The organism is Actinosynnema sp. NPDC091369, assembly GCF_044757065.1.
GTDB lineage: Bacteria > Actinomycetota > Actinomycetes > Mycobacteriales > Pseudonocardiaceae > Actinosynnema.
The window spans coordinates 112,717-168,575 of record NZ_JBIVUG010000015.1 but is presented as its reverse complement, the minus strand read 5'-3'; the positions used below and the strand labels follow the sequence as shown (position 1 = coordinate 168,575).

At 71.4% G+C, this 55,859-nt stretch carries 58 protein-coding genes and 1 tRNA gene (2 of these 59 only partly in view); 26 read left to right on the top strand and 33 right to left on the bottom strand.

Translation table 11 applies throughout. The features are described 5' to 3' along the window. A protein-coding gene (locus tag ACIQMJ_RS36105; protein WP_499765498.1) for an NAD(P)-dependent oxidoreductase crosses the window boundary here: on the bottom strand, positions 1-181 show its 5' portion. The gene continues 752 nt to the left of window position 1, outside the view; only the first 181 of its 933 coding nucleotides appear in the window; it begins with the start codon at positions 179-181; its stop codon lies off the left edge, out of view. 3 nt (positions 182-184) lie between these two features. After that, positions 185-982: a GntR family transcriptional regulator gene (locus tag ACIQMJ_RS36100; RefSeq protein WP_499765497.1), complete on the bottom strand. Its 798-nt coding sequence runs from the start codon at positions 980-982 to the stop codon at positions 185-187. A gap of 240 nt (positions 983-1,222) precedes the next feature. Here ACIQMJ_RS36100 and ACIQMJ_RS36095 point away from each other — a divergent pair, with 240 nt between their 5' ends. From ACIQMJ_RS36095 to ACIQMJ_RS36050, 10 genes are all read left to right on the top strand, one after another. Then, positions 1,223-1,468, top strand: coding sequence for a hypothetical protein (locus ACIQMJ_RS36095; RefSeq protein ID WP_499765496.1), 246 nt, complete (start codon positions 1,223-1,225; stop codon positions 1,466-1,468). Continuing rightward, the gene (locus ACIQMJ_RS36090; RefSeq protein WP_499765495.1) at positions 1,465-1,917 is read left to right on the top strand and encodes an RRQRL motif-containing zinc-binding protein; all 453 of its coding nucleotides are present in this window, start codon (positions 1,465-1,467) and stop codon (positions 1,915-1,917) included. Before ACIQMJ_RS36095 ends, ACIQMJ_RS36090 begins: the two co-directional genes overlap by 4 nt. Further along, a complete protein-coding gene (locus tag ACIQMJ_RS36085; protein WP_499765494.1) occupies positions 1,917-2,321 on the top strand; it encodes a hypothetical protein in 405 nt (134 codons plus the stop codon). Before ACIQMJ_RS36090 ends, ACIQMJ_RS36085 begins: the two co-directional genes overlap by 1 nt. Next, positions 2,318-3,169: an ABC transporter permease gene (locus ACIQMJ_RS36080; RefSeq protein ID WP_499765493.1), complete on the top strand. Its 852-nt coding sequence runs from the start codon at positions 2,318-2,320 to the stop codon at positions 3,167-3,169. The genes ACIQMJ_RS36085 and ACIQMJ_RS36080 overlap by 4 nt, the downstream gene beginning before the upstream one ends. Further along, complete coding sequence (locus tag ACIQMJ_RS36075; RefSeq protein ID WP_499765492.1) at positions 3,166-5,391, top strand: P-loop NTPase family protein; 2,226 nt, start codon at positions 3,166-3,168, stop codon at positions 5,389-5,391. Before ACIQMJ_RS36080 ends, ACIQMJ_RS36075 begins: the two co-directional genes overlap by 4 nt. Before the next feature lie 158 nt (positions 5,392-5,549). After that, on the top strand, positions 5,550-5,819 hold the full coding sequence (locus tag ACIQMJ_RS36070; RefSeq protein ID WP_499765491.1) for a hypothetical protein: 270 nt from the start codon (positions 5,550-5,552) through the stop codon (positions 5,817-5,819). 25 nt (positions 5,820-5,844) lie between these two features. Then, positions 5,845-6,855: a bifunctional DNA primase/polymerase gene (locus ACIQMJ_RS36065; RefSeq protein WP_499765490.1), complete on the top strand. Its 1,011-nt coding sequence runs from the start codon at positions 5,845-5,847 to the stop codon at positions 6,853-6,855. Beyond that, the gene (locus tag ACIQMJ_RS36060) at positions 6,852-8,012 is read left to right on the top strand and encodes a DUF3631 domain-containing protein (protein ID WP_499765489.1); all 1,161 of its coding nucleotides are present in this window, start codon (positions 6,852-6,854) and stop codon (positions 8,010-8,012) included. Before ACIQMJ_RS36065 ends, ACIQMJ_RS36060 begins: the two co-directional genes overlap by 4 nt. Then, entirely contained in the window at positions 8,009-8,236 is a 228-nt protein-coding gene (locus ACIQMJ_RS36055; RefSeq protein WP_499765488.1) for a helix-turn-helix domain-containing protein, read from the top strand. Before ACIQMJ_RS36060 ends, ACIQMJ_RS36055 begins: the two co-directional genes overlap by 4 nt. After that, entirely contained in the window at positions 8,220-9,377 is a 1,158-nt protein-coding gene (locus ACIQMJ_RS36050; protein WP_499765487.1) for a site-specific integrase, read from the top strand. The genes ACIQMJ_RS36055 and ACIQMJ_RS36050 overlap by 17 nt, the downstream gene beginning before the upstream one ends. Positions 9,378-9,446: 69 nt before the next feature. Here ACIQMJ_RS36050 and ACIQMJ_RS36045 read toward each other — a convergent pair whose 3' ends face one another. The 8 genes from ACIQMJ_RS36045 to ACIQMJ_RS36010 all read right to left on the bottom strand — a co-directional run bounded on the left by ACIQMJ_RS36045 (position 9,447) and on the right by ACIQMJ_RS36010 (position 16,668). Continuing rightward, positions 9,447-10,076, bottom strand: a complete 630-nt coding sequence (locus ACIQMJ_RS36045; protein ID WP_499765486.1) for a hypothetical protein — start codon at positions 10,074-10,076, stop codon at positions 9,447-9,449. A gap of 163 nt (positions 10,077-10,239) precedes the next feature. Next, positions 10,240-10,313: transfer RNA gene (locus tag ACIQMJ_RS36040), tRNA-Pro, on the bottom strand. Positions 10,314-10,490: 177 nt separating this feature from the next. Then, entirely contained in the window at positions 10,491-11,609 is a 1,119-nt protein-coding gene (locus ACIQMJ_RS36035) for a sensor histidine kinase (RefSeq protein WP_499765485.1), read from the bottom strand. Further along, positions 11,603-12,259 carry a response regulator gene (locus ACIQMJ_RS36030; RefSeq protein WP_499765484.1) on the bottom strand — a complete coding sequence of 219 codons (657 nt, stop codon included), beginning with the start codon at positions 12,257-12,259 and terminating at the stop codon, positions 11,603-11,605. Before ACIQMJ_RS36030 ends, ACIQMJ_RS36035 begins: the two co-directional genes overlap by 7 nt. A 57-nt stretch (positions 12,260-12,316) precedes the next feature. Continuing rightward, positions 12,317-13,723, bottom strand: coding sequence for a ribosome biogenesis GTPase Der (gene der, locus ACIQMJ_RS36025; protein WP_499765483.1), 1,407 nt, complete (start codon positions 13,721-13,723; stop codon positions 12,317-12,319). After that, the gene (locus ACIQMJ_RS36020; protein ID WP_499765482.1) at positions 13,720-14,364 is read right to left on the bottom strand and encodes a lysophospholipid acyltransferase family protein; all 645 of its coding nucleotides are present in this window, start codon (positions 14,362-14,364) and stop codon (positions 13,720-13,722) included. Before ACIQMJ_RS36020 ends, der begins: the two co-directional genes overlap by 4 nt. Then, positions 14,361-15,089, bottom strand: coding sequence for a (d)CMP kinase (cmk, locus tag ACIQMJ_RS36015; protein ID WP_499765481.1), 729 nt, complete (start codon positions 15,087-15,089; stop codon positions 14,361-14,363). Before cmk ends, ACIQMJ_RS36020 begins: the two co-directional genes overlap by 4 nt. Positions 15,090-15,558: 469 nt before the next feature. Further along, positions 15,559-16,668 carry a DUF1015 family protein gene (locus ACIQMJ_RS36010; protein ID WP_499765480.1) on the bottom strand — a complete coding sequence of 370 codons (1,110 nt, stop codon included), beginning with the start codon at positions 16,666-16,668 and terminating at the stop codon, positions 15,559-15,561. 19 nt (positions 16,669-16,687) lie between these two features. On the opposite strand from ACIQMJ_RS36010, the gene ACIQMJ_RS36005 reads away from it, so the two are divergent. The 5 genes from ACIQMJ_RS36005 to ACIQMJ_RS35985 all read left to right on the top strand — a co-directional run bounded on the left by ACIQMJ_RS36005 (position 16,688) and on the right by ACIQMJ_RS35985 (position 20,952). Continuing rightward, a complete protein-coding gene (locus tag ACIQMJ_RS36005) occupies positions 16,688-17,170 on the top strand; it encodes a cation:proton antiporter regulatory subunit (RefSeq protein ID WP_387493695.1) in 483 nt (160 codons plus the stop codon). A gap of 5 nt (positions 17,171-17,175) precedes the next feature. After that, positions 17,176-18,360 (top strand): cation:proton antiporter, encoded by a 1,185-nt coding sequence (locus ACIQMJ_RS36000; protein ID WP_499765479.1) that lies wholly within the window; start codon positions 17,176-17,178, stop codon positions 18,358-18,360. Between the two features lie 139 nt (positions 18,361-18,499). Then, positions 18,500-19,690 carry a S8 family serine peptidase gene (locus ACIQMJ_RS35995; protein ID WP_499765478.1) on the top strand — a complete coding sequence of 397 codons (1,191 nt, stop codon included), beginning with the start codon at positions 18,500-18,502 and terminating at the stop codon, positions 19,688-19,690. A gap of 2 nt (positions 19,691-19,692) precedes the next feature. Next, entirely contained in the window at positions 19,693-19,929 is a 237-nt protein-coding gene (locus ACIQMJ_RS35990; protein ID WP_499765477.1) for a hypothetical protein, read from the top strand. Between the two features lie 102 nt (positions 19,930-20,031). Continuing rightward, positions 20,032-20,952, top strand: a complete 921-nt coding sequence (locus ACIQMJ_RS35985; RefSeq protein WP_499765476.1) for a mechanosensitive ion channel family protein — start codon at positions 20,032-20,034, stop codon at positions 20,950-20,952. Between the two features lie 205 nt (positions 20,953-21,157). Here ACIQMJ_RS35985 and ACIQMJ_RS35980 read toward each other — a convergent pair whose 3' ends face one another. Continuing rightward, a complete protein-coding gene (locus ACIQMJ_RS35980) occupies positions 21,158-21,607 on the bottom strand; it encodes an ATP-binding protein (protein WP_499765475.1) in 450 nt (149 codons plus the stop codon). Positions 21,608-21,747: 140 nt separating this feature from the next. Here ACIQMJ_RS35980 and ACIQMJ_RS35975 point away from each other — a divergent pair, with 140 nt between their 5' ends. Beyond that, entirely contained in the window at positions 21,748-22,119 is a 372-nt protein-coding gene (locus ACIQMJ_RS35975) for an STAS domain-containing protein (RefSeq protein ID WP_499765474.1), read from the top strand. Positions 22,120-22,218: 99 nt separating this feature from the next. Next, positions 22,219-22,911, top strand: a complete 693-nt coding sequence (locus tag ACIQMJ_RS35970) for a class I SAM-dependent methyltransferase (protein ID WP_499765473.1) — start codon at positions 22,219-22,221, stop codon at positions 22,909-22,911. On the opposite strand, the gene ACIQMJ_RS35965 is transcribed toward ACIQMJ_RS35970, so the two are convergent. After that, a complete protein-coding gene (locus ACIQMJ_RS35965; RefSeq protein ID WP_499765472.1) occupies positions 22,908-23,255 on the bottom strand; it encodes a DUF6401 family natural product biosynthesis protein in 348 nt (115 codons plus the stop codon). The genes ACIQMJ_RS35970 and ACIQMJ_RS35965 overlap by 4 nt on opposite strands. A gap of 104 nt (positions 23,256-23,359) precedes the next feature. On the opposite strand from ACIQMJ_RS35965, the gene ACIQMJ_RS35960 reads away from it, so the two are divergent. Next, the gene (locus ACIQMJ_RS35960; protein WP_499765471.1) at positions 23,360-23,869 is read left to right on the top strand and encodes a DUF6319 family protein; all 510 of its coding nucleotides are present in this window, start codon (positions 23,360-23,362) and stop codon (positions 23,867-23,869) included. Positions 23,870-23,959: 90 nt separating this feature from the next. Here the strand turns inward: ACIQMJ_RS35960 and ACIQMJ_RS35955 are convergent, their stop codons facing one another. The 3 genes from ACIQMJ_RS35955 to ACIQMJ_RS35945 are packed head-to-tail and all read right to left on the bottom strand — an operon-like array spanning position 23,960 to position 26,370. Beyond that, the gene (locus ACIQMJ_RS35955) at positions 23,960-24,565 is read right to left on the bottom strand and encodes a GntR family transcriptional regulator (protein WP_499765470.1); all 606 of its coding nucleotides are present in this window, start codon (positions 24,563-24,565) and stop codon (positions 23,960-23,962) included. Positions 24,566-24,598: 33 nt separating this feature from the next. Beyond that, entirely contained in the window at positions 24,599-25,552 is a 954-nt protein-coding gene (locus ACIQMJ_RS35950) for a quinone oxidoreductase family protein (protein ID WP_499765469.1), read from the bottom strand. Between the two features lie 5 nt (positions 25,553-25,557). Then, the gene (locus ACIQMJ_RS35945; RefSeq protein WP_499765468.1) at positions 25,558-26,370 is read right to left on the bottom strand and encodes an SDR family NAD(P)-dependent oxidoreductase; all 813 of its coding nucleotides are present in this window, start codon (positions 26,368-26,370) and stop codon (positions 25,558-25,560) included. Between the two features lie 105 nt (positions 26,371-26,475). Between ACIQMJ_RS35945 and fabG the strand changes: the two genes are divergently transcribed. Both fabG and ACIQMJ_RS35935 read left to right on the top strand, forming a co-directional pair. Then, on the top strand, positions 26,476-27,237 hold the full coding sequence (gene fabG, locus ACIQMJ_RS35940; RefSeq protein ID WP_499765467.1) for a 3-oxoacyl-ACP reductase FabG: 762 nt from the start codon (positions 26,476-26,478) through the stop codon (positions 27,235-27,237). Positions 27,238-27,239: 2 nt separating this feature from the next. Further along, the gene (locus ACIQMJ_RS35935; protein WP_499765466.1) at positions 27,240-27,698 is read left to right on the top strand and encodes a MaoC family dehydratase; all 459 of its coding nucleotides are present in this window, start codon (positions 27,240-27,242) and stop codon (positions 27,696-27,698) included. A gap of 109 nt (positions 27,699-27,807) precedes the next feature. Here ACIQMJ_RS35935 and ACIQMJ_RS35930 read toward each other — a convergent pair whose 3' ends face one another. The 8 genes from ACIQMJ_RS35930 to ACIQMJ_RS35895 all read right to left on the bottom strand — a co-directional run bounded on the left by ACIQMJ_RS35930 (position 27,808) and on the right by ACIQMJ_RS35895 (position 35,574). Further along, positions 27,808-28,371 carry a DinB family protein gene (locus tag ACIQMJ_RS35930; RefSeq protein WP_499765465.1) on the bottom strand — a complete coding sequence of 188 codons (564 nt, stop codon included), beginning with the start codon at positions 28,369-28,371 and terminating at the stop codon, positions 27,808-27,810. After that, positions 28,368-28,955, bottom strand: coding sequence for a TetR/AcrR family transcriptional regulator (locus ACIQMJ_RS35925; RefSeq protein ID WP_499765464.1), 588 nt, complete (start codon positions 28,953-28,955; stop codon positions 28,368-28,370). Before ACIQMJ_RS35925 ends, ACIQMJ_RS35930 begins: the two co-directional genes overlap by 4 nt. A gap of 22 nt (positions 28,956-28,977) precedes the next feature. Beyond that, positions 28,978-29,733, bottom strand: coding sequence for a hypothetical protein (locus ACIQMJ_RS35920; protein ID WP_499765463.1), 756 nt, complete (start codon positions 29,731-29,733; stop codon positions 28,978-28,980). Continuing rightward, entirely contained in the window at positions 29,720-31,183 is a 1,464-nt protein-coding gene (locus ACIQMJ_RS35915; RefSeq protein WP_499765462.1) for a vWA domain-containing protein, read from the bottom strand. The genes ACIQMJ_RS35920 and ACIQMJ_RS35915 overlap by 14 nt, the downstream gene beginning before the upstream one ends. Then, entirely contained in the window at positions 31,180-32,307 is a 1,128-nt protein-coding gene (locus tag ACIQMJ_RS35910) for a hypothetical protein (protein ID WP_499765461.1), read from the bottom strand. Before ACIQMJ_RS35910 ends, ACIQMJ_RS35915 begins: the two co-directional genes overlap by 4 nt. 139 nt (positions 32,308-32,446) lie before the next feature. Then, positions 32,447-33,208: an SDR family NAD(P)-dependent oxidoreductase gene (locus ACIQMJ_RS35905; RefSeq protein WP_499765460.1), complete on the bottom strand. Its 762-nt coding sequence runs from the start codon at positions 33,206-33,208 to the stop codon at positions 32,447-32,449. Next, positions 33,209-34,411, bottom strand: coding sequence for an acetyl-CoA C-acetyltransferase (locus ACIQMJ_RS35900; RefSeq protein ID WP_499765459.1), 1,203 nt, complete (start codon positions 34,409-34,411; stop codon positions 33,209-33,211). Positions 34,412-34,428: 17 nt separating this feature from the next. After that, positions 34,429-35,574 (bottom strand): acyl-CoA dehydrogenase family protein, encoded by a 1,146-nt coding sequence (locus tag ACIQMJ_RS35895; protein ID WP_499765458.1) that lies wholly within the window; start codon positions 35,572-35,574, stop codon positions 34,429-34,431. 165 nt (positions 35,575-35,739) lie between these two features. On the opposite strand from ACIQMJ_RS35895, the gene ACIQMJ_RS35890 reads away from it, so the two are divergent. Further along, positions 35,740-36,282: a TetR/AcrR family transcriptional regulator gene (locus tag ACIQMJ_RS35890; protein WP_499765503.1), complete on the top strand. Its 543-nt coding sequence runs from the start codon at positions 35,740-35,742 to the stop codon at positions 36,280-36,282. 168 nt (positions 36,283-36,450) lie between these two features. Here the strand turns inward: ACIQMJ_RS35890 and ACIQMJ_RS35885 are convergent, their stop codons facing one another. Both ACIQMJ_RS35885 and ACIQMJ_RS35880 read right to left on the bottom strand, forming a co-directional pair. Next, on the bottom strand, positions 36,451-36,723 hold the full coding sequence (locus ACIQMJ_RS35885) for a GlsB/YeaQ/YmgE family stress response membrane protein (protein ID WP_499765457.1): 273 nt from the start codon (positions 36,721-36,723) through the stop codon (positions 36,451-36,453). A gap of 153 nt (positions 36,724-36,876) precedes the next feature. Continuing rightward, on the bottom strand, positions 36,877-37,659 hold the full coding sequence (locus ACIQMJ_RS35880) for a sporulation protein (RefSeq protein ID WP_499765456.1): 783 nt from the start codon (positions 37,657-37,659) through the stop codon (positions 36,877-36,879). A gap of 174 nt (positions 37,660-37,833) precedes the next feature. On the opposite strand from ACIQMJ_RS35880, the gene ACIQMJ_RS35875 reads away from it, so the two are divergent. Together ACIQMJ_RS35875 and ACIQMJ_RS35870 are read left to right on the top strand one after the other, a co-directional pair. Next, entirely contained in the window at positions 37,834-40,800 is a 2,967-nt protein-coding gene (locus ACIQMJ_RS35875) for an acetyl-CoA carboxylase family protein (protein ID WP_499765455.1), read from the top strand. A 13-nt stretch (positions 40,801-40,813) separates the two neighbouring features. Then, on the top strand, positions 40,814-42,100 hold the full coding sequence (locus ACIQMJ_RS35870; protein ID WP_499765454.1) for an MFS transporter: 1,287 nt from the start codon (positions 40,814-40,816) through the stop codon (positions 42,098-42,100). A gap of 163 nt (positions 42,101-42,263) precedes the next feature. Here ACIQMJ_RS35870 and ACIQMJ_RS35865 read toward each other — a convergent pair whose 3' ends face one another. After that, complete coding sequence (locus tag ACIQMJ_RS35865) at positions 42,264-43,148, bottom strand: hypothetical protein (RefSeq protein ID WP_499765453.1); 885 nt, start codon at positions 43,146-43,148, stop codon at positions 42,264-42,266. Positions 43,149-43,395: 247 nt separating this feature from the next. On the opposite strand from ACIQMJ_RS35865, the gene secA2 reads away from it, so the two are divergent. Continuing rightward, positions 43,396-45,714: an accessory Sec system translocase SecA2 gene (gene secA2 / locus ACIQMJ_RS35860; RefSeq protein WP_499765452.1), complete on the top strand. Its 2,319-nt coding sequence runs from the start codon at positions 43,396-43,398 to the stop codon at positions 45,712-45,714. Positions 45,715-45,762: 48 nt separating this feature from the next. Here secA2 and ACIQMJ_RS35855 read toward each other — a convergent pair whose 3' ends face one another. Then, a complete protein-coding gene (locus tag ACIQMJ_RS35855; protein ID WP_499765451.1) occupies positions 45,763-46,029 on the bottom strand; it encodes a hypothetical protein in 267 nt (88 codons plus the stop codon). A gap of 395 nt (positions 46,030-46,424) precedes the next feature. Here ACIQMJ_RS35855 and ACIQMJ_RS35850 point away from each other — a divergent pair, with 395 nt between their 5' ends. Beyond that, complete coding sequence (locus tag ACIQMJ_RS35850; protein WP_499765450.1) at positions 46,425-47,732, top strand: tannase/feruloyl esterase family alpha/beta hydrolase; 1,308 nt, start codon at positions 46,425-46,427, stop codon at positions 47,730-47,732. Between the two features lie 47 nt (positions 47,733-47,779). Here ACIQMJ_RS35850 and ACIQMJ_RS35845 read toward each other — a convergent pair whose 3' ends face one another. The 5 genes from ACIQMJ_RS35845 to ACIQMJ_RS35825 all read right to left on the bottom strand — a co-directional run bounded on the left by ACIQMJ_RS35845 (position 47,780) and on the right by ACIQMJ_RS35825 (position 55,480). Continuing rightward, positions 47,780-49,378 (bottom strand): ABC transporter substrate-binding protein, encoded by a 1,599-nt coding sequence (locus ACIQMJ_RS35845; protein ID WP_499765449.1) that lies wholly within the window; start codon positions 49,376-49,378, stop codon positions 47,780-47,782. Then, positions 49,375-51,378 carry a P-loop NTPase family protein gene (locus tag ACIQMJ_RS35840; protein WP_499765448.1) on the bottom strand — a complete coding sequence of 668 codons (2,004 nt, stop codon included), beginning with the start codon at positions 51,376-51,378 and terminating at the stop codon, positions 49,375-49,377. Before ACIQMJ_RS35840 ends, ACIQMJ_RS35845 begins: the two co-directional genes overlap by 4 nt. 107 nt (positions 51,379-51,485) lie before the next feature. After that, positions 51,486-53,333, bottom strand: coding sequence for a helix-turn-helix domain-containing protein (locus tag ACIQMJ_RS35835; RefSeq protein ID WP_499765447.1), 1,848 nt, complete (start codon positions 53,331-53,333; stop codon positions 51,486-51,488). A gap of 4 nt (positions 53,334-53,337) precedes the next feature. Next, complete coding sequence (locus ACIQMJ_RS35830; RefSeq protein ID WP_499765446.1) at positions 53,338-54,672, bottom strand: MFS transporter; 1,335 nt, start codon at positions 54,670-54,672, stop codon at positions 53,338-53,340. 40 nt (positions 54,673-54,712) lie between these two features. Beyond that, complete coding sequence (locus tag ACIQMJ_RS35825; protein ID WP_499765445.1) at positions 54,713-55,480, bottom strand: 3-hydroxybutyrate dehydrogenase; 768 nt, start codon at positions 55,478-55,480, stop codon at positions 54,713-54,715. Positions 55,481-55,675: 195 nt separating this feature from the next. On the opposite strand from ACIQMJ_RS35825, the gene ACIQMJ_RS35820 reads away from it, so the two are divergent. After that, positions 55,676-55,813, top strand: coding sequence for a hypothetical protein (locus tag ACIQMJ_RS35820; RefSeq protein ID WP_499765444.1), 138 nt, complete (start codon positions 55,676-55,678; stop codon positions 55,811-55,813). Between the two features lie 9 nt (positions 55,814-55,822). Here the strand turns inward: ACIQMJ_RS35820 and ACIQMJ_RS35815 are convergent, their stop codons facing one another. Next, on the bottom strand, positions 55,823-55,859 hold the 3' portion of the coding sequence (locus tag ACIQMJ_RS35815) for a TetR/AcrR family transcriptional regulator (RefSeq protein WP_499765443.1). It continues 695 nt past the right edge of the window; 37 of the gene's 732 nt are visible here — the last part of the coding sequence; its start codon lies off the right edge, out of view; its stop codon occupies positions 55,823-55,825.

Genomic DNA, 55,859 nt, shown 5'->3' with positions numbered 1-55,859 from the left:
GAATAGGTCGGTGACTGCCGCGATACGGCGGAATCAATATCTCCGCTGCACGCTGCGTGTCATTCAAGTTGAGGTCATTCGGGTCATAGGCCACTACTTCTAATTCTGGTTCGGAAGCAAGGATGCTCGCGCCGACCTCGTCATCAGCCTCGCCGCTGACCAAGACTTTGATTCGCCTCATCCGTCAGCCCTCGTTCACAATCTGCGTCACTAGTTCTCGCGCCTGGGTCTGTAGTGGTGCACCAGATGCGCTGTTGTTCACTGTGAAGTGAGGGACAGGAGGCCGGAAGTCGACATCTAGCGAGGCAACGTAGTTCGCCCAGTTATCCAGTTTGAACGAGTCGCGCGCTGCACCGCGGTGGCGGATGTAGGTATGCATCGTGTCAGGATCACAGTAAACCCATACGATTGACACCTTGGCACCCATGTCTGCACAGGAGGCTTCCAATCTGTCCAGCCAAGCCGAATCCCTGAACTCTTTGACGAAGGGAGCTGTGACGATGGCACTGTTTCCGCACTGAACATTCTCTGTCATAGTTTTAATTAGCGCCTCGTACTCACGTGGACGGATGCGCGACAGATAACCTTCAGACTCCCGGTCATGCGGGGAAAGTCCGAGTACTTCCAGCGCAGCTTCAACGACCGGCCGAGTCAAGCTATCTTTGTCGAGCATGGGCCAACCGGTTTCACGGGCAAGCACGCGGCCAAGTTCCGTCTTCCCACTTCCCGCATATCCACCCACGAGCAACACATGTGGTGAGTCGGTGCGCACTTCGACCCGCGCAGCTTGATCCGGAGCATTCACAACACGTCCGGCCCGCGGCTTGCTGACGATCACGTTCTCACTGGCGAGCAACTTCATAGCCTCGTTGATCGTGAACACGCTCACGCCCCACTGCTCAGCAAGGTCACGAGTTGACGGCAACGGCTGACCGTGACGCAACACGCCCGCGGCGATCTCGTTGCGGATGTTCCGAGCCACCTGCTGCTGGAGCGGCTCCCCTCGTGAGACACGAGGACTCTGGCCTGACATGCCACCTCCGGTGTGCTCGACGTCGGACCAGGAGCATACCAGTCGCCTAACAGCCCGCTGACCAGCATTTGCCCTGGTAGAGGCCGTTTTCGGGACAGAATGTGGCCAAACAGTTGACCTGGTCTTCTAACAACTGTTAGCTTCCTCTCGTCGCCAGATGTGGCGGCAACCACACTTGGAGGAAGCCTGATGCACGGCGAGAACGACAAGACCCGCTTCAGCCCGGACGGGCTCAGCGAAGCGGTGATCGACGCGCTGATCGCGGAGGTGGCTGACGAGTTGGCGGACCTGCCGTCCGCCACGTCGGCGCTGTTGGACGGATCGGCGCTCGCGCGTCGGGACCGGCGGGAGGAGCGGCGGGCGCTGGGTGGCACGGTGCGCGTGCTGCGCGTGTCGGCTCCGCTTGTCGGTCCGGTGGGTAACGAGGCCGCGTGAGGGCGGGCAAGTCGTTCCCGTGGGTCAAGGTGGCGTCGGTGCCGTGGGCCGAGGGTGAGCAGTTCACCCGCGGCACGCACGACGGATTGCCGCTGTTGTCCTACGGCTGCGCCCCGCGGGACAAGCTCGCCACCTACCGGCAGTTACGGGCGGTGGGGCTGCGGCCGAACGGTCAGGACCCGGTGGCGGTGCTGTACGTGCGGCACAGCGGGTCGGGCAAGACGGTGTTCGCGTCGCTGTACCTGATCGAGCGGGCCGCGCCGGTCCGTCCGATGACCCCGGCGAAGTTCACCGCGTTGGCCAAGGCCAACCTCGCGCGGCGCATCTGCCGCGGCTGTGGCAAGGACCCGTTGTACGTACTGCCGACCAGCACACGTCTGTGCTGGCCCTGCTTCGAGGCCGAGACCGCCGAGGGCGGCACGGCCGACGACTACGCGGAGGCCGCGTGATGAGCCTCCGACTCCACTCCCGGATCACCCGGGACCGGCGGCCGACTCCGGCCAAGAAGACACCGCCGGTCCTGGTCTCCACCACCCAGAAGAGCAGGCAGGAGATCACCAGCATGTCGAGTCCGACGACAACGCACAACCTGACCGGTGACCTGATCACCACCTACCCCCTGCCGTTCCTGCTGCTGGCCCTGGTCACCGCCGTGGTGACGCTGCTGCTGTGGCGGGTCGTGTTGTCCGCTCTGCTGACCGTGTCGGCGCTGTGGACACTGGCCACGCACGACGGCAACGCCGTGGTGCTGGTCGCGCTGCTCATGCTGGCGTTCGCTGCGGGTCTGGTGTTTCAGCCCGCCCGTGGTGCGCGCCGTCCGGTGCAGATGCGCCGTGCGGAGGTGGCGGCATGACCAGCGCGTACCCGACCCCGTTGGACACGCTGACCGACCAGGTCCGCGACCTGGCGACGGACCTGGGCCAGTGGCCCTCGCGCAACCAGGTGATGAAGCACTGCAAGGTCGGTGCGCCCAAGGCCACCGCGGCGTTGGACGCGCTCAAGGCCACCGGGTTCACCCCGGAGCAGGCCACCGCGTCGACCGACCCCGCCACGGTCCGGCGGCTGCACTCGGTGCCGGTCGAGTCCGACCAGCCGACGCCTCCCACCACGGAGCCCGCGACCGCCGAGTCCGCCCCGATCACGGAGAGCACGATGCCCGAGGCGGATGACGAGGTCACGCCGGTCGCGGACCCGGTCCCCGCTCCGGCGGAGGTCGAGTCCGTCCCCACCGTCACGACGCCTGCGGGACGTGGTGCGCGGGTGCGGTCGTGGCCGCTGCTGCTGTTGGCCGCGGGTGCGTTCGTGGCCATCTGGGGTGGCTGGGTGGGTCTGGGTGAGAAAGCGGGTTTCGGCCCGATCCGGTTGCTGCCCGGTATCGCGGACGGGTTCGTCATCAACTCCGCGATCACTCTGCCGATCGGGGTGGAGGCGTACGCCGCGTATGCGCTGCGGGTGTGGCTGTCCGGCGCGACCCGATCCGCGCGTGCCCGGTCGTTCGCTCGGTGGTCGGCTATCGGCTCGCTCGTGCTCGGCGCGCTCGGTCAGGTGGCCTACCACCTGATGGAGGCGTCCGGGATCGACGTGGCCCCGTGGTGGATCACCACGTTCGTCTCTGTGCTGCCCGTGGTCGTACTCGGCTGCGGGGCTGCCCTCACTCACCTGATTCACGACCAGGACGACGACGCGGAGGTGACCCGATGAGCATCACCACCACGACGATCGGCACGCCCGATCCCGCCGAGCGGTCCGACGAGACGCCCACCAACGTCTACCGGCTGCCTACCGCCGACACCGCCGCAACCGCGGAGGCACCGGGGGCGGCTGTGGAACCGGCGCCGGAAGTGTTGGACGCGGAGTTGGTCGAGGACGACGACACCGCTGGTGAGCGGCCGACCATGCTGGTCGACCAGCCCGGTAGCGCGAGTGACGCGGACTGGGTAGCGCGGCTGCGGGAGACCGAGCGGCTGCCGATCGTGCCCGGCTACCTGCGCACCGTCTCGGAGGCCAAGCAGACCGCGGGGTGGGTGGCGCGGCACTACGCGCACACCACCGGCTACCACGCGGTGCGGGTGCCGCTGTACCTGCTCAAGCTCGCCGCACGTTCGCCTCAGGGTGCGGTGCTGCTGTTGGCCGCGACCGGCCGGTGGGTCTCGGACTCGGAGGGCCGTCCGCTGCGGCGGGAGATGGCGTTGCGGGGTGAGGCCGAGAAGTACCTCAAGCTCGTCGCGGAGCGCAACGCGCGGGTCCGGCTGCGGACGATCCTGCTGCTGGTCGGGTCCACGCTCGGGGTGGTGCTGTTCATGGTGCTGCCCGAGGTGACGCCGGGGTGGGTCACCTGGGTCTGCGGCATGGTTGCGCTGGGCATTCTCGGCAAGGTCGGCACCCCGGCGGACAGGCCGGTGGCCGGTCGTGCGGTGGTCGGTGCGCAGGCTGCCAAGCTCACCTCGGATGTGGTGGTGCGGGCGCTGGCCTCGCTGGGGATCTCCGGGATCAACGGGCCGGTGGCCAAGCACGGTGAGCGCGCAATCGGGTTCACCGCTCCGATCACCCGCGACGGACCCGGCTGGCGGGCGGACGTGGAGCTGCCGCCCGGTGTCACGGCCGCGGAGGTCATCGAGCGCCGGGACAAGCTCGCCTCCGGGCTCGGGCGTCCGCTCGGGTGCGTGTGGCCCGAGCACAACACCGCCGGCCATCCCGGTCAGCTCGTGCTGTGGGTGGGTGACCGGGACATGTCCAAGGCCAAGCAGCCCGCGTGGCCGCTGGCGCGTGGCGGTGCGATCGACTTGTTCAAGCCGCAGCCGTTCGGCACCGACGTGCGCGGCCGGTGGGTCGAGATCGTGCTCATGTTCGTGTCCGGGATCATCGGCGCAGTACCGCGGATGGGCAAGACGTTCACCCTGCGCGAGTTGCTGCTCATCGCGGGGATGGACCCGCGAGTGGAGCTGCACCCCTACGACCTCAAGGGCACCGGCGACCTGTCCCCGCTCGCGCCGATCTCCCACCGCTACCGGGCCGGTGACGACCCGGAGGACATCGACTACGCCTTGACCGACCTCCGCGCGCTGCGGGAGGAGATGCGCCGCCGTACCAAGGTGATCCGGGAACTGCCGAAGGACTTGTGCCCGGAGAACAAGGTGACCACCGAGTTGGCGTCCAAGCGGTCGTTGGGGCTGCACCCGATCGTGATCGGGGTGGACGAGTGCCAGGTGTGGTTCGAGCACGAGAAGCACGGTGCGGAGTTCGAGGAGATCTGCACCGACCTGGTCAAGCGCGGACCGGCCACCGGCATCGTGTTGATCCTGGCCACCCAGCGGCCGGACGCCAAGTCCATCCCTACCCAGATCAGCGACAACGCGGTGCTGCGGTTCTGCCTCAAGGTCACCGGGCAGGGAGCCAACGACATGGTGTTGGGCACCTCGTCGTACAAGAACGGTGAGCGCGCTACCCAGTTCACCCTGTCGGACAAGGGGATCGGGCTGCTCAAGGGCGTCACCGACACCACCACCACGGTCAAGGGCGTCTACATCGACGGTCCCGGCGCGGAGACCATCGCCGCACGGGCACGCGCGCTGCGCACTGCCGCAGGGTTGCTGTCCGGCTACGCCGCGGGCATCGACACCGAGGTGGACGCCACGCCGACGGCCACGCTGCTGCACGACGTGCTGTCCGCGATCGGGGACAACGACAAGGCGTGGTCGAAGTCCATCGTGGATCGGCTCGCCGAGCTGCGCCCGGACGCCTACGGCACGTGGGGCGGGCTGCCCGACGACACCGCCAAGGCCACCCAACTGTCCACCGCGCTCAAGCCCTACGGCGTGCGCACCAAGCAGGTGTGGGGCACCGACCAGGTCACCGGCAAGGGCCGCAACCTGACCGGCGTCGAACGCAGCGACATCGTCGCCGCTCTCACCGAGCGTGACTGACCTGACGGCCGCGGACTGACGCGACCACGGCTCTAGGTCTAGAGCCCAACCCCTCTAGACCTAGAGCCCCCTCTAGACACCCAAACCTTCGCTGGCCAGCGCCCTAGCACCTAGAGGCGTCGGTCCCGCGCACCCGAAAAACGGCCCGGAGGCCACCCGTGGACACCCTCACCACGATCATCACCAGCCCGATCCTCCTCACCCTGACCATCACCCTCGGTTACCTCGGGGCGTGCGCGCTGTTCCCGTTCAAGCGCTGCCGCGCCTGCAAGGGACGCGGTCACCACCAGTCTCGGCTACTGCGCGGCTACCGCCCCTGCCGCCGCTGCGACGGCAACGGGATGCGGCTGCGCATCGGCCGCAAGGCGTGGAACGCGGTCACCCGCAACCGCCGCGCCCGACGCGCCCACCGCCGTTCCGGCAACTGACCACCACCGTCCACAGGAGACAGCGATGGACTCCCGCGACGAACTCATGCGCCACGCCCTTGCCGCCGCCGAACTCGGCTTCCACGTCTTCCCGCTGCGCCCCGGAGAGAAGATCGCCGCACTGCACAGCGAGAAGCGCTGCCCCCGCACCGGAGCGTGCCGCGACGGACACGCCAAGCCCGAGCAGCGCGCCACCACCGACCCCGCCGTCATCGAACGCTGCTGGTCGGCCGGACCGTTCAATATCGGCATCGCCACCGGCCCAAGCGGACTGGTCGTGATCGACCTGGACACCCGCAAGTCACCCGACGACGTGCCCAAGGACGGCTGGAACCGAGGGGGCATCGTGGACGGCCACGACGTGTTCACCGCCCTCTGCCAGGAAGCCGGACAGCCGGTGCCGTGGGAGACACGCACCGTGCGCACCGCACGCGGCGGAACACACCTGTACTTCCGCGCACCGTCCGGTGTGGAGCTGCGCAACACCGAGGGCGACAAGGGCAACGGACTCGGGTGGAAGGTGGACACCCGCGCGTGGGGTGGCCACGTGGTCGGACCGGGATCGGTCACCCCGAACGGCGGTTACACGGTCACCGACGACACCCCGCCCGCCGAACTGCCCGGCTGGTTGGTCCAGCGCCTCACTCCCAAGCCGCCACCGGCCCGTACAGCGCCGATCGTGAGCCGTTCTGAGCGGCTACCGGCCTACGTCACCGCAGCGGTCAGGGGTGAGCGGGACAGGGTCGCAGCGGCGCAATCAGGCGCACACACCAAGACGTTGTTCGTCGCCTCCGTCGCGCTGGGGCAACTCGTCGGGGCAGGGCTACTCCCCCCGGCTACAGCAGAAGCGGAACTGTTCAACGCCGCACTGCACATGATCACCGACCGGTGCACCTGCACCGACCGGGAAGTGATCCGCACCATCGGCAACGGACTGCGTGCCGGAGCCTCCCGACCCCGCAAGACGCCCGAGGACCGCCCCACGGCGACCGGCGCACCGCTGTTCGACCGACCCACCCGGAGGACCGCCGCATGACCGCCGCACTGCGCGTCGTACCGACCGCCCCGCCCCTGCCCGGTCACGTCATCCTCGACCAGGCCCGCGACTTCGTGGCGCGATTCTCCGCGTTCCCCTCGCAGCACTGCGCCTCGATGCTCGCCCTCTGGTACGCCCACACCTGGGCCGCGGAGCACTTCTACGTCACGCCGCGGCTCATCCTCTCCTCCGCCGAACCGGGGTCGGGCAAGACCCGCGTACTCGAAGTCGCCAAGCACCTCACCCAAGCCCCCGAGATGACCGCTTCAGGGTCCGCCGCGGCGTTGGTGCGTATGGTCGCGGCCGGTCCCATCACGATCCTGTTGGACGAGGTGGACACCATCTTCGCCGCAGGCGGAGGCGGCAACGAAGACGTGCGCGGGATGCTCAACCTCGGATACAAGCGCACCGCCACCATCCCCAAGGTCAAAGGCGACTCCGGAGCCGGTTTCGTGGTGGAACGTCTCCCGATTTTCGCGCCCGCCGCGCTGGCCGGACTCGTCGGCTCCATGCCCGACACCCTCACCACCCGCGCCATCACGGTCAACCTGCGCAAGCGCCGCCACGACGAACACGTGGACGGCTACCTGGAACGCCGCGCCGAACGCGACGCCGCACCGATCCGGGACGCGCTGGCCACCTGGATCACCGGCATCGGGGAACAGCTCGGCGACGCCGAACCGACCATACCGCCCGGTGTGCACGACCGGTCCGCCGAAATCTGGGAACCGCTGCTGGCCATCGCCGACGCGGCCGGAGGCCACTGGCCCGACACCGCGCGGGCCGCGTGCGTGCACTTCGTGCTCAGCGCCAACAAGCCCGCACCATCCCTCGGCATCCAACTGCTGGCCGACCTCCGCACGCTGTTCACCACGGCCGGAACCGACCGGATGCACACCACCGACATCGTGGAACGCCTCCGCGCGATGGACGACGCGCCGTGGTCCGACCTGTACGGCAAACCGCTCGACTCGCGCCGACTCGCACGGGAGTTGAGCCGCTACCAGGTCGCACCGCTGACGTTCAAGCACAACACCACCAACGCCAAGGGCTACGTCACCTACCCCACCGACAAGCAGGTGGAACAGGTCGGCTTGGCGGACGCCTGGGCGCGCTATCTGCCGGTTGGGAACGCGGACGACAAGGGGGACCGGTGAACGACACGGCCGTGGTCATCGAACTGACCAAGTACCTCTACAAAGTGCCCGAAGCGATGAGGCTGCTGTCCCTCAGTCGCAGCACCTTCTACGAGCAGATGCGGGCCGGACGGATCAAGTTCGTCAAGCAGGGCAGCGCCACGCTCATCCCGGCGTCCGCGATCCGGGCCTACGTCGCGCTGTTGGAGCAGGAATCGGGGGTGCATTATGGCGAAACGGCGTAGCCGCGGGGACGGCGGACTGCACTGGGACGAGAAGCGGCAACGGTGGATCGCTACCGCGACCATCGGCTACAACGCCAAGGGCAAGCGGATCACCCGCAAGGCCAGCGGCAAGACCAAGACCGAAGCCAAGGACAAGCTCAAGGAGATCCTCCGCGACCTGGACGACGGATTGGCCATCACACCACACGGCTACACCGTCAAAGACGCCGTCACCACGTGGTTGGACTACGGCTTGCGCGGACGCGACCCGGAAACAGTGAAGAACTACCGCTACCAGGCCGAAGGGCACATCATCCCCAACCTGGGAGCCCGGAAACTGCGCGAGCTGACCGCCGACAACGTGGACGAGTTCCTTGCCGAACTGTCGCTGACGCTGTCCACGCGGACGCTGCGGCTGGTGTACTCCATCCTCAACCGCTCGGTGCGCATGGCGCAGGCACGCGACAAGGTCAAGCGCAACGTGGTGCCGCTGTGCGAGGTACCGACCGGGCAGACGGGCCGTCCGTCGAAAGCGCTCACGCTCGACCAGGTGGCCGCAGTACTCGACGCGTCGGAGAACACGCCGATGTACGCCTACATCGTGCTATCGCTGCTGATCGGCGCACGTACCGAGGAACTGCGCGCGTTGACATGGGAACACGTGGACCTTGAGGGCAAGCCGGACGCCGATCCGGTCGTCCTGCCGTCCATCTCGGTGTGGCGGTCAGTTCGCCAGGATGGCGACACCAAGACCCGCAAGTCACGGCGCACGCTGGCCATGCCGACGCGGTGCGTGGACGCGCTCAAGGCACACCGCGTCTACCAGACCGCCCGACGCGAACTGGCAGGCAAGCGCTGGCAGGAACACGGGCTGGTGTTCGCCTCACAGGTCGGGACCGAGCTGGACTCGCACAACGTCCGGCGCGCGTTCCGGCGGGTAGTCAAGGACGCTGGACTCAATCCGAAGGACTGGACACCGCGGGAGATGCGGCACAGCTTCGTGTCCGTCCTGTCCGCGTCCGGCGTGCGGCTTGAGGACATCGCGCGCCTGGTCGGACACAGCGGCACGGCCGTCACTGAGGCGGTGTACCGACACCAGATCGTGCCCGTCATGGTCGAGGGGGCGACCGCTATGAACCGAATCTTTCCGAAGGCGAGTTAGATCGCATCTTTGAAGCTTTATAGGAGCGGATCCGCTGGCAGAACACCGCCCAGCGGGTCCGCTTCGTGCTCAGGTCACGTCCCACTTTACTCCCGCCTGCTCTAGCTCATCGAGGTGGTGGAGCAACTGGCGTACCTCATTGGCGACTCGAAGCAGGTGATTGAGGATCGTCTGGTGAATAAGGAGTCCGGCCCCTGCGCCGATAAGTTCTTGATATGTAGACACTTTGTCAGGATCGAGGTGATAAGTGTTGCCGTAGTACTCTAGTTCGACCAGGTCACAAGGGTAAAACTCATCGTCCTGCTTGGGCGCTGACGGCCTGTACCACCGGTTGCGAGCCTCCTTCTGTTCCTTCCTCTTTTCAGCCCATGCAGCGGCCAGGTGGTTAAAGCCCTGCGCCTTCAACTGCCGCATTACAACGGTATCGATCCCCTCCAAAGAGACCTGGGCGTCGTTGCGCTTCTCGAAGGGGCGGACATCGATCATGAGACGACTCAGTTCTTCGGGAGTAACCCGGGTGCCGCTCTGGGCGAAGGTGCCGTCTTGCTGCTCATCGAGCCTGTACTGGATAGTCATCCCGCTCTGGACGAGAGGGTTGGCCAGCAGATCGGCGGCCTTGAGCCGAAACAACGCGATGCGGTCTGCTGATGACGACGCTGGGCTAGGCATGGCGGACTCCTGGTGGACGTGGTTGAACACGCGCTCAGCGAGCGAGGCCGGGGCAGCTCGACTGCCATAGTCACGCAGTTAGTCACTCACCGCCGCGTGAGACGGCCACCAGGCCGGAAGCATGATCGACCCCTGGAACGGAAAGAGCCCGCTGACCAGGTGTTTTACCTGAATCAGCGGGCTCTTTCGGCCGTCGGGACGACAGGATTTGAACCTGCGACCCCTTGACCCCCAGTCAAGTGCGCTACCAAGCTGCGCCACGTCCCGGCCACATCCCGTTGTGGGGTGCGCGGATAGCTTAGCGCACTCGCAACGGGCCCCCGACGCGGCCCCCCTCATTTGACGATCAGAGGTTCTACCTGCGGAAACGGCAGGGGCCCGCGGGTGGCGGGCCCCTGGTCCCCTCAGTCGCCGGTTCCCCCCGGAGCGGCGCCTCGGGGCTTACTATGCGGTCGCGTGGGTTGGTGCACTACCGCCGAAAGTTGAGTCATCTGTGTCAACTTTCGACGGACCCGTCGGTAGGGTGGCGTCGACGGTGAAGCCGCCGGTCGGGCCTGTGGTGGTGGTCAGCATTCCGCCGGCTTGGGTCACTCGTTCCTTCAGGCCGTGCAGACCTTGGCCGCCTTGGTCCGGGATCGGCGGTCGGGTGGTGGGTTCGTCGTTGACGACGGTGACGCGCAGGTGTCCGTCCTTTTTCGACAGTCGGACGCGGACGGTGGCGTCGGGGGCGTGCTTGGTCACGTTGGTCAGTGCCTCTTGCACGACGCGGTAGGCGGCTCTGCCGGTGGCCGGTGGTGGGGGTGGGCCGCTGTTGTCCTCGTAGTGCACGGTCAGGCCGGCGGACCTGGCGCGGTCGACCAGGGCCGGGATGCCCTCGAAGCCCGGGGTCGGCTCGGTGTTGAGCAGGCCGAGGGCGGCGCGCATCTCGGCCAGGGCCTCCTTGGCCAGGGCGCGCAGGCGCAGCGCCGTGTCACGGGTCGTGGCGTCCTCGGTGGTGGCCGCCAGCGCGGCCGACTCGACGGCGATCAGGGTGGCGTGGTGGCCGACGGCGTCGTGGATCTCGCGGGCGATCCGGGCGCGTTCCGCCGCACGCGCCCCGTCCTCACGTGCCTCGACCTCGGCCGTTCGCGCCCGGGACGCCTCGGCCAGGCTCGCGGTCAGTTCGCGCCTGGTGGTGATCAGGGCGCCGAGCGCGGTGGGGGCGCCGGCCATGAACAGGCTGAACGAGAACGTCAGCAGTGCGGCGCCGGGTGCCAGGGCTTGGGTGACGACGACCAGCGCGGACGGCAGCACGGTCGCCAGCGCCACCCAGGTGATCATCACAGGCGCGGTGCACTTGCGACCCACCCGGTAGAGGGCGACGACGGTCGGTGGCCAGCCCAGGCCGCCGACCAGGCCCGGCAGGCAGGCCAGGGCCGCGAGCGACGGTCGCCACCGGCGCACCGGCAGCAGCAGGCACGCGGCCAGCGCGGTCGTGGTGGACCACGTGTACGGGACGTGGTCGGCGAGCAGGACCATCGCGGCGGGCACCACGACGACCAGGAGCTCGAGGAAGATCACCACGTGCCCACCTGGTGCGCGACGAGGGCGGCCTGGACGCGGTTCTCGACGCCCAGCTTGGTCAGCACGGTCGACACGTAGCTCTTCACGGTCGCCTCGCTGAGGCCGAGGGACGCGGCGATGGCGCTGTTCGGCTGCCCGCTCGCCAGCAGTTCGAGCACTTGGCGCTCGCGGGCGCTCAGGCCGTCCAGCTGCGGGTTCCGCCGCAGCCGGGCGGCCCGGATCCGGGGCAGCAGGCGGGCGGTGATCCGGGGGTCGAGCACGGCTCCCCCGGCGGCCAGGTCGAGCACGGCGCGGACCAGGGCGTCGGGTTCGGCGTCCTTGAGCAGGAAGCCCTGCGCGCCCAGTTCCAGCGCCGTGGCCACGTAGTCGTCCAGGTCGAACGTGGTCAGCACGGCCAGCGCGGGCGGGTCGGGCCAGGCCAGCACGGCGCGCAGCGCGGCCAGCCCGTCCATGCCCGGCATCTGCACGTCGACCAGCGCCACGTCCGGCCGGAACCGGCGGACGACGTCGAGCAGCCCGGCGCCGTCCGCGGCTTCGGCCACGACCTGGACCCGGCCGTCCGCTTCGAGCAGCACCTTCAGCCCCCGACGGAGCAGCGCTTCGTCGTCGGCGAGGACCAATCGCACCGGCACGTCGTCAGGCAACCGCATTCGGCCTGCCGGAGCAACCTGCCGCGACGAACGCGCCGGCAACCGGCCGCCGGTCGCCTACTTCTTCGGGCGCTTCTCCCGCACCCGCACCGAGATGCGCACCGGGCTGCCCTGGAAGCCGAACTCCTCGCGCAGCCTGCGCTCGATGAACCGCCGGTACCCGGCCTCCAGGAAACCGGTGGTGAACAGCACGAACGTCGGCGGCCGGGTGCTGGCCTGGGTGGCGAACAGCACCTTGGGCTGCTTGCCGCTGCGCACCGGCGGCGGGGTGGCGGCGATCAGGTCGGTGAGCCACGAGTTGAGCTGACCGGTCGGCACGCGGGTGTCCCACGACTTCAGCGCGGTCCGCAGCGCGGGCGCGAGCTTGCGCACCGCGCGCCCGGTCAACGCCGAGATGTTCACCCGCTCGGCCCACGGCACCCGGACCAGCCCGCGTTCCAGCTCGCGCACCATCGCGTTGCGCCGGTCCTCGTCCACGAGGTCCCACTTGTTGAACGCCAGCACGCACGCCCGCCCGGACTCGACGACCATGGTCAGCACCCGCAGGTCCTGCTCGCTGATCGGCTCGGACGCGTCCAGCAGCACGATCGCGACCTCGGCGGACTCGATCGCGGCCTTCGTGCGCAGGGACGCGTAGTACTCCGCGCCGGACGCGAAGTTCACCCGCTTGCGCAGGCCCGCGGTGTCGACGAACCGCCACAGCTCGTCGTCCAGCTCCACGAGCGAGTCGACCGGGTCGACGGTGGTGCCCGCGACGTCGTGCACGACCGACCGGTTCTCGCCGGTCAGCCGGTTGAGCAGGGACGACTTGCCGACGTTCGGGCGGCCGACGAGGGCGACCCGGCGCGGTCCGCCGCGCACGGCCTCGTAGGTCTCGCGGGGCGTCTCGGGCAGGGCCTTGAGGATCGCGTCGAGCATGTCGCCGGAGCCGCGGCCGTGCAGGCCGGACACCGGGATGGGTTCGCCCAGGCCCAGCGACCACAGGGACGCGACCTCGGCCATCAGCCGCTCGTCGTCGACCTTGTTGGCGACCAGCAGCACGGGCCGCTTGGACCGGCGCAGCAGCTTCACGGCGGCTTCGTCGGTGGTGGTGGCGCCGACGGCGGCGTCGACCACGAACAGGATCGCGTCGGCGGTGGCCATGGCCAGTTCGGCCTGGGCGGCGACCGAGGCCATCATGCCGGTGGCGTCGGGTTCCCAGCCGCCGGTGTCGACCACGGTGAACTTGCGGCCGTTCCACAGCGCGTCGTAGGCGACGCGGTCGCGGGTGACGCCCGGCACGTCCTGCACGACCGCTTCACGGCGGCCGATGATGCGGTTGACCAGCGTCGACTTGCCCACGTTCGGCCGGCCGACGACGGCGAGCACGGGCATCGGCGGCGTGCCGCCCTCCTCGCCCTCCACCGTCTCGTCGAACGCGGTCCAGTCGGACTCGTCCGCCCAGGTGCCGTCCAAGTCCGTCATCGTGCTTCTCCTCGCTGGCTGTCGAGCTCGGCCACCAGCGTGGCCAAGCGGTCGCGGACCTGCTCGGTGGCCTTCACGAGCGCTTGGCGACCGCGGTCGCCCGGCAGCTCGAACGGCTCACCCACGAGCACGTCCACCACGGGCCGGAACCTCCGTCGGGTTCCGGCCGGGCGCAGGGTGCCGCGGCACGCGACGGGCACGACGACCGCGCCGGTCGTGCGGGCGAGCCAGGCGGCGCCGGCTTGCGCCTCGGCCACGTCGCCCGCGCCGCGGGTGCCCTCGGGGAACACGCCGACCACGCCGCCCGCCCGCAGCACCCGTTGTGCGGCGAGCAGCGGCGCCCGGTCGGGCGCGCCGCGCCGGACGGCCAGCTGGCCGATCTTGCGCAGCAGCGTGCCCACCACGCCCTTGAACATCTCCTGCTTGATCAAGAACACCACACGCCGGGGGAAGAGGCCGAAGAGGATCGGTCCGTCCGCCATCGAGCTGTGGTTGGCCACGACGACCACGGGTCGTTCGAGCGGGAACCGCGAGATGCCGCGCGCCCGCACCCGGAACGACGCCCGGAGGGGTACGCGCGAGATCCACCGGCCGACGTCGTGCAGCCGGGGCGCCGACCCCTCGGGGAGCTGGTCGGTCACCCGCGCACCCGTCCGCTCGGCTGGGCGAGGAGGCCGTGCGCGTCCACCAGGTCGAGCAGCGCGGCGAGCGTGCCGGGGAGGTCGAGGGAGGTCGTGTCGAGCACGACGGCGTCCTCGGCGGCCCGCAGCGGCGACACGGCGCGCGACGAGTCGTAGGCGTCACGGCGCTGCACGTCGGCGAGGGTGGCGTCCAGGGTGGACTCACGGCCGGAGGCGCTGTCCTGCTTGGCGCGGCGCTGGGCGCGGGCCTCGGCGTCGGCGGTGAGGTAGACCTTGAGCGGCGCGTCGGGGACGACGGCGGTGCCGATGTCGCGTCCTTCGACCACGATGCCGCCCGCCTCGTCCAGCGCCCGGGCGATGATCCGGCGCTGTTCGGCGACCAGCAGCTCGCGCACCGCGGGCACGGCGGAGACCGGTGACACGGCCAGCGTCACCTCGGGGCCGCGGATCTCGGCGCCGACGTCGTCGCCGTCGAGGAAGGTGGTCGAGTGGTCCGGGTCGGTGCCTTGGACGACGAGCGCGGCACCCGCGACGGCGGCGACCGCGGCCGCGTCGGCGAGGTCGACTCCGGCGCGCAGCACGGCCAACGTGACGGCGCGGTACATCGCCCCGGTGTCGAGGTAGCGCGCGCCGAGGGTGGCCGCGAGCCGGCGCGCGGCGGAGGACTTGCCGGTGCCGGAGGGGCCGTCGAGGGCCACCACGCCACGCAGCTCACCGTGTCCCACGGGGTTTTCCTCCTCAACGCGACGACGGTCGTCAACCTCCAATTGTGCCTGGTGTGGCCCGTCACACCCGCATCAGGGCACCGCCGGGGGCCGGTCCCGCCGCAAAGCTTTCCCGCACCCGCTCCGCCGTGGCCGCCGGGAACCGCACTTCCGCCCCGACCTCCCGCTCCGCGAACCGCCGCTGTCCGGGATAGGTCTCGGGCCAGTGGGCGCGGGAGGTGGATGACGACGAACCGGCTGCGGAGGCGGGTTCCGGTTGGGGCAGGACGAGTCGTGGACGCCCCTGGACCGGGTGCGCGACACCGTCGCGGACCGCGCGTGGCAGATCGAGGTCGGCCGCCCGCCGAAAGGCGCGCCCGCCGAAAGCCGGCGCTCTCGCAGGGGTCCCCGGCAAGGGGACCCCTGCTCTTATTCTGCCGGCGGAGTCCGACGATTCGGGTGCGTGAACGCCGACCTGTGGACAACCGCGTCAGTCCAAGTCGGCCAGCAGCAGCCCGCTGCGCGGTTTGGGCGTGAAGTACGTGCTCTTGCGCGGCATCCGGCCGCCCGCCTCGTGCACGGCCAGCACGTCGGCCAGGGGGACGGGGGCGATCAGCAGGACGGCGTCCGCCGGCACCCCGTCGGGCACGTCACCGGCCACCGGCCGGACGTGCGGGCTCTCCGGGTCCAGCCCGAGCGCCTTGTCCAGCAGCACCGCCTCGACGAACGCGTGGTCCACGCCGGCCGACGGCAGCTCGACGCGCACCGCGGACGACCCGGCCACGGCGACCACCACCCCCGGTGACGGGCGGGTCGAGGCGTCGACCGGCGTCACGGCCAGCCCGAGCGCCCGCCACGCCACCGCCATGTCCGCCAGCGACAGCCCGGTGCCCGCCACGGCCCGGTGGATCGGCCCGATCCGCAGGTCCGGACCTGCCGTGACCAGCGCCAGCAGGCCGGACAGCCCGGCGGACGCGGCGACCCGGTGGTTGCCGTCGGCCACCATCAGCGGGTGCTCGCCGGCGGCTTCCAGCAGGGCGTCCTGGCGTTCGCCCGGCCCGACCAGCCACAGCCAGTGCCGCCTCCCGCCCGGGTCGACCACGGACACGGCGGGCTCGTCGTCCACCTCCGCCACCAGCCGGGTCAACCGCACGTCGCGGGCCACCGGCACGAGCATCGCGGCGCTCGTCACGCAGCCCAGGCCGGACAGCACGCGGGCGCGTTCGGCGACCACGTCGGGGTACACGTCCTCGGTGTGCCCGACCGCCGAGGGGTCCACCATGCACAGCAGTCCGTAGGCGGTGCCGTCCGGGCCGTCCACCCGGTACGGCGCGACCACGTCCCGCACCTCGCGGTAGGCGGTGCGCCGCAGGTGGGCGAGTTCGGCGGCGGCGTGCGGCAGGGCGTCGAGCAGCGACGCCCCGGCGGCCAGCGCGGCGGGCGTGCGGTGCGGGTGCTGGACGGCCAGCAGCGTGCCGGGGCGGGCGCGGGCCAAGGCGGCGATGACGCGTTCCGGCTCGGCGAACTCGTCCACATCCGGTCCGGGTACGCGGTCACGAACCACCCAACCCCGACTTATCGCCCGAACACGTGTACGCATTCGTCTAGGATCACATGCTGTGAACGTCGAGGTGACGCCGCTTCCGGGGATCGGCACCCGTCAGGACTTCATGATCCGCGCGGGCCGTCGGATCGGGGTGATCACCCACCGCGACGGCAAGTTCGAGCTGATCGTGTCGCACCTCGACGACCCCGACGATTGCGCGGCGTCGATAGCCCTCACCCCCGCGGAGGCGAGCACGCTGGCCGGGCTGCTCGGCTCGCCGCAGCTCGTCGCGCACCTCCAGGAGCAGCACCGCGAGGTCGCGGGCATCTCCACCAAGCAGTTCCCGGTCGTGCCCGGCTCCCGGTTCGACGGCAGCCCGCTGGCCGAGACCGAGCTGCGCACGCGCACCGGCGCGTCCATCGTGGCCGTCGTGCGCCGCGGCTCGGTGCACCCGTCGCCGCGCCCGGACTTCGTCTTCGAGGGCGGCGACCTGGTGGTCGTGGTCGGCACGGCGGACGGCCTGGGCGCCGCGGCCGAGTTGCTGGGCGGTGGCTGACCACCTTGCACAGCACCGCACTCGCCCTGATCCAACTCGGCGCGGTCTTCTTCGGGCTGGGCCTGCTCGGCAAGATGGCGTGGCGGATCGGCATCTCCCCGATCCCGCTCTACCTGATCGGCGGCCTGGCCTTCGGGCAGGGCGGCCTGGTGCCGCTGCACGGCATCGAAGCCTTCACGCACCTGTCCAGCGAGATCGGCGTCATCCTCCTGCTGCTCCTGCTCGGCCTGGAGTACTCGGCCGCCGAGCTCGTGACGGGGCTCAAGCGGTCGTGGACGGCCGGGCTCATGGACATCGTGCTCAACGCGACGCCGGGCGTCATCGCGGCGCTGATCCTGGGCTGGGGTCCGCTGGGTGCGCTGGCGATGGGCGGCGTCACCTACATCTCGTCGTCCGGGATCATCGCCAAGGTGCTCGGCGACCTGGGCCGGCTGGGCAACCGGGAGACGCCGGTCGTGCTGTCGGTGCTGGTGTTCGAGGACCTGGCGATGGCGGTGTACCTGCCGATCCTGACGGCCGTGCTGGCGGGCGTGAGCTTCGCGGGCGGGCTGACCGCCGTGGGCATCTCCCTGGCCGCCATCACGGTCGTCCTGGTGATCGCGCTGAAGTTCGGCCGGTACGTGTCGGCGCTGGTGGACAGCCCCGACCCGGAGGTGTTCCTGCTCAAGGTGCTGGGCGCGGCGCTGCTGGTGGCCGGGGTGGCGTCGGAGCTGCAGGTGTCGGCGGCGGTGGGCGCGTTCCTGCTGGGCATCGCGATCTCCGGGTCGACGGCGGAGAACGCCACCCGGATGCTCGAGCCGTTGCGGGACCTGTTCGCGGCGATGTTCTTCGTGGTGTTCGGCCTGAACACCGATCCGGCGTCGATCCCGCCGGTGCTGGGGCTCGCGGTGGCGCTGGCCGTGGTGACGACGCTGACGAAGGTGGCCACCGGCTGGTGGGCGGCGCGGCGGCAGGGCATCGGGCGGATGGGCCGGGCCCGGGCGGGCGCGGCGCTGGTGGCGCGCGGTGAGTTCTCGATCGTGATCGCGTCGCTGACGGTGGCGTCCGGCGCGGTGGACGCGCAGCTCGCGGCGCTGGCGACGGCCTACGTGCTGCTGATGGCGGTGCTGGGGCCGGTGGCGGCGCGCGTGGTCGAACCGCTGGCCAAGAAGTTCACCCGAAAGCGTGGTACGACGCCGGCGACCGCCTGACCTGTATCTCTTCCCGACCCGACGGCTCCACTACGGCATACAGGCACGTCCGCGGGCACGGCCAACTCTTCCGGCCGATTGAGCGCGGACGTGGTCCGGGGTTACACCTGACTGCCGTCCAACCCCGAAGGGGGTCGTCATGTCACAACCAGCGGGAGCCGAGACCACCGGCCGCTACCTGGTCCTCCTCGACGACAAGTCGGTCGCGGCCGGCGCGCGGGAGATGAACCGGGTCGCCGGGATCAGGGCCGCCAGCACGGCGGACTCCGCCACCAGAGCGGAGTTCGCCGCGGCCGACGGCGTGATCTTCCAGGAACTGGGCATCGCGGTGGTCAACGCGACGCCGGACCAGGTCACGCAGCTGACGCGGGCCGCCGAGGCGCCGGGCCCGATCGCCGTGGTCGAGGCCGAACGGGTCGTGCACGCCTACACCGCGCCGCCGGACACGGGCGAGGCCGCGGCGGTGGACGAGTCCGTGTTCACCTGGGGTCTCCAGGCCGTGGGCGCGAACATCAGCTCGGCGACCGGCAAGGGCGTGCGGCTGGCCGTGCTCGACACCGGTTTCACGGTCGCGCACCCGGACTTCGCGGGCCGCGCCGTGATGACGCAGTCGTTCATCGACGGGGAGACGGTGGACGACGCGCACGGCCACGGCACGCACTGCATCGGTTCGGCCGCGGGTCCGCGCAAGGCCGCCAGCGGCGGGCCGGGCTACGGCGTCGCGCACGAGGCCGAGATCTACGCGGGCAAGGTGCTGTCGAACCGGGGCAGCGGCAGCGACAGCGGCATCCTGGCGGGCATCGAGTGGGCCATCGCCAACGGTTGCGCGGTCGTGTCGATGTCGCTGGGCGCGGCCGTGCGACCGGGGACGCCGCACTCGCAGATCTTCGAGCAGGCCGCCACGCGCGCGATGGCGAAGGGCACGTTGATCATCGCGGCGGCGGGCAACGAGAGCTCCCGGCCGGGCAAGGTCGCGCCGGTCGGCCACCCGGCCAACTGCCCGTCGATCCTGTCGGTGGGCGCGGTGGACGTGAACCGGGCGATCGCGTTCTTCTCCTGCGGCACGGTCGACACCGTGGGGCAGGTCGACGTCGTCGGCCCCGGCGTGGACGTCTACTCCAGCTGGAACTCCGAGACGAGCGGCATCGGCCTGCACAAGCGCATCCAGGGCACCAGCATGGCCACGCCGCACGTCGCCGGCGTCGCGGCGCTGATCGCCGAGAAGCACGGCTCGCGCGGGTGGGAGCTGTGGGCGCGGCTGTCGCAGACCGCTCGTCGGCTGGCCCTGCCGTCCACGGACGTGGGCGCCGGGCTGGTGCAGGCTCCTTAGGCGTGCGGGAGGCGTCCGTGGACGAGGTCGTGGTCTCGGTCGCAGACGAGAGCCTGGCCCACCTGCCCACCGTCGTGGCGGCGTTGCGCGACGCCGGGATGGTGGTGCGGGACGTGCTGGCGGGGCTGGGCGTGGTCACCGGGTCGGTCGCCGCGGGGGGCGGCGACCGGCTCGGGACCGTGCCCGGCGTCGCGCACGTCGAGGTGGATCGCGCGGTGGAACTGCCACCCGAGGTCTGACCCCGGGCAGTTGTCACCCGTTCGGCGGACGCGGGTTTGGCCCGGCCACCTCGGGTAACCGGTTTCTGGAGACGAACCGGTCGTCCGAGGAGGTCGAAGACCATGAAAGCCCTGCTCGCCGCGCAGACGGCGCAGGCTCAAGGCATCGGTGACGCCGCCGGTGACGCCCTGCGCTCCGTGGTGACCTTCGTGCCCAAGCTCGTCGGGTTCCTCGTCGTGCTGCTCATCGGGTGGATCGTGGCCCGGTTGCTGCGCACGGCGGTGAACAAGGTGCTGGAGCGCGTGCACTTCGACCGCGCCGTGCAGCGCGGGGGGATCGGTGACGCGCTCGCCCGTTCGAAGTTCGACGCCTCGGGGCTGGTCGCGCAGATCGTGTACTACGCGGTCCTGCTGATCGCGCTCCAGATCGCGTTCGGCGTGTTCGGTCCGAACCCGGTGAGCACCCTGCTGACCGAGATCGTGGCCTGGCTGCCGCGGGCGATCGTCGCGATCATCATCATCGTGGTGGCCGCCGCCGTCGCGCGGGCCGTGCAGGACATCACGTCGCGCGCACTCGGCGGGCTGTCCTACGGGCCGACGCTCGGCAAGGTCGCCTCGTGGTTCATCATCGCGCTCGGCGTGATCGCGGCGCTGAACCAGATCGGCGTCGCCACCACCGTCACCACCCCGATCCTGATCACCATCCTGGCCACGATCGGCGGCATCATGGTCGTCGGCGTCGGCGGTGGCCTGATCAAGCCCATGCAGCAGCGGTGGGAGGGCTGGCTGACGAAGGCCGAGAACGAGGCGCCGCAGGCCAAGGCGCAGGCCGAGGCGTACCAGCGCGGCCGTGAGGACGTGCGGCGGACGGCCACGGGCGGTTCGCCGGCCGAGCAGACGACCCGGATCACCGAGACGCCGGCGCACGCGGCCAGCATGCCGACCCCGCCGGTCGGGCAGCCGGTCCAGCCCATGCAGCCGACCCAGCCGACCCAGCCGGTCCAGCCGCACCCCGGCCAGTACCCGCCGGGCGAGCAGCGCTGACCACCCGTCCACGCTCCGCAGGGGTCCCCGCCAAGGGGACCCCTGTTTTTATTTTGCCGGCGGGGTACGACGATTTCGGGGTGCTCGGGAAAGAGCGTGAGTCGATTGCCCCGAAATGGTCCGGAATGGCGGGAACGCCGCGGTAGCCGCCCCGGTCAGGCCCGCGCCACCGGAACGGTCACCCGCCGGGTCCACCCGGGACGGATCAGTCGGCGAGCGCCGTGGCGGGGTGGAGGGAGGAGCGGGCCAGGACCGCCCACACGGTCTTGCCGACCGCGTGGCGCACGAGACCCCACTGCCGGGAGAGCTGCTCCACCAGCAGCATCCCGCGGCCCCGCGTCGGTCGCACCGAGGAGTCGCCCACCACCGGCACCTCCGGCGACAGGTCGGTCACCTCGACGCGGATCAGGTCCGGGCCGCGCCGCAACCGCAGGTGCAGTGGGTGCCGGCCGTGCTCGTAGGCGTTGGCGACCAGCTCGGACACCACCAGCACCGCGTCGGTGACCGCGTCCTCGTCGAGGTCCGCGAGGGCGGCGCCGGTCCACTGCCGCGCCTCGGCCAGGTCGGGCGCGTCGCCCGTCAGCTCGAAGGTCAGCGCTTCGGACGGCTCGGCAGGTCGCGGGCCGGGTACGTGCGCGGCGTCGCCTGCCGTCATGGTGGTCCTCCTGCTGAGCACGGGAACGTCGATCACGTAGTACCCCCGCAGCTGATCCACAACACCCGCGGCAAGATCACCCGATGCGGTCGCGGCGTCGAACGGCAGGTGCCACTCGGGCGTTGAGTCATGATGGTGCCGTGAATGCTGCTGACACACCCACACCGGAGTTGGTCGTCGACCGGCACGGCAACGCGACGATCGTGCGCGTGGTCGGGGACATCGACATGGCCAACAGCGACGACCTGCGCGGACGCTGCCTGGAACTGCTCGACGACGGAGTGGACGCCTTGGTGGTCGACCTGTCGGAGGTGCCGTTCTTCGCCTCCTCCGGCATCGCCGCGCTCGGTCACATCCGCGAGCACAACGCCTCGCTCGGACGTCCACCGGTCCACGTGGTGGCCAGCCGCGCGGTGCGCCGCTCGCTGACGGCCACCGCGATGGACACCCTGCTGCCGCTGCACGAGACGCTGGACCAGGCGCTCGCCGCCGCGTCGGAGGACGCCCGCTGAGCACGGGCCGAGGTCCCGGTCCCGGCTGCGGCTTCCGCGGGCGGGACCGGGAGCGTCAATCCGATTGCGCCGGGAGTCGGCCGGATTAGGCTGCGGGAAATGACCGAGAAGGCGTTGACCGCGGCCGGGCAGGACTGGGAAGAGCAGGCGCGGAACTGGATCGCCTGGGTGCGCAAGCCCGGTTTCGACTCCTACTGGCGGTATCGCGACGCGTTCTTCGCGCTCGTCCCGGCGGCCGGCCGGGCCACCCTCGACCTGGGGTGCGGCGAGGGGCGCGTGTCCCGTGACCTCGTCGCCCGGGGGCACCGCGTGACCGGCATCGACGCCTCGCCCGCGCTGGTGGGAGCGGCGCGGCAGGCCGACCCGGAGGGGCGGTACCTGACGGCCGACTCGGCGGACCTGCCGTTCCCCGACGACAGCTTCGACCTCGTCGTCGCCTACAACGTGCTGATGGACGTCGACGACATGCCCGGCACCGTCGCCGAGATCGGCCGCGTGCTCGAACCGGGCGGCAGGCTCTGCCTGGCGATCACGCACCCGATCACCAACACCGGCAGCCGCCGGGACGGCGTGGTCGTCCTCGACCGGCCCTACTTCGGCCGCCACCGCTTCGAGGACGAGGTCGAGCGGGACGGGATGCGGATGAGGTTCACCGGGTGGAACCACCCGCTGAGCGCCTACACCGCCGCCTTGGAGGACGCCGGCCTGCTGATCGAGGCGCTGAGGGAACCGCAGGTCGGGGCCGACGCGGTCCCGTGGCACCTGTGGATCAGGGCGCTGCGCCCGCGTTAACCCTCCAGGGCCGGCTCGTCGCGCCGGGCGAGGTGGCAGACGGCGACGAGTCTCAGCGTCAACCAGTCCGCGTTCACCCAGTCCACGAGCGCGGGCGGCTCCCAGCCGTGCGCCTTCGCCTCGTCCAGCACGCCCTGGGCGTAACCGGCGAGCAGCACCGCGCCGGCCACCGCCGCGGCGGGCACGCCGAACGCGAGGATGTCGCGCACCGCCGCGCCGTGCTGGTCGATCGCCGCCAGCACCCCGGGCGCCAGGACGCCGGGCGCCAGCACCGCCACAACACCGAGTTCGTCGCTCAACCGGTCCAAGAACCGGCGAGCGGAGAAGTCCCTCCAACCGCTCACAAGGCCGACACCCTACGCTGTGCGGGGCAATCGACCCACCATCGAACACGTGTTCTATGATCACGCCGGGTCGAGCCGGATGCGCAGAGAGGAACAACGAGAACGTGCAGGCGGACACGCTCGTGGAGCAGGAAGAGACGGTGGACGCCGAGGCGCCCGCCGCACCCGTGCAGCAGGAGGTCGCACCCGTGGCGCAGGCAGAGCAGCCCTCGAAGGCCGAGGCCAAGCCCTCCGAGCCGGAGGCGAAGCCCGCGGACGCCGAGACCAAGCTCGCGGACGTCGAGACCAAGTCCGCGGACGCCGAGGCGAAGCCCGCCAAGCGGCCCAAGTCGACGGCCAAGAAGACCCGCACGGTCGAGCTGACGCTGACCGTCACCGGGACCGCCGACGGCGAGTGGCAGGCCGACCTGGTGCACGGCACCAAGCGGGTCGTGCAGGGTCTCCCGATCTCGGCCGCGGCGGTGTCGCGGGCGGCCAAGGAGCTGCACGACGACATCGCGGGCGGCATCGACGAGGTCATCGAGGCGGCCCGCGCCCAGCACCGCACGCGGATGGAGGAGCTGGAGGCCGAGCTCGCGAGGGTCAAGGCCGCGTTGGCCGAGCTGAGCGACTGACACCGACCTGCCGGAACGGGTGCCGCGACCGTCGGCACCCGTTCCGCGGGCCTCGGCGTGCCGGGTCGAACCCCGCTCCGCGCTCCGCCGTCAGCCGGCGTCGATCTGGTAGACGAGCTGGTAGCGCTCGCCGCCCATGGTGATGTGGTTGACCTCCACCGCCCGCTCGCCCGCGAAGGCCACCCGGATCACCTGGAGCACCGGGGAGCCCAGCGGAATCCGCAGCAGTTCCGCCTCACGGGGCCGCGGCGAGCGTGCCGACACCACCTCCGTGAAGTGCGTCAGCTCGAAACCCATCTCCTCCAACCGCGCGTACGCCCCGCCCGGCCCGGTGTCGGCCTCTTCGAGCCGGGTACCACCGGCGATGTCGACGGGCAGGTACGACACCGCGAGCTGCACCACTTCGCCGTCGGCGCGCATGACCCGGTCCCGCACGACCACCTCGTGGTCCTGGTCGGCAGCCAGGCCGAGGTAGGAGCGCACGTCTTCGCCTGCCCGCTCCCGCCGGACCTCCACCGTGACCGCGGGCTGCCACTTCCCCGCCGCCGCATCCGACATGAACGTGCCGCGCCCCGCGGTCCGCTCCGCCTTGCTCAGCCGGTTGCGGGCGAGACGGACGACCGGCTCCCGCTCGGAGACGAACCAGCCCCGGCCGGCCACGCTCGACACCAACCCCTCGGCGCGCAGTTGGTCCATGGCGTTCTGGAGCGGGGCTGGCGGAGGCGCAGGTCAGCGGGACGGGTCGAGGATCAGTTTGCCGGTGGTGCGGCGGGCGCGCAGGTCTTCGTGGGCCCGGCGGACCTCGGACAGGCCGTACTCGCCGCCCGGGACGGCGCGCAGGTCGCCCGCCAGGACCAGGTCGAACAGCTCGGCCATGGCGCGGTGGACGACGCGGCCCGGGAGCTTGAAGGCGTGCGGCAGCCACATGCCGGCGACGGTGGTCGAGTGGACCAGCAGCTTGCCCGGGGGGATCGGGGTCGGTTGTTCGCGGCTGGCCATGCCGTAGAACGCCAGCCGGCCGAACGGGGCCAGGGCGGCGATGCTCTGGTCGGTCACCGCGCCGCCGGTCATGTCCAGCACCACGTCGACGCGCCGACCGCCGTTGGCCTCGCGTAGCACGTCCGTCATGTTGTCCGCGGTCGAGTCGACGGCGACGTCGGCGCCCAGGTCGAGCGCCAACCGGCGCTTGTCCTCGGTGCTCGCGGTGGCGATGACGCGCCCGGCGCCCCACTTCTTCGCCAGCTGCACGGCCAGCGACCCGACACCGCCGGCGGCGGCGTGCACGACGACGCTCTCCCCCGGCTCCAAGTGCGCGCTGCGCCGCAGCAGCAGCCAAGCCGTCGCCCCCTGCACGACCATGCTCAACGCCGTCAGGTCGTCCACGCCGTCGGGCACGTCGAACGCGGTCGCCTCGGGCACCACGGCCTTCTCCGCGTACCCGCCGAAGTTGGTCAGGCCGACCACCCTCCGGTCGCCCGCGGTGCCGACGACCTCGCCGCCGGGCACCAGCGGCAGCTCCATCTTCGACAGGTAGGAGTTCTCGGCCTGGTGGGTGTCGGCGTAGTTGAGGCCCGCGCGGCTGACGTCGACGAGCAGTTCGCCGGGGCCCGCGACGGGGTCGGGCAGCTCGACCTCGGTGAGCACTTCGGGTCCGCCGAACTCGGTGATCTGGATGGCGCGCACGGGTGTCAGTTCTCCTTGGCAGCGATCGGGTCGTGGCCGAGCCGCACGCGTTCGCCGGTGGCGGTGCGCGGGCCGGGCGGGTTGGGGAAGGTGAACGGCGCGCTGGGGCGTCCGGCCTGCACGAACCAGCATTCACCGGATCGGCCGTCGCGCAACACGGAGACGAACGCGTCCACCACGTCGTCCACGCTCATGACCGGCATGCCCGCCGACTCGAGGGCGGACTTGAAGCCGGTGATGATGGCGGTGTCGGCGAATGACGGGCACACGGCGTTGACGGTGACGCCGTCGGCGGCGGCGACCGGGCCCAGGCCGCGGACCAGCCCGACCACGGCGGCCTTGTTCGCGCCGTAGAGGGGGTCCATGGGCATGGCCATCAGGCCCGCCATGCTGGCGGTGGCGACGATCCGCCCGCCGCGCTTGCGCAGCTCGGGCAACGCCGCGTGCACGCCGTACACGACACCGTCGAGGTTGATCCCCATGACCGTGCGGTACCGCTCGGCGTCGAAGTCGTCGCCCAGCCCGAAGCCGGTGGCGATGCCCGCGTTGAGCACGGCGATGTCGAGGCCGCCGAACCGCTCCACGGCCGTCGCGACGGCCGCCTCGCTGTCGCGGGGGTCGCGCACGTCGCAGTGCGCGTACGCGCCGCCGACCTCCTCGGCCACGGCCTTGCCGCGCTCGTCGTCCACGTCGGCGACGACGACCGACGCGCCGGCGGCGGCCAGTCGCCGCGCCACCCCCGCGCCGATGCCGTTCGCGGCCCCGGTGACCAGTGCGACCTTGCCCGAGAACTCCACCGCGCCTCCTCTGGCTGGCATTCCGACCAGTCGGTATGGTTCTCCTGACGCGCTCTGGCGTCAAGGCGACCTCGCCGGTAGGTTACTAAGCGGTTGCTTAGGCCCGCAGATCAAGGAGGACTGACCGTGGCCGAGACGGACGCACGGGTGGCCATCGTCACCGGTGCCGCACGCGGCATCGGCGCCGCCGTAGCCACGCGGCTCGCGCAGGACGGCATGGCCGTCGCGCTCCTCGACCTCAGCGAGGACAGCTGCGCGGACGCCGTGGAGAAGATCAAGGCTTCCGGCGGGACCGCCATCGCGGTGGGCGTCGACGTCAGCGACAGCGCGGCGGTGGACGCGGCGGTGCAGCGGGTCGCAGACGAGCTGGGCGCGCCGACCGTCCTGGTCAACAACGCGGGCATCCTCCGGGACAACCTGCTGTTCAAGATGACCGACGACGACTGGGACGCGGTCATCAACGTCCACCTGCGCGGGTCGTTCCTGATGAGCCGCGCGGTGCAGAAGTTCCAGACGGCGGCCAAGTGGGGCCGGATCGTCAACCTGTCCAGCACGTCCGCCCTGGGCAACCGGGGCCAGGCGAACTACTCGGCGGCCAAGGCCGGCCTGCAGGGGTTCACCAAGACGCTGGCGATCGAGCTGGGCAAGTTCGGCGTCACGGTCAACGCGATCGCGCCGGGGTTCATCGCGACCGACATGACCGCGGCGACGGCCGCCCGGGTCGGCATCGACTTCGAGGACTTCAAGAAGGGCGCGGCGGCGGCTATCCCGGTCCAGCGCGTCGGCACGCCCGAGGACATCGCGCACACGGCGTCGTTCCTGGTCAGCGAGGGCGCCGGGTTCGTGTCCGGTCAGGTCATCTACGTCGCCGGCGGACCGAAGGACTGACGATGCGGGTATTCGCTGACCTGGAGGAGCTGGCGGCGGCCAAGGGCGAGCACCTCGGCCACGGCGAGTGGCACGAGATCACGCAGGCCGAGATCAACCTGTTCGCCGACGCCACGGGCGATCACCAGTGGATCCACGTGGACCTGGAGAAGGCCGCCGCGGGCCCGTTCGGCGCGCCGGTGGCGCACGGCTACCTGACGCTGTCCCTGATCCCGTTGCTGGTGCGGGACATCTACACGGTGCAGCGGCTGTCGATGGGCGTGAACTACGGGCTGAACAAGGTGCGCTTCCCCAGCCCGGTGGTCGTCGGCTCGCGGGTGCGGGCCGGGGCCGAGCTGGCGGAGATCACCGACGTGGCGCAGGGCAAGCAGGCGGTGGTGAAGGTGACCGTCGAGATCGAGGGCAACCCGAAGCCCGCGTGCGTGGCGGAGACCGTGGTCCTGCTGGTCCCGGCCGCCTGATCGATACCGGGAGCATGGGTCTCCGCCGGGGAGACCCCTGCTCCCGGTACCGGCCGAGCAGAATCATGAGCCGTGGCCGGGACCGTTGCCCCGGACGTGGCGGGAACGATCAGGACCCGGTTTCGCGGGCCACGCGTTCGAGGCGGGCGCGGTAGGCGGCCCAGTCCAGGACGGCCAGGTTGTCGTTGTCCGGGCGCAGGCCGGCGGCGCCGTCGATCAGCTCGCGGACGATGTCGGCGTGGCCCGCGTGCCGATTGGTCTCCGCGATCATGTGGACCAGCACGGCGTGGAGGGTGACCGACGCGCGGTCCGCCGGCCACCACGCCACGGTGCCCAACGCGTCCAGGTCCAGCGCCTCGATCGTGTCGTCCGCGTGGGCGCACGCGCGCCGGTAGAGGGAGACGACGTCCTCGCGGGACTCGTCCGCGGTCGCCCACATGTCGGCGTTCGGCTCCGCGTCCTCGCTCGTCCACGGCATCGGCTCGGGGAACGGCCGGCCGAACGTGTGGCCGAAGTAGCCCGCCTCGACCCCGGCCAGGTGCTTGACCAGGCCGAGCAGGTTCGTGCCGGTCGGCGTCAACGGGCGGCGCACGTCGTACTCCCCCAGGCCCTCCAGCTTCCACAGCAGCGCCTCGCGCGCCGTGCGCAGGTAGCGGTGCAGGTGCGACTTCACGAAGAACCCTCCGGAACGGGACGCAGGGACGCCAGCAGCAGGTCGGCGAAGTGGCGGCCGACCTGCTTGGCCGACAGCGGGCCGTCGGCGCTGTACCACTGGCCGAGGTGGTGCACGGTGCCGAAGAAGTAGTGCACGGTCAGGTCGGCGGGCACGTCGGTGCGGAAAACGCCCGACGCCTGCCCTTCCTCGATCAGCGACCGGAACCGCTCGTGGTAGCGACGCCGCTCGGCCCGCATCTCCCGCCGCTTGTCCTCGGCCAGGTGGTCGGCGGACCGGAAGTACACGCGCGCCTGGTCGAAGTTGTCCACCGACGTGACCACCACGTCGACCGCCGCCGCGTGCAGCCGCTCGGCCACCGGCGCGGACCCGGCGGCGAAGTGCTCCAGCCGCTCGGTCTGCATCCGCAGCAGGCTGCCGTAGATCTCGTTCAGCAGGTCGTCCTTGGAGCCGAAGTAGTGGTACATCGCGCCCTTGGTGACGCCCGCGAGGTCCACGATGTCCTGCACCGCGACCCGGTCGAAGCCCTTGGCGGCGAACAACCGCGTCGCGGCGTCGATCAGCCGCTCCGGTACCGATGCCATGGGCCAAGCATCGCACGCCGGATCACTGGAACATCGCGATCGGCCGGATGACCAACTGCTGGGCGTCCGCCTTCCACGCCTGCACCTTGCCCAGGCACCGCGCCTGGAACCCGCCCTCGGGCACGACGTCGTCGCGGAGCCCGCCGTTGTAGCACTCGACCCGCACCTGCGGGCCCTGCTCGGGGTCGTCCGGGTCGCCGAACGGCGCCAGGAACACCGTCGTGCCGTCACCGTCGGACGCCACCCGGAACACGCCCTTCACCGACACGTACGAGTCGATCCGCCGCAGCCGCACGGAGTCGAACGACTCCAGGTGCTGCTCCAGCGCCGTGTTCCGCAGCACGGTCAGGTCGCGCAGGTCCACGTGCACGACACCGGACGCGGACTCCAGCGCGTCCAGCAGCACGCCGACGACCGCGATCGGCTCGTACTGCTCGATGTAGGTCTTCACCACCTCCCGCCCGGACGTCCGCGCGCCCTCCACACCCAGGTCCAGGCCCCTCAACGCGATCTTGCCGTCCTTGGTGACGCCGACCCGGTCGACGACCTCCTTGGTCATCGCGTCGCCGTACCGGCCGACCTGGTAGAGGTCCATCACGGACTTCTCGTGCAGGTAGATGGTCAACCCGGGCACCTCGCGCGAGGGCGCGTACCGGTGCCGGGACCGCCACGCCCACACCGCGACGCCGACGGCCACGAGCAGCGCCAGCGCGGTGACGCCCCACACGAGCACCCAGGGCCACCACACCGACCACCACAGTCCTCTATCGACAGCCACGGATCTCCTTCACCGCCTCCAGCAGCGACCCGGTGCCGGCGTCCACGACCCGCCCGCCGGTCGCCCGCGCCACCCGGTCCAGTTCCACCGGGTCGGCTTCGCCGAACCGGATCGCGTACGTGCGCGCCGGCGGGTGCGGCCACGCGGCCAGGAACCCGTCCGCGCTCAGGCCCGCGTTGTTCTCGCCGTCGGTCATCAGCACCACCGTGCCGTCGCCGACGACCTCGTACGCGCGGTCCAGCGCCGACCAGATCGCCGTGCCGTCGTCGGACAGCTCCGCCGTCGCCAGCGCCCCGGCCAGCGCCTCCAGGTCCGCCGGGCCGCGGATGACGACGGTGCGCTCCTCCAGCACCGTCCCCGCGAACCGCACCAGCACGACCGTCTCCCCCACCCGGAACCGGTCGAACCCGCCCGCGCGGCTCAGCGTCGCGAACGCCTCCCGCAGCCCGGCGACGCGCGGCCCCGCCATGGACGTCGAGTGGTCGAGCACGAACACGACCCGGGTGGGCCGACCGGCCCGGTCGTAGGCGGCCAGCAAGGCGTCCACGACCTGCTGCGTGCCCGGGAAGTACAGCGCGGTGCCGATCGGCTCGCGCAGCGCCTCCGTGCGCTCCACCTGCGGGTCCACCGGCCGGCGCGCCGTGCGCTCCATGATCGACCGCTGGGCGGCGGGCGTGCGCAGCCACTCCACCACCCGGTCGTACGTGGCCCGCTTGTCCGGTTTGAGCAGCATCAACGGGTAGTCGGAGAGCACGATCCCGTCCCGCGGGTACACGACCTCCAGCGGCTCGCGGAGCTGCCCGGACGCGTTCAGCGACAGCACCGCCGACTCGTAGGTCACCACGGCGTCCACGTCGTCCTGCCGCCGCACGTACTCGTCCACGACCTCCGCCGCGCCGGTCGCGTCGAACGCCCGACCGGTCAGGAAGCCCTGGAGCCTGTCGCACGTGACGTCCTCGGGTCGCAGCGCCGCGCCGGTGCCGGCGGCGGCCGTGGCCACCCCGATCAACGCCGCCATCCCGCTGCCGGACACCCGCGGGTCGGCCATCCCGAACCGCAGCTCCCCCGCCGCCGCGCGGCCCGCCACGTCGGCCCACGTCGCCCCGCGCAGGGCCGCCGCCCGGCTCGCCTTCACGCCCAGCACCAGCGGCGACAGCATGGTGCTGGTGGACAGCGGCAGGTCCGCGCCCTTCAGCCGGAGGTACCGGTTGGTGGCCAGCCACGCCAGGTCGTGGTCGACGCCCGCGGCCAGCTCCTCGCTGGCGCGCACGGTGCCGCGCTGGTCGAGCCTGAGCTCCACGCCGGTGTCGCGCCGCAGGTCGGCGAGCACCGGCGCCAGGTCCGCCAGCTCCGAGCTGGCCAGCACGGTCAGCGTGACCGGGTCGGGTCGGGCGGACGTGCAGCCGGCCAGGACCGCCGCGCCCACCAGCACGGCGGTCAGCGCCCTCACAGCGGCACCCCGCTCGGGCAGTCGCCGAGCTCCCCGATCATCGTCGCCAGCGCGGCGGGCTTGGCCACGTACGCCTCGGTGTCGCCCTGGCCCGGGTTGCCGACCGGGATGCCGTGCTCGGCGAGCACGGTGCCCACCGAGGCGCTGCCCGCCCGGCCCAGGCGGAACCCGAGCTCCAACGCGCGCCGCTGGAGGTCCGGGTTCTCCTGGAGCAGCCGCCCCACCTCCTCCCCCGCCTCGCTGAACGCGATCAGCCACGGCTCGGCGTGGTGGTGCGCGTCGGGGTAGAGCAGCACGCGGTCGCGGTCGACCTCGCCGGCGCGCTCCTTGGTGCGGATCTGGTAGGCCAGGTACTGGTGCTCGTAGAGGACGCTGACCGGGGCGAACGTGCGGCCGTCCGGACCGAAGAACGTGCGGCCGATGCCCGCGCCGAACTGGCCCTCGACCTCGAACAGCGGCTTGATCCTCGTCGCGACCGCCGGGGCTTCGGCCTCCGTCGGCGCCCGCCGGCCGTTGGCGGCGAACGCCACCACCGCCAGGTACGCCGCGCCGGAGTAGGCCCGGCACGGGTCCGGCGACTGGGCGATGATCTGGTTCTCGCTGGTCAGACCGCCCCCCTCGATGCCCTTCCAGGTCTTGCCCTGCAAGGTCAGGTCGACGAACGCGGTCATGTCGAGCGTGTAGTAGAGCCCGTCGCCGTCCGGCTGCGGCTCGGCCACCCCCGCGCGCTCCAGCGCCCGCGCGTAGTCGCTGAACGCGGCGACCACCAGCGGCGTGGTGAACGGGTAGAACGGGGTGCCGCCCACCCGGTCGTGGATCTGCCGGGCCGTGAGCTGGCCGGAGGGCATGACGAAGTCGAACGACGTCGGGTCGGCCCGCTCCTTGGCGATCTCGGTCGAGCCGCCCGAGTCGGTGAGGTGCACCTGGATGCCGTTGGCCATCAGGATGCGGCGGACCTCGGCGTCGGAGAAGAACTCGACCTTCGAAGCCATCATGGCCCGCACGACCGTGACGCCCCGGAACGGCAGCGCGACCGCGCCCGAGGCGAGCAGGGCGACCGCGCCGACGAGCGCGAGGCCCGCCGAGATGCCGAACGGCAGCAGGAAGCGCTTGCGCCGGAACACCGGCCTGGACGGTTCGAGGATGGATAAGCTGGGTTCGGCGGACCTCTTCGCGACCACGGACTCCCCCGAGCGGCACGGCGACATTGCGCTGCTACGAGCGTAAGTCGTCGTGCCGCCACCGGGGGTTACAACTCGGCGATCAGCCGCCCAGCGTCACGCCGCCGTCGACCACGAACGTCGCGCCCGTGGTGTAGCCGCCCGCCGCCGAGGCCAGGAACACGACGGCCGCGGCCAGCTCCTCCGGGTCGCCCACCCGGCCCATCGGCAGGCGCGAGACGTGCGCCTCCAGGTAGCCCTCGGGGTACTGGTCGGTCATCTCGGAGGCGAAGTAGCCGGGCGCGATCGCGTTGACCCGGATGCCCTTGCGGCCCGTCCACTGCTGGGCGAGGTCGCGGGTCAGGCCGATCACGCCCGCCTTCGAGGCGGAGTACGCGGCCTGCGGCAACCCGCCGGAGACCAGGCCGAGCACGCTGGACACGTTGATGATCGACCCGCCCCCGGTCATCACGGCCGCCGCCGCCTGCGCCATCCAGTAGGTGCCGTTGAGGTTGACGTCCATGACGCCCAGGAACTGCTCGGGCGTCTCCCGGGACGCGGGCACCGCCGACGCCACGCCGGCGTTGTTCACCAGCACCCGCACCGGGCCGAACTCCGCCGCGGCACGGGCCACCTCGCGGCAGTCGTCCGGCTGCGCCACGTCGGCCTGCACGACCAGCGCGCGCCGGCCCGCGTCCTCCACGAGCTGCGCGGTGTCCTTGAGCCGCTCCACCCGCCGCGCCGCGAGCACCACGTCCGCGCCCGCCTCGGCGAGGCCCTTGGCGAACGCCACGCCCAGGCCGGAGGACGCGCCGGTGACGATCGCGACCTGGCCGTCCAGCCGGAACTTGTCCAGGATTCCCATTCAGCTCAACCTCTCCAGGATGATCGCCATGCCCTGACCGCCGCCGACGCACATCGTCTCCAGCCCGAACCGGGCGTCACGCGCGCGCATCCCGTTGATCAGGGTGGTCATGATGCGGGCGCCGGTCGAGCCGAACGGGTGGCCCAGCGCGATCGCGCCGCCGTGCACGTTCAGCTTGTCCATGTCGATGCCGAGCGCGCGCTGGCTGCCCAGCACCTGCACCGCGAACGCCTCGTTGATCTCGACCAGGTCGATGTCGTCGATGGTCAGGTTCGCGTGCGCGAGGGCCTGCTTGGTGGCGTCGACCGGGCCGAGGCCCATGATCTCGGGCGAGAGACCGGACACGCCGGTGGACACGATGCGCGCCAACGGGGTCAGGCCCAGCTCCTTGGCCTTGACGTCGCTCATGATGACGACGGCCGCCGCGCCGTCGTTGAGGGGGCAGCAGTTGCCGGGCGTGACCGTCCCCTGTGGACGGAACGACGGGTTCAGCGCCGACACGGCCTCGTAGGTGACCCCCTTGCGCGGTCCGTCGTCCGTGCTGACGACCGTGCCGTCCGGGAGCGTGACGGGCGTGATCTCGCGGGCGAAGAAGCCGTCCGCGATGGCCTTCTCGGCGAGGTTGTGCGACCGCACGCCGAACTCGTCCTGGTCGCGGCGGCTGATGCCGAGCGAGGTGGCGACGTTCTCGGCGGTCTGGCCCATCGCGATGTAGTAGTCGGGCAGCTCCCCGTCCTCGCGCGGGTCGTGCCACGGCTCGTTGGTTTCCGCGGTGCGCTGGGTGCGCTCGCGGGCGGCGTCGAACAGCGGGTTGAAGTGCGGGTCGCCGTGCCGGTAGCGGGAGACGCACTCCACGCCGGCGCTGACGAACACGTGACCCTCGCCCGCCTTGATGGCGTGGAACGCCATCCGCGCGGTCTGCACCGAGGACGCGCAGAACCGGTTGACCGTCGTGCCGGGCAGGGTGTCCAGGCCGAGCTGCACGGCGATGCGGCGGGCCACGTTCTGGCCGTGCTCGTCCTGCGGCTCGGCGCACCCCAGGTGCAGGTCGGTGATGTCGGCGCGGTCCAGCTCCGGGACCTGGTCGAGCGCGGCGGCGACGACCTGCGCGGCCAGGTCGTCCGGGCGCAGGTCGACCAGCGACCCCTTGCGCGCCCGTCCGATCGGGGATCGCGAGGTGGCGACGATGACAGCCTCGGGCATGGCGGTGCTCCTGGTGGCTAGAGGCCGAGGTCGCGGCCGATGAGTTCCTTCATGATCTCGTTGGAGCCGGCCCAGATCCGGGTCACGCGGGCGTCCATCCAGGCGCGGGCCACGCGGTACTCGGTCATGTAGCCGTAGCCGCCGTGCAGCTGCACGCACGCGTCGATGACGTCGTTCTGCACGTCCGCGCTCCACCACTTGGCCTTCGCCGCGTCCACGGCGGTCAGCTCGCGCCGGGTGTGCGCGTCGGTGCACTGGTCCAGGAACGCCTGCGTCACGTCGATCTTGGTGACCAGCTCGGCGAGGGTGAACTTGTTGTGCTGGAACGAGCCGATGGACTGGCCGAACGCCTTGCGCTCCTTGGTGTACTCGACCGTCTCCAGCAGGATCTGCTTGGCGTGGGCCAGGTTCGAGATCGCGCCGCCGAGGCGTTCCTGCGGCAGGCGTTCCATCATGTAGATGAAGCCCTGATCGACCTCGCCGATCACGTTCTCGGCCGGGACGCGCACGTCCTCGAAGAACAGCTCGGCGGTGTCGGACTCGGGCTGGCCGACCTTGTCCAGCTTGCGGCCCCGCTCGAAGCCCTTCATGCCGGTCTCGACCGCGAACAGCGTGATGCCGCGGGCCTTCTTCTCCGGGCTGGTGCGCGCGGCGACGACGATCATGTCGGCCGAGAAGCCGTTGGTGATGAAGGTCTTGGAGCCGTTGAGGACCCAGTCGCTGCCGTCGCGCACGGCGGTGCTCTTGAGCGCGGCCAGGTCCGACCCGCCGGAGGGCTCGGTCATGCCGATGCCGGTCGTCATCTCGCCCGAGCAGAACCGGGGCAGCCAGCGCTGCTTCTGCTCCTCGGTGCACAGGTCGACCAGGTAGGGCGCGACGACGTCGCCGTGGATGCCCAGGCAGGACGACATGCCGGCGCTGACCTTGGACAGCTCCTCGCCGAGCACGGCGTTGAACCGGTAGTCGTTCGCGCCGCTGCCGCCGTACTCCTCGGGGACCTCCAGGCCGAGCAGGCCCTGCTTGCCCGCTTCCAGCCACACGTCGCGGTCGATGCTGCGCTGCTCGACGAACCGCTCGTAGTTCGGGCGGAGGGTGCGGTCGCAGAACGCCTGCGCGGTCTCGCGGAACGCTTCGTGGTCGGGTTCGAACAACGTGCGGCGCACTCTCGGATCCTCCATACTAAGCGGTTGCTTAGGCGTAAGCGTGTGCTTAGCCTGCGGTATCGTTCGGGTTCGTGTCAAGGAGGGCCGGCTGTGACGACGACCAGTGGTGAGTTCGCGCTCCTGGACGAGACGTGGTCCTCGGTGACGCCGCCGGCGGCCCGGCGGATGCTGATCGCCGCCGCCGCCGCGTTCTCGGTGCGCGGGTACCACGCGACGACGACCCGTGACATCGCGGCGCAGGCCGGCATGTCACCGGCCGCGGTCTACATCCACTACCGGTCCAAAGAGGAACTGCTGTTCCAGATCTCGCGGATCGGGCACGCCACGTCGTTGTCGGTGCTGACCGGGGTGTCCGAGGTGGACCCGGCGGACCGGCTGGCGGCGGCCGTGCGGGCGTTCGCGTCGTGGCACGCGGAGTACCACACGACGGCGCGGGTGGTGCAGTACGAGCTGAGCGCGTTGACGCCGGAGCACCTGGCCGAGGTGGTGGAGCTGCGGCGGCGGATCGAGGCGGCGGTGCGCGACATGATCGCCGACGGCGTGGCCGCGGGCGCGTTCGACGTGCCCGACGTGCGCGGGGCGACCCTGGCCGTGCTGTCCCTGTGCATCGACGTGGCCCGCTGGTACCAGCCGACCGGCCGCCGCACCCCGACCGAGATCGGCGACCTCTACGCCGACCTGGTCCTGCGCATGGTCCGCACCCCCTGACCCCGAGAGTCCTACGTCCAGCACTCGAGAGTCCTACGTTCAGGAACCCCGAGTTCAACGCTCATGACCAACAGTGTTCGGTTTGAGCGTTGAACTCATGCGTCGTGAACGTAGGACTCACGCGTTCCGGACGTAGGACTCACGCGTTCCGGACGTAGGGCTCTCGGGTCAGCGGACGGATTTCCTGCCGTAGAAGCCGGCGACGAGGCTCACGCCGATGGCGGCGATGATGATCTGGACGATGATCTCGATCCAGTCGATGCCGGGCGTGTCCTCCACTCCGAGCGCCCGGGCGATGAACGTGCCCAGGAACGCCGCCACGATGCCGACGATGATCGTCAGCCAGATGGGGATGGCCTGCTTGCCCGGCGCCACGAGCTTGCCCAGCAGACCGATGATGAGACCCACGATCAGAGCGCTGATCACACCGCCGATGCCCACGATGCCTCCTGCGGGTTAGTCGCCTTCGAAGAAGTCCCCGACCGCGTCGAGGGCCTCACCGGTCATCATCCCCACCGCGGACGCCGCCCGCAGCGCCAGCGGCGTTCGGCCCAACGCCGTCCACGCGCCGCGACGACGTCCGCGCGGACCGCCCTAGTGGCCGAAACCGTGGGAAGATCGCCTGCCGGAGACCTGGTCCATCCACTGGTGCAGCAGCGCCGCCCAGTCCGTGCGGATCACCTCATCGTGCGACATGGCGAAGTGCCCGAACGAGTCGCCGCCCGCCCGGAACAGCCCGCCGCGCCGGTCCGCCTCCAGCACCACGTACAGCCGGTGCGGGTCGGTCACGAAGGTCAGCTCCAGCTGGCTGATCTTGCCCAGGAACTGCCCCGGCGGCAGGAACTCGATCTCCTGGTAGAACGGTAGCTGCTGCGGCACGCCGTGGATGCGCCCCGACTCGTTGTCGGCCCGCTGGAACCGGAACCCGAGCGCGCCGAACGCGTTGAGCACGTGCTCCTGCGACCGGGTCGGGTGCACGGCCACCGGGTCGAGGTCGCCGGGGTCGACCGCGCCGCGCACCTCCAGCTCCGTACGCAGCCCCATCGTCATGCCGCGCAGGTGCTGGCCGTGCACGACGGTCAGCGGCGTCTCCAGCGGCACCGGGAACTGGAACGGCAGCGCCAGGTGCTGCCCCGGCCCCACGCCGATCCGCTGACCGACCACGACCTGGGCGAACTCGACGTCGCGGTTGTACTCGTTGTCACCGCTCTCCACCTCGACCCGGGTGACCAGCGACAGCTTCACCAGGTCGATGTCGGCGGCGTGGTCGCCGCCCGCGATGCGCACCTCGCCGGTGAGCAGCTCACCCGGCCGCGCGTTGGGGTTGGCCAGCACCGTGTCCACCGTGGGACCGCCGACTCCGAACGCGCGCAACATCCTCTTGAAAACCACGGTGAGTGCCTCCCGGCCTGCTCTGTGTCACGCCCTTGACCTCGGGTTTCTTCAAGGACGCCTCGACAGGTGCATCGGTTCCCTCTGGACGAACGCTAAGCGCAAGTGCCACTATGCGACCGCGGTCACATACTAAGCGGTCGCTCAGGAGGTTTCACCGTGCCCACGCTGCTCGTCGCCAACCGGGGAGAGATCGCCGTCCGAGTCCTGCGCGCCGCCGCCGACCTCGGCTGGCGGACCGTCGCCCTGGTCACCGACTCCGACGACGCCCACGGCAGGCACGCCGACCGGGCGGTCCGGCTGAAGGGCTCCTACCTGGACGTGGACGCCGTGCTCGCCGCCGCCGACGGCTGCGACCTGGTGCACCCCGGCTACGGGTTCCTGGCCGAGAACGCCGGGTTCGCCCGCCGCTGCGCCGAGGCCGGGCTGACGTTCGTCGGACCACCGCCGGAGGTGCTGGAGCTGCTCGGCGACAAGAGCCGGGCCCGGGCCCTGGCCGCCGAGGTCGGCGTGCCCGTGCTGGCGGGCGCGCAGGACGGGTTCGAGGACTTCTTCCGGCAGCACGGCGCGGTGGTCGTGAAGGCCGTGGCCGGTGGCGGCGGCAAGGGCGTGCGGGTGGTGCGCCGGCTCGCCGACCTGGCCGCGGCCGTCGAGCGGTGCCGGGCCGAGGCGCTGGCCGCGTTCGGCGACGGCACCGTGTTCGTGGAGGAGCTGCTGGAACCGGCGCGGCACGTCGAGGTGCAGCTCGTCGGCACCACGGTGCTCGGCGACCGGGACTGCTCGTTGCAGCTCAGGCACCAGAAGCTGGTCGAGGTCGCGCCCGCGCCCGACCTGCCGGCCGACCTGCGGTCCGCGCTGCACGGCGCGGCGGCGACGATCGCGCGCGCCGTCCGCTACACCGGGCTGGGCACCGTCGAGTTCCTGGTCGCGCCGGACGGCCGGTTCGCGTTCCTGGAGGCCAACCCGAGGCTCCAGGTCGAGCACACCGTCACCGAGCAGGTCACCGGGCTGGACCTGGTGCGGGCCCAACTGCTGCTGGCCACCGAGGTCGAGCCGGACCTGACCCACACGCCACGCGGCAGCGCGCTGCAACTGCGGGTGAGCCTCACGTCCACGGGACGGCTGTCGGCGTTCGAGCCGCCGACCGGACCGGGCGTGCGGGTCGACACGCACGCGTCCGTCGGCTACCGGGCGGGCCTCGGCTTCGACCCGCTGCTGGCCAAGGTCGTGGTGCACGCCGACGACCTGGACACCGCGCTGCGCCGCGCCCGCCGCGCCCTGGACGAGTTCACCGTGGACGGTGCGCGGACCAATATCGGCTTCCTGCGGGGCCTCCTGGACCACCCGGACGTGCTGAAGGCGCACACGGGCCTTGTCGACTCACTGCCCCGTGAGGACACCGGAGCGCGCGCTCCCGTGCAAGGCACCGTCGTCGCTGTCGAGGACGGCACGGTCGTCGTCGAAGCGATGAAGATGCAGCACGTCGTGCCCATCGGCGACGCGCGGGTGCTGGTCGAGGTCGGCGACACGGTCGCGGAAGGCGCGCTGCTCGCCGAGGGCGTGGACGTCGCCGTCGAGGAGAAGGCCGTCGAGGTCGACCTGGACGACGTGCGGCCCGACCTCGCGGAAACGCTGGCGCGGCACGACTTCGCCCGGCCCGAGGCGGAGGCCAAGCGGCACGCCGCGGGCCGCCGCACGGTCCGGGAGAACATCGCCGACCTGTGCGAGGAGTTCGTGGAGTACGGCGGGCTGGCCATCGCCGCGCAACGCCGCCGCCGGTCGCTGGACGAGCTGGTCGAGCGCACCCCGGCCGACGGCCTGGTGGCGGGCGTCGGCACGGTGAACGGCGGCCAGGTCGTGGCGATGTCCTACGACTACACGGTCATGGCCGGCACGCAGGGCCAGCGCAACCACGCCAAGAAGGACCGGATGTTCGCGCTGGCCGAGCAGAAGCGGCTGCCCGTGGTGCTGTTCGCCGAGGGCGGCGGCGGACGGCCCGGCGACACCGACCACGGCGGCGTCAGCGGGCTGGACTGCCTGGCGTTCCACCTGTTCGCCAAGCTGTCCGGGCTGGTGCCGCTGGTCGGCATCGCGTCCGGCCGCTGCTTCGCCGGCAACGCCGTGCTGCTGGGCACGTGCGACGTGGTCATCGCGACCCGCGACGCCACCATCGGCATGGGCGGCCCGGCCATGATCGAGGGCGGCGGGCTCGGCGTGTTCCGGCCGGAGGAGGTCGGGCCGGTCGACGTGCAGGTGCCCAACGGCGTGATCGACGTGCTCGTCGCCGACGAGGCCGAGGCCGTCGCGGTGGCCAAGAAGTACCTGTCGTACTTCCAGGGTCCTGCGGAGGCTTGGGAGTGCGCCGACCAGCGGCGGCTGCGCCACCTCGTGCCGGAGAACCGGGTCCGCGCCTACGACGTGCGGTCCGTGGTGGAGACCCTCGCCGACACCGGCTCGGTGCTGGAGCTGCGGCCCGGGTTCGGCCGCGGCATCGTCACCGCGCTGGTCCGGGTCGAGGGCAAGCCGCTCGGCCTGGTCGCGAACGACCCCGGCCACCTCGGCGGCGCGATCGACGCCGACTCCGCCGACAAGGCCGCCCGGTTCCTGCGGCTGTGCGACGCGTTCGACCTGCCGGTGGTGTCGCTGTGCGACACGCCCGGGTTCATGGTCGGGCCGGACGCCGAGCGCACCGCGACCGTGCGGCACCTGACCCGGATGCTCGTGGCCGGTGCGAACCTCGACGTGCCGTTCGGGTTCGTGGCGCTGCGCAAGGCGTACGGGCTGGGCGCGCAGGCCATGGCGGCGGGCAGCTTGAAGGTGCCGCTGTTCGCCGTGTCGTGGCCCAGCGGCGAGTTCGGCCCCATGGGGCTGGAGGGCGCGGTGCGGCTCGGGTACCGGCGCGAGCTGGACGCCATCGAGGACCCGGCGCAGCGCAAGGAGATGTTCGAAGCGATGGTCTCCGCCGCCTACGAGCACGGCAAGGCGCTCAACGTGGCGTCCGCGTACGAGATCGACGACGTGATCGACCCGGCCGACACGCGGCGCTGGATCACCACCCTGCTCACCGGTCCCGACCCCGCCCCGGTCCGGACCGGCAAGAAACGCCCGTTCGTGGACACCTGGTGAAAGGGAACAGCACATGGTCACGACCGCTCCCCCCGAGCGGCGCACGTTGCGCAAACTCATGGCGGCCGGGCTCGTCGGCTCGTCGCTCGAGTGGTACGACTTCTTCATCTACGCGACCGCCGCGGCGCTGGTGTTCCCGAAGTTGTTCTTCCCCGAGGCGTCGCCGCTGGTCGGGCTGCTGCTGTCGTTCAGCACGTTCTGGGCCGGGTTCATCGCCCGGCCGGTCGGCGGGCTGGTGTTCGGGCACGTCGGCGACAAGTTCGGCCGCAAGCCCGCGCTGGTGACGTGCCTGGCGCTGATGGCCGCGGCGACGTTCCTGATCGGGTTGCTGCCGACCAGCGCGACGCTGGGCGTGATGGCGCCGGTGCTGCTGGTGGTGCTGCGGTTCCTCCAGGGCATCGCGGTGGGCGGGCAGTGGGGCGGCGTCGTGCTGCTGCTGACCGAGACCGCCGGGCCGGGGCGACGCGGGTTCGCGGGCACGTTCGGCCAGGCCGGCGTGCCGCTCGGGGTGATCCTGGGCAACGTGGCGTTCCTGGTCGTGGGTGCGACGGTGCCCGCCGCGTCGTTCGCCACCTGGGGGTGGCGGGTGCCGTTCCTGGCGAGCGCGCTGCTGTTCCCCGTGGTGCTGTTCATCCAGCTGAAGGTGGAGGACAGCCCGGTGTTCCGGGAGATCAAGGAACGGCGTCCGTCCGGCCCGCCGCCCGCGCCGTTGAAGGAGGTGCTGCGGACGCACCGGCGGCCGGTGCTGCTGGGCGCGGGGTTGATGTTCGCGTCGAACGCGGTGTTCTACGTCAGCATCGCCGGCGTGCTCGACTACGCGACCCGCGAGCTGGGGTTGGCGCGCAACTCGGTGCTGGTCGTGACGCTGCTGTCGTCGCTGGTCAGCGTGCCGGTCATCCTGCTGGCCGGGCGTTGGTCGGACCGGCACGGCAGGCGTCCGCTGATCGTGGCGGGCGCGGTCGCGATGATCGTGTGGGCGTTCCCGTACTTCTGGCTCGTCGACACCGCGTCGCTGGGGCTGATCTTCGTCGCGCTGGCCGTGTCGGGGGTGGGGTCGAGCCTGGTCTACGGGCCGGTGGCGGCGTACCTGGCGGAGCTGTTCGAGCCGCAGGTGCGCTACTCGGGCGCGTCCCTGGCCTACCAGCTGGCGTCGATCCTGGTCAGCGGCGGCACGCCGTTCATCATGACGGCGTTGCTGGTGGCGACGGGCACGTCCCTGTCGGTTTCGGCGTTCCTGCTGGTCATGGGCGTGGTGACGCTGGGGTCGGTGCTCGGGCTGCGGGAGACGCACAAAGCGTGACACGAACGTGTGCAACGATTTGAGATTCCACCCGGAATGGCAATAGCCTCCGCCCGTAACGTCATACGGAAGAGGCCGCTTTGATCGGGTATGGATCCATCGGCGGGGAAAGTGGGAATGACGGCTGAGTTCGGCCGCGGCCACCCGCCAGGGCGGGGCGACCTCACGAGGGGTCGCCCTTCCCCTTGAGCTGGAGTCGCATACCCAGCTTCTGGTGCTCCGGCAGGTCGACCCCTTCGAAGAGGAACACCGGTCGGCCGTCCTCCCCTTTCGCCGGCCCCGCCGCGAAACCGTTCGCGTCCTCCTCGAAACCCACTGGTTCCACATAAGCGTCGTATCCGCGCGGCAGCGTGACCTTGTACCGCGCGTAGACGACCGGGGTCGCGAACCCCACCGTGAAGACGTCCGGTTCCCGGTCGCGCATCAGCGGCGAGCACATGCCGGGCCAGACCACCTCAACGGCGATGGTGATCTCGCTGCCCACCTTCGGCGGCTCGGGGAAGTGCACCATCAGGACGAGCTTCCCGTCCTGCAACCAGGCCACGGTCGTGCTCAGACTCGCGCCGGGCAGGTCGCCGACCAGCAGTTTGCGCACCTCCACGCGGACCTCGCGGCGGTACTTGGCAGGCTGGGGCCACCCGCACCCCTCGATCAGGCGCAGCACGCGCAGGTCGTTGAGGACCTTCGCGCGGATGGTCACCTGCCTGCGCGCGTCACCGTTGGGCTCGACGGCGACCTGCGCCTCCCAGGTGATTATCCCGTATGACGGGTGCCGGTCCTCCGCCACGATCTTCGAGTACCGGGAAACGAGGTCCTTCAGCTTCTCTACTTCCCGGACCACGCCGCGGCGATCGGCCGGCAGGAGCAGTCCGAGGGAGAGCACCACCAGGATGGCCGCCACCAGCGCGCCCGCTTCGACGGCCGCGTTTCCCAGGACCGCGCCCAAGAGCACCGCGAACGACAGGAGACCGACGGCCGCTTTGACGACCGCCCACGTGCCTTCGTCGAGGAGGAAGTCGTCGAGCCACTGGACGAATCGCTTCAGCACGTCGCCCCCTACGAGAGCTGGTCACGCCTGGGAGTCGGAGGTTATCGGGCGGTAGTCACAATTGGGGGGCGCACAGGCGACCCTGCCGCCCAGGATCGGACGAGTTACCCACTTCGGAGGCTGCCTCGCCCGTACTTCTACGGATCGTGACGGGGCCGGTGGTCGGCCCGGGTGCAGGCACCCTCGGAGTGAACTGTCAACCGGGTGACGTGCGGAACGTTGTGGACTTGCCGTACGTTGCCGTGCCGTGACCACTCTCCTGGGACGGTTCAAGCAGCGGCTGCGTCGGTTCGCGCAGAAGCCCGGCTCCGCCGACCTCACGCCCTACCGGAAGCTGCTCGAAGAGGTCAACGAGCAGGCCGAGCGCGTGAAGAAGCTCAGCGACGAGGAACTGACCGCCGCGGCGGCCGCACTGCGCGACAAATCCGACTTCGGCCGCCCCGAGCTGGTGGAGGTCTGCGCGCTCGGCCGCGAGGCCGCCGACCGCGCGCTCGGCCTGCGCCCGTTCGACGTGCAGATCCTCGGTGCGCTCGGCCTCCTGGAGGGCCACGTGGTCGAGATGGCCACCGGTGAGGGCAAGACGCTCTCCGGCGCCATCGCCGCGGCGGGCTTCGCGCTGCGCGGCGACCAGGTGCACGTGGTCTCGGTGAACGACTACCTGGCCCAGCGCGACGCCGAGTGGATGGGTCCGCTCTACGCGCTCATGGGCGTGAGCGTCGGCTGGATCAACCAGAGCTCCAAGCCCGAGGAGCGCCGCGCCGCCTACCAGTCCGAGGTCATGTACGCCTCGGTCTCGGAGATCGGCTTCGACGTGCTGCGCGACCGGCTGGCCACCTCCGAGGGCGACCTGATCGTGCCCAAGCCGCGCGTCGCCCTCGTGGACGAGGCGGACTCGGTGCTGGTGGACGAGGCCCGCGTGCCGCTGGTCCTGGCGGGCTCCACGGCGGGCCCGGCGGTCGACCCGGCGCTGGCCGACCTGGTCAAGCGGCTGCGCCGCGACCTGCACTTCGAGATCGACGACGAAGAGCGCAACGTCTACCTCACCGGCGCGGGCAGCGAGCTGGTCGAACGGGCGCTCGGCGGCATCGACCTGTACTCCGACGAGCACGTCTCGACCACGCTGAGCAAGGTCAACGTGGCCCTGCACGCGCAGGTCCTGCTGCACCGGGACGTGGACTACATCGTCCGCGACGGCAAGGTGCACCTGATCAACGACACCCGCGGCCGGATCGCGAAGCTCCAGCGCTGGCCCGACGGCCTCCAGGCCGCGGTCGAGGCCAAGGAGAACGTGGCCACCACGGACGCGGGCGAGGTGCTGGACTCCATCACGGTCCAGGCGCTGCTCAGCCGCTACCCGACCGTGTGCGGCATGACCGGCACCGCGGTGGCCGTCGCCGAGCAGCTGCGGGACTTCTACCAGCTGGAAGTGCTGGTCATCCCGCCGAACGTGGAGACGATCCGCGAGGACGAGGCACCCCGGCTGTACACCACGCTGGAGCAGAAGGAAGCCGCGATCGTCGCCGAGATCAAGAAGGTGCACGAGACCGGCCGCCCGATCCTGGTCGGCACGCTGGACGTGGCCGAGTCCGAGCGCCTGTCCCGCAAGCTCGCCGAGGCGGGCCTGGAGTGCGTCGTGCTCAACGCCAAGAACGACGCCGAGGAAGCCGCGATCATCGCCGACGCGGGCTCGTTCGAGCGGGTCACCGTGTCCACCCAGATGGCGGGCCGCGGCACGGACATCCGGCTCGGCGGGCACGACTCGACCGACCACGAGCGCATCGCGGAGCTCGGCGGCCTGTACGTGATCGGCACCGGCCGCCACTCCAGCAGCCGGCTGGACGACCAGCTGCGCGGCCGCGCGGGCCGCCAGGGCGACCCCGGCGGGTCGGTGTTCTTCTCCTCGTTGCAGGACGAACTGGTCACGCAGTACGTGCCCGACCACGACGAGCCGGCCGAGGTGGACGAGGACGGCCGCATCACCGACGCGGGCACGCTGCACACCGTGGAGCACGCCCAGCGCGTCGCCGAGGGCGTGCACCTGGAGATCCACCGCAACACCTGGCGGTACAACAAGCTGATCGAGCACCAGCGCCAGCTGCTGCTGGAGTACCGCGACAAGCTGCTGCGCACCGAGCTGGCGTGGGAGGAGCTGTCCGAGCGCAAGCCCGACAAGGCCCACGAGATCAAGGACCTGGACGACGGGATCAAGGTGTCGGCGGCCCGGCTGATCGCGCTGCACCACCTCGACCAGCGGTGGAGCGACCACCTGACGTTCCTGACCGACCTCCGCGAGGGCATCCACCTGCGGGCGCTGGCCCGGCAGAACCCGCTGGACGAGTTCCACCGCGAGGCCATCCCGGCGTACCACAAGATCATCCCGGATGCCTGGGACGAGGCGGAGGAGACCTTCGCCAAGGTGCAGATCGACGCCGAGGGCGCGCACCTGGCCGAGGCGGGCGTGCAGCGCCCGAACACGACCTGGACCTACCTCGTCAACGACAACCCGTTCTCCTCCGGCCTGGAGGAGACGTTCAAGGGGTTGGTGAAGCTGGTCCGGCGCCGCTGAGCGCTCCGCGCGCGGGCCGGGAGTCAGGCCCGGCCCGCGCCGCGGCGGTCACCGAACGGGGGTGGAGACCTTCTGCTCGGCGGCCGGCTGCACCTGCCGCGGCAGCGCGGCCGGTCTCGGCATCCGCTGCGCCACCGCCTGCTCGGTGAGGGCGCGGATCTCCGCCAGGATGTCCAGGTGCTGCTGGGACGGTGGCGGACCGACGAGGTTCGAGTGGTCGAACGCGGTGCGTTCGGCCCGGTGGGCCAGGTTCTGGATGCGCCGGATCAGGTCCCACTCCTGGTCAGTGCGCGTAGAGCGCCGTTGCTCAGTCACCCCGGAAGCAGACACCTCACGCCGGGTGAACGTAAATCACCTGGCAGTGCGAACTTCGCTGGGTCAACTCAGCTACCCCTGCGCGGGCGCCCAAAACACACCGATCGTGGTACTCAAGCCCCCACCGCCGAGCGAGACGCAACACCGTGCACGCGGGGACGTCCAGGACAGGGCCGTTGGAGCGGACGTGGCGCCCGGTCGCCGCCCGGTCATGCACCGATCGACGTCACCTGTGGCAGTGACAAGTCCGGTCACGGCCGTTCATGACGCGCTGTCGACCACACCACCGGCGCGAGGGTCACTCGTCGGTGTGTCGCCGATGGCTCCGCGCACCACATCCGCCCCGCCGGCCATGGCGTCCCGACCCATTCCGCGCCCCGCCGGGCCGTCCTACCGTGCCTCGGGTGAACATCGCCGTTCCGCTGATCGCAGCGCTCCTCGCGACGACGGCGCAGGCCGTTCCCGCGTCCGCCCACGGATGCGGGCCCCTGCGCGTTCCCGGTGCCGAGCACCAGGAACTGACCCACCTCGCCGACCTGTCCACCGCCGGGGGCCGCACCGATCCCGCCGACTGGGCGGGGCTGACCCCGGCGGGCCTGCCCGCGCCGACGCCGGTGGCGGGCACGCAGGTGGACGGCTACTTCCCCGACTCCTCCACCGGCAACACCAACCACGGCTGGGCGCACGACTCGCAGTTCGTCATCCGGCTGCCGGAGCGCTGGAACGGCGGCCTGGTCGTGACCGGCTCGCCCGGCGTGCGCGAGCAGTACGCCAACGACCGCGCGATCAGCGACTTCGTGCTGGCCCGCGGGTACGCGTTCGCGTCGACCGACAAGGGCAACACCGGCGTGGCGTTCCACCGCGACGGCACGCGCCCCGGTGACGCGATGGCCGAGTGGAACCACCGGGTCACGCAGCTGACCCGGGCGGCGAAGGCCGTGGTGGCGCAGCGGTACTGCCGCCCGCCGGCGCGCACCCTGGCCACCGGCATCTCCAACGGCGGCTACCTGGTGCGCTGGCAGCTGGAGAACCGCCCCGAGCTGTACGACGGCGGCGTGGACTGGGAGGGCACGCTGTGGACCGCCCAGGGCCCGAACCTGCTGACGTTCCTGCCGCCCGCGCTCAAGGGCTACGCGACCGGTGACAAGGCCGCGGTGGTGGCCGCCGGGTTCCCGGCCGAGTCGGAGTTCCTGTGGCCGTTCCACCACCAGTACTACTGGGACCTGACCCAGCGCATCTACCGCGAGGAGCTGGACCCGACCTGGGACGGTGACGTCGAGGCCGGCACGCCGTTCTGCGCGCCCGGCACACCGCTGTGCGACGCGGACTACGACTACGCGTCACGTCCTCAAGCGCAGCGGGCCGTCGAACGCATCGCGCTCACCGGCCGGATCGGCAAGCCGCTGCTCACCCTGCACGGCACGCTGGACACGCTGCTGCCCATCTCCCGCGACTCCGACGTCTACGCGGACATGGTGCGCCGAGCCGGTCGGGACGGGTTGTTCCGCTACTACCGGATCGAGGGCGGCACGCACGTGGACTCGCTGTTCGACGCGTTCCCGGACCGGCTGCGGCCGTTGACGCCGTGCCACCGGTCGGCGTTCGCGGCGCTGGAGGGGTGGCTGGCGGGCACGCGCCCGCCCGCGTCGACCACCGTGCCGCGCCCGGCGGTCGTGACCGCGACGGAGTGCGCGCTGGCGTGACGCCGGAGCCCGCCGCTCGACGTGCTCCCGGACGTCGAGCGGCGGGGTCACCCGACGCGCTGCGCGGACCCGTCCGGCAGCAGGCGCACCACGGCGGGCTGGTCGCCGCCGACGTCCACGCGGTCCCCGGCGTCGTCGAAGTAGAACGTGCCGCTCGCGCCCTCGTAGGCGGACTCCTCGTCGGAGTAGGTCGCCTGGGTGGCCAGCTCGACGGTCTCGGGCTTGGGGATCACCACGTCCGGGTCGCCCGCCTGCGCGTGCCGGATCCAGCCGACCGCCACGTGCAGCGCGTCCCAGGACATGACCGCCCAGCCGGTGTCCAGCTCGTGCTCGTGGCCCGCGAACGCCTCGCGCAGCGGTGCGAACCGCGGGCGGTCGCCGATCACGACCGGGTCCGCCAGCGGGGTGTAGTACAGCTCGACCTTGCCCCGGCCGACGACGTCGAGCGCCTCGGGGACCCGCCACGCCCTGGCCGCCTCCGGGTCCTGCCCGCCCATCCGCAGCACGGCCGCGTCGGAGGCGCTGACCACGATCACCTTGCGCAGGCAGCTCTCCGCGTCGAGCTTGCCCATCAGGTCGCTGAGGTACCGGGCGCGGCCCGCGTAGTAGACGGCCACCGGCGCGTCCGGCCGGGTCGGGTCGACCTTGCCGCACATCTTGTCGCTGATGATCCGGAACTGGTTGCCCAGCACGCCCTCGTCGTCGCTGCCGAACCGGTACGGCGACTCCCGGCCGCCCAGCTGGTCGGCGATGGCGTCGGCGGCCGTGCTCGCGTAGGTGTCTCCCGGGTCGTTGCTCTTCACCACGATGGCGCGCGTCCCGTCGACCCCGGCGGCGGCCAGCGCCTTCGTGGTCGCGTCGAACTGCCGCACGTTGGCGAACGCGGTCCGGTGGAAGTGCTCGACGGGGCCGTCCGGGTCGAGCCGGGTCGCGGTGAGGTGGCCCGCGACCATGAGGATGTCGGCCTCGGCGAGCTTGCGGGCCGCGAACTTCGACTCGTCCTGGCTGAGCCCGAGCCCCACCACGGCCAGCAGCGGCGCCGCGTCGTCCTTCATCGCGATCAGCTCGTCCACCACCGGCTCCCAGTGGGCCGACGTCGTGCCCATGTGCGCGAGCAGCACCTCGACCTTCGGGCTGCCGCTCTCGGCGTTGAGCCGTTCCTGCGCCGCCGCGAGCCCCGCCACCTCGTGCGCGACGCGCGGCCCGGACAGCGGCGAGGTCAGGGGCGCGAGCAGCGCGACCTTGACGTGGTCGCCGGACAGCGCGTCGTTCTGCGCGCCGATCCGGTCCAGCACCTCGGCGTACCGGGCTCGGGTGACCTCGCCGACCTCGCCGTCGGCGAAACCGCCGGAGAAGTCGTAGCCGCCGTCGCTGACGCCGACGCACTCCAGCTCCGCCGACGAGAACCAGCCGCGCAGGGTGATGCCGGTGTCGACGCCGCCGCCGAAGCACAGCACCTTCGGCGCGGCGACCGCCACCGCGCCGATCGGCAGCACCACCACCGCCACCGCCAGCAGCACGCGCACCGGCTTAGGCGGTGGTGGCGGCGCGATGGGCTGGGCCGATCGGTCCCGCAGGCGGCGTCGGAGCACCAGCAGGACCGCCCAGCCCGCCAGCAGCAGCGCCGAGATCGCCAACAGGGTCATCGTCGGTTCACCCACTCGTCGTCAGCCGGCTCGCCGCAGCGCACGTTCCGCCAGCGCATGGCCATGTCGTGGTGGTGCTTGGCGACCGCGAGGAACTCGTCGTGGTCGCTCCGCGCCGCGCGGGACAGCGGCGACATCTCCGTGTGGACCACGCCGTGCAGGTCCGCCCGCCTGCCCACCTCCAGGGGGTCGGCGCTGCCGCGCCAGGCCGTGAGCACGGCCGTGACGGCGTCGACCAGCTCGTCCCCGGTCGGCTCGACCTCCGCCGCGGCGACGTCCGGGTGGGCCGGGCAGGTCGCCAGCGAGCGGACCAGGGCGAGCCACTGCCTGCCGCGGCGCTCGGGCAGCAGGGCGACCAGCCGCTCGGCGACCGCGACGGTGTCGCCGCGGGCGAACAGGTGGTGCAGGCGGTCGTCGTCGTCCTCGGCCCGCTCGGCGAGCAGGCCGAACACCGAGCGCCACGACGTCGTGGCCGACGGGGGACGCGTGGCGAGCCGGCGGAGCAGCAGCAGCCGCAGCAACGGGTGCATGACCCGCTTGCCGCCGGGCTCGCGCACGGTCCAGAACGCGGTCGACAGCAACGACTGCTGCTCGTGGAAGGCGGTGCCGATCATCGGCGACCCGGCGATCACGGCGGCCTCGTCGTGGTCGCGGGCCGCGGCGCACGTCACCAGGTCGTAGTGCAGGGCCGCCGGGAGGTCGCCCAGGAACATGTCCAGCACGAGGTCGGCGGCCGGCTTGGTCTTCGCGGCGTCGCGGTCGCGCGACGGCGGCGCGGGCAGGTGCCGCGCCAGCATGTCGCCGGGACAGGCGGTGTCCGCGCCGGCGAGCAGCGCGGCGCGCAGGAGCACCACCGTGCCACCGGGGTGGCCCGCGGTCAGCTCGCGCAGCATCCGCACCACCCGGTGGCGGTGCTGCGGCTCGATGCCGACCTCCTCGGCCGGCGGCAGCATCTCCGGCTCGGTGAGGTCGCGCAGCGGCAGGGTCAGCCAGGGCCCCTGCACGACCAGCCGGCCGGTGCGCACCCGTTCCACGACGGTCGGGTCGTCCACGGGCACCTCGTCGTTGGCGACCTCCAGCGACTCCACCAGGGTGCCGTTGCCCCCGGCGATCACGGTGAGGTGGTCGTGCGGGTGGTCCGTGGCGGGTGCGTACCGGATGGCCGCCAGCGCGCGCAGGAACTCCACCCCCGACTCGTGGTCGGCGTTGTCCAGCAGCAGCACCGGGTCGACCGTCCCGCGCCGCACGGCGAGCCGCACGTCGGCCAGGAACGCCTCCATGAGCGTCCGGTCGACCTCGCCCTGGCCCTCGCTGCCGCCGAAGCGGCGCAGCCGGTTGAGCGCCACCAGCTCGGCCACCGCGTCCCGGCGGCGGTCGCGGTCGCGGTGGCCGTACCACTCGTGCCCGGACAGCAGCGCCGCCCGGCGACCCCAGCGGGTCCGCGTGAGCCCTTCGATGAGCGGCGGCAGGAACTGCTGCACTGCGTCCGCGGCGTCGGGGGCCCCGGTCTGGTCGGGCAGCAGGGCGACCATGCCGGCGAGCCGCGCGCCGAGCGCGGCCGGGTCGAACCTGGCCAGCGCGTCCTCGGTCTGCCGGTGCGCCCGCGCGGTGTTGTCGGCGTCCAGGCCGTCCATCTCGGTGATCAGCCGGCCGACGAGGAACCGGGAGAACCGGAAGCGGCGGGCGTCGTGCCGGGCCAGCTCGAACATCACGGCGGTGAGCAGGTCGAGCACCGGTGGCGTGCCGTCCCGGCCGGTCCGGGCGGCGTCGAGGAGGACGTGCGGCTGGGTGCCGAGCCGCTCGTCCAGTTCGGCGAGCAGGGCCGTCTTCCCCGTCCCGCCCGGTCCCACCAGGACGAGCGTGGGCGGGATGCGGCGTTCCGCGCGTCGCGCGTCGCCCGACACGGGTGAGCCGCGCTCGATCAGGTTCGTCGCGATCTCCAGGATCGCGTCCCGTCCGTGCAGCACCCGCACCACCGCGCCCTTGATCAGCAGTGACAAGAGCGGCTATCACAGCAGACCGGATCAGCGGTCGAAGGGGGTGTCGCGGCGAATTCACCCCTATAGCCGAGAAACGCGGCCCGCGGCTCCGCAGTCTTGCGGATCGGTCAGTCGCCCAGCACCTTCATGAGCTTGAGCGCGAGCTGGACCTCCAGCACCCGCTCCGGTGACTGCCAGTCCTCGCCCAGCAGGCTCGCGACCCGGTCCAGCCGCTGCACCACCGTGTTCACGTGGACGTGCAGCTCGTCCTTGGCGCGGCTGAGGTTCGCGCCGCACGCGAAGTACGCGGTCACCGTCCGGACCAGCTCGGTGCCGCGGCTGGAGTCGTAGTCCAGCAACGGGCCGAGGGTGGACCGGACGTACCCGGCGACGTCCGCCCGGTCGCCCAGCAGCACGCCCACGAAACCGAGGTCCGCGAGCGTCCCGCCGGTGCCCGCGCGCCCCAGCTGGAGCAACGCCTTCAAGCACCGCACCGCCTCGGCGTGCGCGGCGGCCACGCCTTCCGGGCCGTGCGCGGGGCCGCCCGAGCCGACGGTCACGGGCAGGCCGACCGCCTTGCCCAGCACCCGTGCTGCGTCCCGCGCCGCGCAGGCCAGGTCCGCGCCCGGCAGTACCAGCACCACGTGCTCGCCGTGCGCGCCCGCCAGGCCGCGGCACGACGACGCGTGGTGCGCGGCGGCGGCCAGCAGCCGGTCCCGCGGGCCGTCCGCGACCAGCACGACGTGCTCGGCGGCCAGCTCGACACCGACCCGGCGGGCACGGGCGCGCAGCGCCACCGAGTCCACCGCGGCGGTCAGCAGGTCGGTGATCAGCTCGCCGCGCACCTTGTTCTCCGCCTCGGCGACCGTGCGGCGCAGCAGGAGCAGCAGGGCGGTGACGACACCCGCGCGCTCGAACAGCCTGCGGTCGGCGTCACCGAGGTCGGAGCGGTCGGTGAGCGTGATGCTGCCCAGCAGTTCGCGGCCCGCCAGCACGGCGCACACCCACGTGCCGTCCTGCGGGATGGCCCGGCCGCTGGCGCGGGAGGCGTTGACCGCCACCCGGGGCGCGGGCGCGCGGGTGGTGCCGATCCGGGCCAGCTCGGCGCCGTCGCTGTCGTGCACCACGATTCCGCCGCCGAGCACCTCGGCCACGGCGGCGGCCACCTCGGGCACGTCCGCGCCGCGCAGCACCAGGTCGGTGAGCCGGTCGTGGGCGTCCTCGGCGCGGCGCATGGCTTCGTTGTGCGCACGGATCGTCTCGCCCGCGGCCCGCGTCTCCTCCAGCAGGTGGGCGGTGTCCAGCGCGATGGCGGCGTGGTCGGCCAGCGACGACAGCAGCGCCACCTCGTCGGGCGGGAACTGGCGCGGCGACCGGTTGGCCGCGTAGAGCACGCCGATGACCCGGCGGTCCAGCTTGAGCGGCACGCCCAGGATCGCGACCAGCCCCTCGTCGCGCACGGCGGCGTCGATCGGACCGGTGTGGTCGAACCGGTCGTCGGCGAAGTAGTCGGCCGTCACGTACGGCCGCGCGGTCTGCGCCACCAGCCCGCCGAGCCCTTCGCCCATGCCGAGCCGGACCTGCTGGAACAGCGCGGAGATCGAGCCGTCGGTGACCCTCATGTACGTGCCTCGGCCCGGCTCGTTCATGCTCAGGTAGGCGATGTCCGCGCCGAGCAGCAGCCGGGCCCGCCGCACGATGGACCGCAGCACGGCGTCCGGGTCGCGCACGCCCGCCAGGTCGTTCGCGGTGTCGAACAGCGCTTCCAGCTCGGCTTCGCGGCGGCGGTGCGCGGTGAGCGTGCGGCGGATGCGCAACGCCCACTCCGTGGCGCGGGCGACGCGGTCCAGCTCGTGGTCGGGCACGCCCGCCGCGCGGGCCGCGGGGAGCACCGCCGCCAGCCGCTCGCTGCCCGCGTCCGCCGCGAGCAGGTCGAGCAGCTCCAACAGGTGCTCCACCGCGTCCGCCTCGCTCATGCCCTCATGCTCGCACCGCGGCCTTGTCGGCGTCGGCCCGGTTCAGGGAGCTGCCCTTCGTCTCCTTCGCCACCACCACGGCGACCACGGTCAGCACGCACATCCCGAGCACGTACAGCACGATCGGGAACGAGCTGTCGTAGGAGGCCAGCAGCGCGGTCGCGATGAGCGGCGCCACCGCGCCCGCCGCGATCGACGCCAGCTGGTAGCCGATGGACGCACCCGAGTAGCGCACCTTCGTGCCGAACAGCTCGGAGAAGAACGCCGCCTGCGGGCCGTACATCGCGCCGTGCAGGAACAGTCCGACGGTGACCGCGAGCGTCATCGGGAAGAACGACTTCGTGTCCAGCAGCGCGAAGAACGCGAACATCCACACGCCGATGCCGACCGTGCCGATCAGGTACGTGGTGCGGCGGCCGATCCGGTCCGACAGCGCGCCCCACATCGGGATCGTGACCAGGTGCACGAACGAGGCGATCAGCACCGCGTTCAGGCCGGCCGAGCGCGGCATGCCGAGCTCGGTGGTGATGTAGACCAGGATGAACGCGGTGATCACGTAGTACGACACGTTCTCCGCCATGCGCGCGCCCATCGCGATCAGCACCTCGCGCCAGTGGTCGCGCACGACGGCCACGATCGGCGGCTTCTCCTTGACCTTGCCCGCCTCGACCTTGGCCTGGGCTTCGAGGAACACCGGCGACTCGGACACGCTGAGCCGGATCCACAGTCCGATGAGGACGAGCACGCCGGACAGCAGGAACGGCACCCGCCAGCCCCACGACAGGAACGCCTCGTCGCTCTGCACGGCGGCCAGCACCGCGAGCACGGCGGTGGCCAGCAGGTTGCCCATCGGCACGCCCGCCTGCGGCCAGGACGCCCAGAACCCGCGCCGCTCCGCGCTGCCGTGCTCGGACACGATGAGCACCGCGCCGCCCCACTCGCCGCCCAGCGCGAAGCCCTGGATCAGCCGCAGCAGCGTGAGCAGCAGCGGCGCGGCCACGCCGATCGCGGCGTAGGTGGGCAGCAGGCCCATGGCGAACGTCGCGCCGCCCATCAGCACCAGGCTGAGCACGAGCAGCTTCTTGCGGCCGAGCTTGTCGCCGAAGTGGCCGAACACCAGGCCGCCCAGCGGGCGGGCCAGGAAGCCGATCGCGTAGGTGGTGAACGCGAGCAGCGTGCCGTTGAGCGGGTCCGCCGTGGGGAAGAACAGCTTGTTGAACACCAGGGCGGCGGCTGATCCGTAGAGGAAGAAGTCATACCACTCGATCGTGGTTCCGATCAGGCTGGCTATGACGACCTTGGCGAAGGACTTCTTCGGTGGAGGGGCGGCGTTGGTCATGTCGGTCACCACTTCGTTGGGGGAGGGGGGAACGAGGGGGTCACTGGGCGGTCCAGCCGCCGTCGATCGTGAACGACGAGCCGGTGACGTGGCCGGAGTGCGGGCCGCACAGCCACAGCACGACGGAGGCCACCTCGACCGGTTCGATGAGCTGCTTGATGGCGTGCCGGGTGAGCATCACGTCGGCGAGCACCTGCTCGGGCCCGATGCCGTGCGCGCGCGCCTGGTCGGCGACCTGGTTCTCCACCAGCGGGGTGCGCACGTAGCCGGGGCTGACGCAGTTGCTGGTCACGCCGTGCGTCGCGCCTTCCAGGGCGACGACCTTGCTCAGCCCTTCCAGGCCGTGCTTGGCGGCGACGTAGGCGGACTTGAACGCGCTGGCCCGGGTGCCGTGCACGCTGGAGATGTTCACCACCCGGCCCCAGCCCCGCTGGTACATGTGCGGCAGGACGTGCCGGGCGAGCCGGAACGGCGCGGTCACCATGACCCGCTGGAGCAGCTCGAACCGGTCCGGCGGGAACTCGTGGACGGGGGCGACGTGCTGGAGGCCCGCGTTGTTGACCAGGATGTCGACCTCGGCGGGCAGGTCGCGGACGGGGTCGTCGGCGGCGAGGTCCACCACGTGCTCCGTGCCGCCGGTCTCGCGGGCCGCCTCGGTGACCGAGTCGCCGTCGCGGTCGACGAGGTGCACTTTCACGCCCGCGCGGGCGAGGGCGACCGCGCAGGCCCGACCGATGCCGCTGCCGGCGCCGGTGACCAGGGCGGTGCGACCGGACAGGTCATCGCTGTGACCGGGGACACTCGTCATGGCCCGAAACGCTAGGTGAGCTGCGGCGCAGCGCACATGTGACGAAGCCCCACAACCTCCGGGTCACCCATGTGTTTAGCCGACAGTTGGCGCGGGAATGATCGGATTGCCCAATACCGGGTGAAGTGATGGTGCGGCCGTAGGTAGGCTGCTTTGGCCCGTTCGGGGGACGTACGAGGTTTTGGGGGTTACGAAGTGTCACTCACGCCGATCTACGACGACCTGCTGCGCGAGTTCGAGGGGATCATCCTCGTCAGCGAGGCGGCCGAGGCGGTCCAGACCGCCGCGCCGACCGCCCAGCAGGCCGACGAGCCGACCCCGGACGAGGTCTGACCAGGGCTTTCAGGGCGTCGAAGCCCTCCGCGCGGCGATGAGGGCT

Bases quoted from the DNA above. Each gene is read 5' to 3' on its own strand.
- ACIQMJ_RS36095 (WP_499765496.1), top strand. From the start codon at position 1,223: ATGCACGGCGAGAACGACAAGACCCGCTTCAGCCCGGACGGGCTCAGC.
- ACIQMJ_RS36085 (WP_499765494.1), top strand. From the start codon at position 1,917: ATGAGCCTCCGACTCCACTCCCGGATCACCCGGGACCGGCGGCCGACT.
- ACIQMJ_RS36080 (WP_499765493.1), top strand. From the start codon at position 2,318: ATGACCAGCGCGTACCCGACCCCGTTGGACACGCTGACCGACCAGGTC.
- ACIQMJ_RS36075 (WP_499765492.1), top strand. From the start codon at position 3,166: ATGAGCATCACCACCACGACGATCGGCACGCCCGATCCCGCCGAGCGG.
- ACIQMJ_RS36065 (WP_499765490.1), top strand. From the start codon at position 5,845: ATGGACTCCCGCGACGAACTCATGCGCCACGCCCTTGCCGCCGCCGAA.
- ACIQMJ_RS36060 (WP_499765489.1), top strand. From the start codon at position 6,852: ATGACCGCCGCACTGCGCGTCGTACCGACCGCCCCGCCCCTGCCCGGT.
- ACIQMJ_RS36050 (WP_499765487.1), top strand. From the start codon at position 8,220: ATGGCGAAACGGCGTAGCCGCGGGGACGGCGGACTGCACTGGGACGAG.
- ACIQMJ_RS36030 (WP_499765484.1), bottom strand. From the start codon at position 12,259: ATGCGGTTGCCTGACGACGTGCCGGTGCGATTGGTCCTCGCCGACGAC.
- der (WP_499765483.1), bottom strand. From the start codon at position 13,723: ATGACGGACTTGGACGGCACCTGGGCGGACGAGTCCGACTGGACCGCG.
- ACIQMJ_RS36010 (WP_499765480.1), bottom strand. From the start codon at position 16,668: ATGCGTACACGTGTTCGGGCGATAAGTCGGGGTTGGGTGGTTCGTGAC.
- ACIQMJ_RS35995 (WP_499765478.1), top strand. From the start codon at position 18,500: ATGTCACAACCAGCGGGAGCCGAGACCACCGGCCGCTACCTGGTCCTC.
- ACIQMJ_RS35985 (WP_499765476.1), top strand. From the start codon at position 20,032: ATGAAAGCCCTGCTCGCCGCGCAGACGGCGCAGGCTCAAGGCATCGGT.
- ACIQMJ_RS35980 (WP_499765475.1), bottom strand. From the start codon at position 21,607: ATGACGGCAGGCGACGCCGCGCACGTACCCGGCCCGCGACCTGCCGAG.
- ACIQMJ_RS35970 (WP_499765473.1), top strand. From the start codon at position 22,219: ATGACCGAGAAGGCGTTGACCGCGGCCGGGCAGGACTGGGAAGAGCAG.
- ACIQMJ_RS35955 (WP_499765470.1), bottom strand. From the start codon at position 24,565: ATGGACCAACTGCGCGCCGAGGGGTTGGTGTCGAGCGTGGCCGGCCGG.
- ACIQMJ_RS35945 (WP_499765468.1), bottom strand. From the start codon at position 26,370: ATGCCAGCCAGAGGAGGCGCGGTGGAGTTCTCGGGCAAGGTCGCACTG.
- ACIQMJ_RS35935 (WP_499765466.1), top strand. From the start codon at position 27,240: ATGCGGGTATTCGCTGACCTGGAGGAGCTGGCGGCGGCCAAGGGCGAG.
- ACIQMJ_RS35925 (WP_499765464.1), bottom strand. From the start codon at position 28,955: ATGGCATCGGTACCGGAGCGGCTGATCGACGCCGCGACGCGGTTGTTC.
- ACIQMJ_RS35905 (WP_499765460.1), bottom strand. From the start codon at position 33,208: ATGGGAATCCTGGACAAGTTCCGGCTGGACGGCCAGGTCGCGATCGTC.
- ACIQMJ_RS35900 (WP_499765459.1), bottom strand. From the start codon at position 34,411: ATGCCCGAGGCTGTCATCGTCGCCACCTCGCGATCCCCGATCGGACGG.
- ACIQMJ_RS35890 (WP_499765503.1), top strand. From the start codon at position 35,740: ATGCTGATCGCCGCCGCCGCCGCGTTCTCGGTGCGCGGGTACCACGCG.
- ACIQMJ_RS35880 (WP_499765456.1), bottom strand. From the start codon at position 37,659: ATGTTGCGCGCGTTCGGAGTCGGCGGTCCCACGGTGGACACGGTGCTG.
- ACIQMJ_RS35870 (WP_499765454.1), top strand. From the start codon at position 40,814: ATGGTCACGACCGCTCCCCCCGAGCGGCGCACGTTGCGCAAACTCATG.
- ACIQMJ_RS35845 (WP_499765449.1), bottom strand. From the start codon at position 49,378: ATGACCCTGTTGGCGATCTCGGCGCTGCTGCTGGCGGGCTGGGCGGTC.
- ACIQMJ_RS35835 (WP_499765447.1), bottom strand. From the start codon at position 53,333: ATGAGCGAGGCGGACGCGGTGGAGCACCTGTTGGAGCTGCTCGACCTG.
- ACIQMJ_RS35830 (WP_499765446.1), bottom strand. From the start codon at position 54,672: ATGACCAACGCCGCCCCTCCACCGAAGAAGTCCTTCGCCAAGGTCGTC.
- ACIQMJ_RS35825 (WP_499765445.1), bottom strand. From the start codon at position 55,480: ATGACGAGTGTCCCCGGTCACAGCGATGACCTGTCCGGTCGCACCGCC.